Origin of the sequence: Streptomyces sp. NPDC016562 (assembly GCF_043076955.1) — a bacterium.
Taxonomy (GTDB): Bacteria; Actinomycetota; Actinomycetes; order Streptomycetales; family Streptomycetaceae; genus Streptomyces.
Genome location: NZ_JBIBRZ010000002.1, coordinates 1,440,258 through 1,495,297 on the forward strand (window position 1 = coordinate 1,440,258; position 55,040 = coordinate 1,495,297).

General features: G+C 72.6%; 56 protein-coding genes and 2 pseudogenes (1 of these 58 only partly in view). 27 read left to right on the forward strand and 31 right to left on the reverse strand.

The features are described 5' to 3' along the window. Positions 1-131: 131 nt before the first annotated feature. Positions 132-287: a CsbD family protein gene (locus ACF059_RS14170; RefSeq protein WP_392056699.1), complete on the reverse strand. Its 156-nt coding sequence runs from the start codon at positions 285-287 to the stop codon at positions 132-134. 286 nt (positions 288-573) lie between these two features. On the opposite strand from ACF059_RS14170, the gene ACF059_RS14175 reads away from it, so the two are divergent. The 5 genes from ACF059_RS14175 to ACF059_RS14195 all read left to right on the forward strand — a co-directional run bounded on the left by ACF059_RS14175 (position 574) and on the right by ACF059_RS14195 (position 3,341). Next, positions 574-1,236, forward strand: a complete 663-nt coding sequence (locus tag ACF059_RS14175; protein ID WP_392056029.1) for a nucleotidyltransferase family protein — start codon at positions 574-576, stop codon at positions 1,234-1,236. Then, positions 1,233-1,487, forward strand: coding sequence for a hypothetical protein (locus ACF059_RS14180; RefSeq protein ID WP_360903143.1), 255 nt, complete (start codon positions 1,233-1,235; stop codon positions 1,485-1,487). Before ACF059_RS14175 ends, ACF059_RS14180 begins: the two co-directional genes overlap by 4 nt. Beyond that, positions 1,484-2,278 carry a metallophosphoesterase gene (locus ACF059_RS14185; protein WP_392056032.1) on the forward strand — a complete coding sequence of 265 codons (795 nt, stop codon included), beginning with the start codon at positions 1,484-1,486 and terminating at the stop codon, positions 2,276-2,278. The genes ACF059_RS14180 and ACF059_RS14185 overlap by 4 nt, the downstream gene beginning before the upstream one ends. A gap of 133 nt (positions 2,279-2,411) precedes the next feature. Then, positions 2,412-2,783 (forward strand): STAS domain-containing protein, encoded by a 372-nt coding sequence (locus ACF059_RS14190; protein ID WP_392056035.1) that lies wholly within the window; start codon positions 2,412-2,414, stop codon positions 2,781-2,783. 12 nt (positions 2,784-2,795) lie between these two features. Then, positions 2,796-3,341 carry an ATP-binding protein gene (locus ACF059_RS14195; protein ID WP_392056038.1) on the forward strand — a complete coding sequence of 182 codons (546 nt, stop codon included), beginning with the start codon at positions 2,796-2,798 and terminating at the stop codon, positions 3,339-3,341. 48 nt (positions 3,342-3,389) lie between these two features. Here the strand turns inward: ACF059_RS14195 and ACF059_RS14200 are convergent, their stop codons facing one another. The 18 genes from ACF059_RS14200 to katG all read right to left on the reverse strand — a co-directional run bounded on the left by ACF059_RS14200 (position 3,390) and on the right by katG (position 23,790). Beyond that, positions 3,390-4,286 (reverse strand): SigB/SigF/SigG family RNA polymerase sigma factor, encoded by an 897-nt coding sequence (locus tag ACF059_RS14200; RefSeq protein ID WP_392056042.1) that lies wholly within the window; start codon positions 4,284-4,286, stop codon positions 3,390-3,392. 172 nt (positions 4,287-4,458) lie between these two features. Further along, positions 4,459-5,505 (reverse strand): hydrogenase expression/formation protein HypE, encoded by a 1,047-nt coding sequence (gene hypE, locus ACF059_RS14205; protein ID WP_392056702.1) that lies wholly within the window; start codon positions 5,503-5,505, stop codon positions 4,459-4,461. Positions 5,506-5,560: 55 nt separating this feature from the next. After that, complete coding sequence (gene hypD / locus ACF059_RS14210) at positions 5,561-6,703, reverse strand: hydrogenase formation protein HypD (RefSeq protein ID WP_392056045.1); 1,143 nt, start codon at positions 6,701-6,703, stop codon at positions 5,561-5,563. Further along, on the reverse strand, positions 6,700-6,987 hold the full coding sequence (locus ACF059_RS14215; protein ID WP_360903163.1) for a HypC/HybG/HupF family hydrogenase formation chaperone: 288 nt from the start codon (positions 6,985-6,987) through the stop codon (positions 6,700-6,702). Before ACF059_RS14215 ends, hypD begins: the two co-directional genes overlap by 4 nt. Further along, positions 6,956-9,391 (reverse strand): carbamoyltransferase HypF, encoded by a 2,436-nt coding sequence (hypF, locus tag ACF059_RS14220; RefSeq protein ID WP_392056048.1) that lies wholly within the window; start codon positions 9,389-9,391, stop codon positions 6,956-6,958. The genes ACF059_RS14215 and hypF overlap by 32 nt, the downstream gene beginning before the upstream one ends. Further along, complete coding sequence (hypB, locus tag ACF059_RS14225; protein WP_392056051.1) at positions 9,391-10,239, reverse strand: hydrogenase nickel incorporation protein HypB; 849 nt, start codon at positions 10,237-10,239, stop codon at positions 9,391-9,393. Before hypB ends, hypF begins: the two co-directional genes overlap by 1 nt. 3 nt (positions 10,240-10,242) lie before the next feature. Continuing rightward, entirely contained in the window at positions 10,243-10,629 is a 387-nt protein-coding gene (locus ACF059_RS14230) for a hydrogenase maturation nickel metallochaperone HypA (RefSeq protein ID WP_392056054.1), read from the reverse strand. A 126-nt stretch (positions 10,630-10,755) separates the two neighbouring features. Beyond that, complete coding sequence (locus ACF059_RS14235) at positions 10,756-10,863, reverse strand: DUF6893 family small protein (protein ID WP_392056057.1); 108 nt, start codon at positions 10,861-10,863, stop codon at positions 10,756-10,758. Further along, positions 10,860-11,411: a hydrogenase maturation protease gene (locus tag ACF059_RS14240; RefSeq protein WP_392056060.1), complete on the reverse strand. Its 552-nt coding sequence runs from the start codon at positions 11,409-11,411 to the stop codon at positions 10,860-10,862. The genes ACF059_RS14235 and ACF059_RS14240 overlap by 4 nt, the downstream gene beginning before the upstream one ends. After that, positions 11,408-12,787: a hypothetical protein gene (locus ACF059_RS14245; protein ID WP_392056705.1), complete on the reverse strand. Its 1,380-nt coding sequence runs from the start codon at positions 12,785-12,787 to the stop codon at positions 11,408-11,410. The genes ACF059_RS14240 and ACF059_RS14245 overlap by 4 nt, the downstream gene beginning before the upstream one ends. Positions 12,788-12,861: 74 nt before the next feature. Then, the gene (locus tag ACF059_RS14250; RefSeq protein ID WP_392056063.1) at positions 12,862-13,560 is read right to left on the reverse strand and encodes a DUF6084 family protein; all 699 of its coding nucleotides are present in this window, start codon (positions 13,558-13,560) and stop codon (positions 12,862-12,864) included. Then, on the reverse strand, positions 13,557-14,210 hold the full coding sequence (locus tag ACF059_RS14255; protein WP_392056065.1) for a DUF5947 family protein: 654 nt from the start codon (positions 14,208-14,210) through the stop codon (positions 13,557-13,559). Before ACF059_RS14255 ends, ACF059_RS14250 begins: the two co-directional genes overlap by 4 nt. Beyond that, entirely contained in the window at positions 14,207-14,746 is a 540-nt protein-coding gene (locus ACF059_RS14260; protein WP_392056068.1) for a hypothetical protein, read from the reverse strand. Before ACF059_RS14260 ends, ACF059_RS14255 begins: the two co-directional genes overlap by 4 nt. Next, positions 14,743-16,527 (reverse strand): nickel-dependent hydrogenase large subunit, encoded by a 1,785-nt coding sequence (locus ACF059_RS14265; RefSeq protein WP_360903186.1) that lies wholly within the window; start codon positions 16,525-16,527, stop codon positions 14,743-14,745. Before ACF059_RS14265 ends, ACF059_RS14260 begins: the two co-directional genes overlap by 4 nt. A gap of 77 nt (positions 16,528-16,604) precedes the next feature. Beyond that, the gene (locus tag ACF059_RS14270) at positions 16,605-17,660 is read right to left on the reverse strand and encodes a hydrogenase expression protein HypE (protein ID WP_392056070.1); all 1,056 of its coding nucleotides are present in this window, start codon (positions 17,658-17,660) and stop codon (positions 16,605-16,607) included. A 120-nt stretch (positions 17,661-17,780) separates the two neighbouring features. Further along, the gene (locus ACF059_RS14275; RefSeq protein ID WP_392056073.1) at positions 17,781-19,565 is read right to left on the reverse strand and encodes an enoyl-CoA hydratase-related protein; all 1,785 of its coding nucleotides are present in this window, start codon (positions 19,563-19,565) and stop codon (positions 17,781-17,783) included. Between the two features lie 179 nt (positions 19,566-19,744). Then, positions 19,745-21,460, reverse strand: coding sequence for a DNA polymerase/3'-5' exonuclease PolX (polX, locus tag ACF059_RS14280; RefSeq protein WP_392056076.1), 1,716 nt, complete (start codon positions 21,458-21,460; stop codon positions 19,745-19,747). A 98-nt stretch (positions 21,461-21,558) separates the two neighbouring features. Then, positions 21,559-23,790 carry a catalase/peroxidase HPI gene (katG, locus tag ACF059_RS14285; RefSeq protein ID WP_392056079.1) on the reverse strand — a complete coding sequence of 744 codons (2,232 nt, stop codon included), beginning with the start codon at positions 23,788-23,790 and terminating at the stop codon, positions 21,559-21,561. 279 nt (positions 23,791-24,069) lie between these two features. Here katG and ACF059_RS14290 point away from each other — a divergent pair, with 279 nt between their 5' ends. From ACF059_RS14290 to ACF059_RS14300, 3 genes are all read left to right on the forward strand, one after another. Continuing rightward, positions 24,070-24,480 carry a transcriptional repressor gene (locus ACF059_RS14290; RefSeq protein ID WP_366864688.1) on the forward strand — a complete coding sequence of 137 codons (411 nt, stop codon included), beginning with the start codon at positions 24,070-24,072 and terminating at the stop codon, positions 24,478-24,480. 98 nt (positions 24,481-24,578) lie between these two features. Further along, positions 24,579-25,595 (forward strand): hydroxyacid dehydrogenase, encoded by a 1,017-nt coding sequence (locus ACF059_RS14295; RefSeq protein ID WP_392056082.1) that lies wholly within the window; start codon positions 24,579-24,581, stop codon positions 25,593-25,595. Positions 25,596-25,882: 287 nt separating this feature from the next. Continuing rightward, positions 25,883-26,083: a chaplin gene (locus tag ACF059_RS14300; protein ID WP_392056708.1), complete on the forward strand. Its 201-nt coding sequence runs from the start codon at positions 25,883-25,885 to the stop codon at positions 26,081-26,083. 70 nt (positions 26,084-26,153) lie between these two features. On the opposite strand, the gene ACF059_RS14305 is transcribed toward ACF059_RS14300, so the two are convergent. Next, positions 26,154-26,897, reverse strand: a complete 744-nt coding sequence (locus ACF059_RS14305; protein WP_392056085.1) for a carbonic anhydrase — start codon at positions 26,895-26,897, stop codon at positions 26,154-26,156. A 237-nt stretch (positions 26,898-27,134) separates the two neighbouring features. Here ACF059_RS14305 and ACF059_RS14310 point away from each other — a divergent pair, with 237 nt between their 5' ends. Further along, on the forward strand, positions 27,135-27,782 hold the full coding sequence (locus ACF059_RS14310) for a hypothetical protein (RefSeq protein WP_392056088.1): 648 nt from the start codon (positions 27,135-27,137) through the stop codon (positions 27,780-27,782). A 66-nt stretch (positions 27,783-27,848) separates the two neighbouring features. On the opposite strand, the gene ACF059_RS14315 is transcribed toward ACF059_RS14310, so the two are convergent. The 5 genes and pseudogenes from ACF059_RS14315 to ACF059_RS14335 form a co-directional block, all read right to left on the reverse strand. Then, complete coding sequence (locus tag ACF059_RS14315; RefSeq protein WP_392056091.1) at positions 27,849-29,339, reverse strand: cellulose binding domain-containing protein; 1,491 nt, start codon at positions 29,337-29,339, stop codon at positions 27,849-27,851. Between the two features lie 226 nt (positions 29,340-29,565). After that, the gene (locus ACF059_RS14320) at positions 29,566-31,314 is read right to left on the reverse strand and encodes a tetratricopeptide repeat protein (RefSeq protein WP_392056094.1); all 1,749 of its coding nucleotides are present in this window, start codon (positions 31,312-31,314) and stop codon (positions 29,566-29,568) included. Positions 31,315-31,338: 24 nt separating this feature from the next. Then, positions 31,339-31,512, reverse strand: a pseudogene (locus tag ACF059_RS14325) (ISAzo13 family transposase); the annotation flags it as partial. 431 nt (positions 31,513-31,943) lie between these two features. After that, a complete protein-coding gene (locus ACF059_RS14330; protein WP_392056097.1) occupies positions 31,944-32,327 on the reverse strand; it encodes a VOC family protein in 384 nt (127 codons plus the stop codon). A gap of 47 nt (positions 32,328-32,374) precedes the next feature. Further along, a complete protein-coding gene (locus ACF059_RS14335) occupies positions 32,375-33,190 on the reverse strand; it encodes a LysR family substrate-binding domain-containing protein (RefSeq protein ID WP_392056100.1) in 816 nt (271 codons plus the stop codon). A gap of 58 nt (positions 33,191-33,248) precedes the next feature. On the opposite strand from ACF059_RS14335, the gene ACF059_RS14340 reads away from it, so the two are divergent. Then, positions 33,249-33,653: a DUF5997 family protein gene (locus ACF059_RS14340; protein WP_360903342.1), complete on the forward strand. Its 405-nt coding sequence runs from the start codon at positions 33,249-33,251 to the stop codon at positions 33,651-33,653. A gap of 64 nt (positions 33,654-33,717) precedes the next feature. Here ACF059_RS14340 and ACF059_RS14345 read toward each other — a convergent pair whose 3' ends face one another. Continuing rightward, complete coding sequence (locus ACF059_RS14345; protein WP_392056103.1) at positions 33,718-34,356, reverse strand: YdeI family protein; 639 nt, start codon at positions 34,354-34,356, stop codon at positions 33,718-33,720. Positions 34,357-34,440: 84 nt separating this feature from the next. Here ACF059_RS14345 and ACF059_RS14350 point away from each other — a divergent pair, with 84 nt between their 5' ends. From ACF059_RS14350 to ACF059_RS14370, 5 genes and pseudogenes are all read left to right on the forward strand, one after another. After that, a complete protein-coding gene (locus ACF059_RS14350) occupies positions 34,441-35,532 on the forward strand; it encodes a tellurite resistance/C4-dicarboxylate transporter family protein (RefSeq protein ID WP_392056106.1) in 1,092 nt (363 codons plus the stop codon). After that, positions 35,414-35,824: a VOC family protein gene (locus ACF059_RS14355; protein ID WP_392056711.1), complete on the forward strand. Its 411-nt coding sequence runs from the start codon at positions 35,414-35,416 to the stop codon at positions 35,822-35,824. The genes ACF059_RS14350 and ACF059_RS14355 overlap by 119 nt, the downstream gene beginning before the upstream one ends. Before the next feature lie 19 nt (positions 35,825-35,843). Further along, positions 35,844-36,530 (forward strand): epimerase, encoded by a 687-nt coding sequence (locus tag ACF059_RS14360; protein WP_392056109.1) that lies wholly within the window; start codon positions 35,844-35,846, stop codon positions 36,528-36,530. A gap of 57 nt (positions 36,531-36,587) precedes the next feature. Further along, positions 36,588-38,873: an AAA family ATPase gene (locus ACF059_RS14365; RefSeq protein ID WP_392056112.1), complete on the forward strand. Its 2,286-nt coding sequence runs from the start codon at positions 36,588-36,590 to the stop codon at positions 38,871-38,873. 73 nt (positions 38,874-38,946) lie between these two features. After that, positions 38,947-39,066, forward strand: a pseudogene (locus ACF059_RS14370) (transposase); the annotation flags it as partial. A gap of 631 nt (positions 39,067-39,697) precedes the next feature. Here ACF059_RS14370 and ACF059_RS14375 read toward each other — a convergent pair. Next, entirely contained in the window at positions 39,698-40,552 is an 855-nt protein-coding gene (locus ACF059_RS14375) for a hypothetical protein (protein WP_392056115.1), read from the reverse strand. A gap of 688 nt (positions 40,553-41,240) precedes the next feature. On the opposite strand from ACF059_RS14375, the gene ACF059_RS14380 reads away from it, so the two are divergent. The 3 genes from ACF059_RS14380 (at position 41,241) to ACF059_RS14390 (ending at position 43,161) form a co-directional block, all read left to right on the forward strand. Then, positions 41,241-41,810: a hypothetical protein gene (locus ACF059_RS14380; RefSeq protein WP_392056118.1), complete on the forward strand. Its 570-nt coding sequence runs from the start codon at positions 41,241-41,243 to the stop codon at positions 41,808-41,810. Between the two features lie 66 nt (positions 41,811-41,876). Continuing rightward, entirely contained in the window at positions 41,877-42,461 is a 585-nt protein-coding gene (locus tag ACF059_RS14385) for a hypothetical protein (RefSeq protein WP_392056120.1), read from the forward strand. Between the two features lie 340 nt (positions 42,462-42,801). Next, positions 42,802-43,161, forward strand: coding sequence for an NTP pyrophosphohydrolase (locus ACF059_RS14390; RefSeq protein ID WP_392056123.1), 360 nt, complete (start codon positions 42,802-42,804; stop codon positions 43,159-43,161). A gap of 50 nt (positions 43,162-43,211) precedes the next feature. On the opposite strand, the gene ACF059_RS14395 is transcribed toward ACF059_RS14390, so the two are convergent. Next, complete coding sequence (locus ACF059_RS14395) at positions 43,212-43,676, reverse strand: hypothetical protein (protein ID WP_392056126.1); 465 nt, start codon at positions 43,674-43,676, stop codon at positions 43,212-43,214. Positions 43,677-44,174: 498 nt separating this feature from the next. Here ACF059_RS14395 and ACF059_RS14400 point away from each other — a divergent pair, with 498 nt between their 5' ends. Next, positions 44,175-44,843, forward strand: coding sequence for a response regulator transcription factor (locus ACF059_RS14400; protein ID WP_366864712.1), 669 nt, complete (start codon positions 44,175-44,177; stop codon positions 44,841-44,843). 43 nt (positions 44,844-44,886) lie between these two features. After that, positions 44,887-45,261: a YbjQ family protein gene (locus ACF059_RS14405; RefSeq protein WP_392056129.1), complete on the forward strand. Its 375-nt coding sequence runs from the start codon at positions 44,887-44,889 to the stop codon at positions 45,259-45,261. Positions 45,262-45,325: 64 nt separating this feature from the next. On the opposite strand, the gene ACF059_RS14410 is transcribed toward ACF059_RS14405, so the two are convergent. After that, a complete protein-coding gene (locus ACF059_RS14410) occupies positions 45,326-46,273 on the reverse strand; it encodes a DMT family transporter (RefSeq protein WP_392056132.1) in 948 nt (315 codons plus the stop codon). A gap of 28 nt (positions 46,274-46,301) precedes the next feature. Between ACF059_RS14410 and ACF059_RS14415 the strand changes: the two genes are divergently transcribed. The 5 genes from ACF059_RS14415 to ACF059_RS14435 all read left to right on the forward strand — a co-directional run bounded on the left by ACF059_RS14415 (position 46,302) and on the right by ACF059_RS14435 (position 51,318). Further along, positions 46,302-47,861 carry a PLP-dependent aminotransferase family protein gene (locus tag ACF059_RS14415; RefSeq protein ID WP_392056135.1) on the forward strand — a complete coding sequence of 520 codons (1,560 nt, stop codon included), beginning with the start codon at positions 46,302-46,304 and terminating at the stop codon, positions 47,859-47,861. A gap of 43 nt (positions 47,862-47,904) precedes the next feature. Then, the gene (locus ACF059_RS14420; RefSeq protein ID WP_392056138.1) at positions 47,905-48,348 is read left to right on the forward strand and encodes an LPXTG cell wall anchor domain-containing protein; all 444 of its coding nucleotides are present in this window, start codon (positions 47,905-47,907) and stop codon (positions 48,346-48,348) included. An 8-nt stretch (positions 48,349-48,356) separates the two neighbouring features. After that, positions 48,357-49,049, forward strand: coding sequence for an RNA polymerase sigma factor (locus tag ACF059_RS14425; RefSeq protein ID WP_392056141.1), 693 nt, complete (start codon positions 48,357-48,359; stop codon positions 49,047-49,049). Further along, a complete protein-coding gene (locus tag ACF059_RS14430; RefSeq protein WP_392056144.1) occupies positions 49,046-49,582 on the forward strand; it encodes a hypothetical protein in 537 nt (178 codons plus the stop codon). The genes ACF059_RS14425 and ACF059_RS14430 overlap by 4 nt, the downstream gene beginning before the upstream one ends. Positions 49,583-49,662: 80 nt before the next feature. Then, positions 49,663-51,318: a glycoside hydrolase family 20 protein gene (locus tag ACF059_RS14435; RefSeq protein ID WP_392056147.1), complete on the forward strand. Its 1,656-nt coding sequence runs from the start codon at positions 49,663-49,665 to the stop codon at positions 51,316-51,318. A 36-nt stretch (positions 51,319-51,354) separates the two neighbouring features. On the opposite strand, the gene ACF059_RS14440 is transcribed toward ACF059_RS14435, so the two are convergent. Together ACF059_RS14440 and ACF059_RS14445 are read right to left on the reverse strand one after the other, a co-directional pair. Further along, positions 51,355-52,194, reverse strand: a complete 840-nt coding sequence (locus tag ACF059_RS14440; RefSeq protein WP_392056150.1) for an endonuclease I family protein — start codon at positions 52,192-52,194, stop codon at positions 51,355-51,357. 284 nt (positions 52,195-52,478) lie between these two features. Next, positions 52,479-53,291 (reverse strand): glutamate ABC transporter substrate-binding protein, encoded by an 813-nt coding sequence (locus ACF059_RS14445; protein WP_366864724.1) that lies wholly within the window; start codon positions 53,289-53,291, stop codon positions 52,479-52,481. Positions 53,292-53,509: 218 nt separating this feature from the next. On the opposite strand from ACF059_RS14445, the gene ACF059_RS14450 reads away from it, so the two are divergent. Together ACF059_RS14450 and ACF059_RS14455 are read left to right on the forward strand one after the other, a co-directional pair. Next, the gene (locus ACF059_RS14450) at positions 53,510-54,616 is read left to right on the forward strand and encodes a hypothetical protein (protein WP_392056152.1); all 1,107 of its coding nucleotides are present in this window, start codon (positions 53,510-53,512) and stop codon (positions 54,614-54,616) included. Between the two features lie 145 nt (positions 54,617-54,761). Further along, positions 54,762-55,040, forward strand: partial view of a TerD family protein gene (locus tag ACF059_RS14455; RefSeq protein ID WP_392056155.1) — the beginning only. It continues 282 nt past the right edge of the window; the window shows 279 of its 561 coding nt (coding positions 1-279); it begins with the start codon at positions 54,762-54,764; the stop codon falls past the right edge of the window.

Below are 55,040 nucleotides of genomic sequence, written 5' to 3' on the forward strand. Positions count from 1 at the left end.
GGGGGGGGGGGGGGGGGGGGGGCCGGGGGGGCGGGGGGGGGGGGGGCCGGGCGGGGGGGGGGGGGGGGGGGTTCCCCCGGGGGGGCCCCCCGGGGGCGGGGCCGGGGGGCCCCCTCCTCGGTCTTCTGTCGCTAATCCTTCAAGACGTCCTTGATCTTCTCCTTGGCCTGACGGGCGTCTCCCTTGGCCTGCTCCGCGCGTCCCTCCGCGGTGAGGCTCTCGTTGCCGACGGCGCGGCCCACGGCCTCCTTGGCCTTGCCCTTGGCCTGTTCCTTCTTGCTCTTCATCTTCTTCTCGCCCGACACGGCATGACTCCCCTCGCTCGGAAATCCCGTCCTGCGGTGCGTCTAACCGGTTCCGGGGCCCGCAAACGCAGGGCGGGCCCGTCGCGGCGGAACGGACGGGCAGGCAGGCGGGCGAAGAGATCATGGCGCCGCCCGATAAGGGGTAGCGAAGGAGGGTAGGAGCTCCCCGTGTCACGACGGAGCAAAGCGTTCCGGTTGCGCGCGGTGTTGGATCCTGGTTCGGTCACCGGGAACACGTTCGGTCACCGGGAACAAAGGGAGGTGCCCCGTGAGCCTTCATTCCCGCCCCACGCCCTCTCCCGAAGGCCTGAGTCCGCCCGACCCGCCCGGCGGCGCCCTGCCCAAGGACCACACGCAGGCGATCCTGGAGACCACCAAGCGCGTGGCGTCGCTGCTGAAGAGCTCCGGACAGCCCTTCGCCCTCGCCGGCAGCGTGGCCGCCTTCGCCCACGGGCTGCCGGCGAACTTCCAGCACGACACCGACTTCTGCGTACGGCCCCAGGACGCCGAGACGGTGGTCAAGGCGCTGGAGGACGGCGGCATCGACATGCGCCAGGCCCCGGAGGACTGGCTGGTCAAGGGCAGGGCCGGCGGGGAGGAGATCGACCTGATCTTCGAACTGGCCCGGCGCCCCGTGAGTACCGAGCTGCTGGAGCGGGCCAGCGTGAAGGCGGTCGACTCCGTATGGATGCCCGTGCTCTCCCCCACCGACCTCATGGACAGCCGTCTCGCGGCCCTGTGCGAGCACTACTGCGACTTCGGCGACCTGCTGCCCATGGCCCGCATGCTGCGGGAGCAGATCGACTGGGAGCGCCTGTACCGCGACCACGGCGACAGCCCGCTGGCCGACGCGTTCCTGTACCTCCTGAGGCAGCTGCGCGTCATCGACGCACCCCACCCCGGCCGGACAGAGGCGGAGGACACCTCATGACCTTCAGTGATATCGCCGAGTACCGCCTGGAGCACCTGCGCCAGCGGCTGGCCCGCGGGGAGGTCGCCGAACTCGGGGTGCGCGCCGAGCTCCGCGGCGGCCACGCCGTCATCTGGGGGAACGTGACGAGCGAGGCGTGCCGGGAGGCCGTCCTGCGCGTCGCCGAAGAGGAACTCGTGGGCATCGACTGGCGTGAGGACCTCACCGTCAGCCGGTTCGACCCGCCCGATCATAGGGAGGAACTGCTGTGATCCGCGTGGCAGCCGTCGGGGACATCCATCTGGGTCCGGGCCAGTCTGGGCTGCTCCGGCCCGCCTTCGACACCCTTGGGGAGTGCGCCGACCTGCTGCTCCTGGCGGGTGACCTGACGCGCCACGGCACCCGCGAGGAGGCGCGGGTCGTGGCCGGTGAGGTGGCGGGGCTGGCGGTCCCGGTGGTCGCGGTGCTCGGGAACCACGACTACCAGAGCGACCAGGCGCCCGCGGTCACCGAGGAGCTGACCGCGGCCGGGGTGCACGTCCTGGAGGGCGAGGGAGTGCTGCTGGGCATCAACGGCACGCGCGTGGGCATCGCGGGGACCAAGGGCTTCTGCGGAGGCTTCGCGGGGCGCTGCGGCAGCGAGTTCGGCGAACCGGAGATGAAGGCCTTCATCCGGTACACCCGGTCCTGCGCCGACGGCCTCGGCCGCGCCCTGAACCGGCTGCGGGAGGACGGCAGCGACCTGCGCATCGCGCTCACGCACTTCGCCCCCGTACCGGACACCCTCGCGGGAGAGCCCCTGGAGATCTACCCCTTCCTCGGCAGCTACCTCCTCGCCGAGGCCATGGACGAGGCCGGGGCGGACCTCGCCGTCCACGGCCACGCGCACTCCGGGACCGAGCACGGCATGACGGCGGGCGGCATCCGCGTGCGCAACGTCGCGATGCCCGTGATCGACCGGGCCTTCGCCGTCTACCACCTCTCCGCAAGCGGTACGGGCGTCCACGCGGCCCCGCCGGAGATGTCCTGGACCGTGCCGCCCCCTGCGGCTTGGAAGCGCTGAAGGGGGCGGCACGGCCGCTGTGCGGGCCCCTGCGGCCCCGGGGCACACACGCCGGGGGAATGGAGCGCATAGGGGCGGGTAGGCGTCGTGCAGAGCCAGTGGCCGTGCAGAGCCAGAGGTGGAAGGGGATGCCATGGTTTCCGCACAGGGGGGTGACCGGTTCACCCTCGAAGTCCGACACGTGCAGGGGGCGACCGTTCTCAAGCTGGCCGGAGAGCTCGACCACGACACGGCGGAGCCGTTGAGGCAGGCACTCGAAGCCGTGACCTTCGACGGCCGGGAGCGCTTGCTGGTGGACTTCTCGGACGTGGGTTTCTGTGACTCCACGGGCCTGAACGTCCTGCTGCGCGGCCGCCTCACGGCGGAGCGGGCCGGGGCCAGGATCGAGCTGGTGGGCCTGCGCAGACCAGTCGAACGCATGTTCCGCATCACGGGGGCGGACGAAATCTTTCCGGTCTACGCCGACGTCGAGGAGGCGCTGGCGGGACATCCGCAGCACCACTAGCGGAGGCGCAGGATGAACGAGCCCCGTTCGGCGGAGCGGAGTCGGGTCTTCGTACTCGGCCCCGAGGACGAGAACGTGGTCACCCGGTGCCGCGACTTCACCAGGAGGGTGCTGACGGACTGGGACTGGCTGCCCACGCGGGGCGCCATGACCGAGGCGAAGACGCAGGAGGAGGCCGAGGCGCAGGCGCAGGCCGAGGACGTCCTGCTCCTGGTGTCCGAGGTGGTGGCCAACGCCCGCCTGCACGGCGGCGGCCCGAGTTCCCTGTTGCTGCGGCGCACCGCTGACGGCCTGCGGATCGAGGTGACCGACCGGAGCCCGGCTCCGCCCGTACTGCAACCGCGCTCGGACCTCACCGGGCCAGGGGGCCACGGCCTGCTCATCGTGGACCGGCTCGCGCGGCGCTGGGGCTCGGACCCGCTGGACGGCGGCAAACGCGTCTGGCTGGAGGTCGCGGCCCCCCGGCCCCGGGAGGCGGGGGCCCAGGCCGACGCGGGAGCGCGGTCCTGGTGGTCCAGGCGCTGGGACGGCGCCATCGGCCAGACCCGCCCCACGTGAGACGTGGGACGGGCCCGGCTGAGACCGCTCAGGTCAAGGCAGCGCTGCTCAGGCCGCCGTCTCGCCGTCCGCCGTCTCGCCGTCGGCCTCGACGGCGTCCGTCAGCAGCCCGGTCCGCAGCTTCGTCATGATCCGGCCCAGCAGCCGGGAGACCTGCATCTGGGACACGCCGAGCCGCTCCCCGATCTCCGCCTGGGTCAGCTCCTCCCCGAAGCGCATCGAGAGGATCAGCCGGTCGCGTTCGCCGAGGCCGGCGAGCAGCGGCTTGAGCGACTCCAGGTACTCGATCCGGTCGTACGCGGCCTCCTCCATCCCCAGCGTGTCCGGGGCCGGGGTCACCTCCGGCTCCTCCCCGGCGGGCCTGTCGACCGACCCCGCGGTGTAGCCGTTGGCGGCCCGGCGCCCCTCGGCAAGCGCCTCGTCGTCGATCCCCAGGCGCTCGGCGAGCTCGTGCTCGGTGGGCCGTCTGCCCAGCCGCTGCTCCAGGGCGTCGTTGGTCTTGGCGATGTCGAGCCGCAGCTCCTGCAGTCGCCTCGGCACCTTCACGGCCCACGAGGTGTCCCGGAAGAACCGCTTGATCTCACCGGTGATGGTCGGCAGGGCGAAGGTCGCGAATTCGACCCCGCGCTCCACGTCGTACCGGTTGATGGCCTTGATGAGGCCGATCGTGCCCACCTGGATGATGTCCTCCAGTGGCTCGCTGCGGTTGTGGAACCGGCGTGCCGCGTACTTCACCAGGCTGAGGTTGAGCTCGACGAGCGTGTTGCGCACGTACGAGTACTCCGCGGTGCCCTCGGTGAGCGCGTTCAGCCGCCGGAACAACGAGACCGACAGCGTCCGGGCGTAGGACGTGCTCACTCCCAGCGGATCCTCGGGGATGCCGAGGCTGTCCGCCAGCTGCGCGGTGTGGACGGGCTCCGCGGTGTCGCGGGAAACGGGTGACATGAGAATCCTCCGACGGATGGGTCCGGCGCCTGGCCGGCGTATCGGGACCGTCGTGGCCTTCCAGGGGGATATACCCGCCGCGGGGCGGATTGACCCTTCCGGTTTCTCGTGTCGGCGGCGCTCCCGGCGGCCTTCACCGCCGGGAGCCGCACGCCCCGGCCCCGCGGGCCGCTCAGCAGATCCGCGGGAGCTGCTCCCCGACGGGCAGGTCGACCACGCGCGTGCCCCCCAGCCGGGTGCGCGCCACGACCATGCCCGGGTGCGCCTCCACCGCCTCGCCGATCACGGTCGCCCCGCGGCCCAGCGGGTGCGCCCGCATCGCGTCGAGCACCGCCTCGGCGTGCTCGCGCGGCACGAAGGCGACGAGCTTGCCCTCGTTGGCCACGTAGAGCGGGTCCAGGCCGAGGATGGAGCAGGCGTTCGCGACGGCCGGGGGCACCGGGATCCGGGCCTCGTGGACCACGACGCCGGTCCCGGAGGCGGCCGCGATCTCGTTCAGCGAGGCGGCCAGACCGCCCCGGGTGGGATCGCGCAGGACGTGGAGGTCCGGGGTGACCGCGAGCATGCTGCGTACGAGCCCGCCCAGCGGCGCGCAGTCGCTCTGGACGTCCACCCCGAACTCCAGGCCTTCCCGGACGCTCATGATGGCCACGCCGTGCAGTCCGATGTCACCGCTGACGATCACCACGTCGCCGGGGACGACCCGCTGCGGGCGCAGGTCGACGCCGGCGGGGATGATCCCGATGCCCGCGGTGTTGACGTAGATCCCGTCCCCGTGGCCGCTCTCGACGACCTTGGTGTCCCCGGTGACGACCTCCACGCCCGCGGTGCGGGCGGCGTCGCCCATCGCCCGCGCCACACGCGACACGACGGACATCTCGACCCCCTCCTCCAGGATGAACCCGCAGGAGAGGTAGGCGGGCTCCGCCCCGGACATGGCGAGGTCGTTCACCGTGCCGTTGACGGCCAGGTCGCCGATGCAGCCGCCGGGGAAGAACAGCGGCCGCACGACGTACGAGTCCGTGGAGAACGCCAGCCGGACCCCGCCCACGGAGAGTGCGGCCGAGTCCCCGAGCTGCGCCAGTGCGGCGCCGCCGAACGCCGGGAGGAAGAGGTGCTCGACGAGCTCCGCGGAGAGGGCGCCCCCGCCGCCGTGGCCCATCACCACCCGGGGGTGGTCGCGCAGCGGAGCCGGGCAGGTCCAGCCGGTGATGTCCAGCGGCGCGGTCTCGGTCGGTGCGGTCTCAGGCGGTGCGGTCTCAGGCGGTGCGGTCTCAGGCAACGGGGCTCGCCTCCAGCGGGGTGGTCGGGGTGGCCGGCGCGCTCTGGAGGTCGAGGCGCCGGTAGAGGTAGTACGCCGCGCACGCGCCCTCACTGGAGACCATCGTGGCCCCGAGCGGGGTGCGCGGAGTGCACAGGGTGCCGAAGGCCTCGCACTCGTGCGGCTTGATGAGCCCCTGGAGCACCTCGCCGCTGCGGCACTCGGCCGGCTCCCGCGTGTCGATGCCCGTCACGGAGAAGCGGTGCTCGGCGTCGAAGTCCCGGTACCGCTCGGACAGGCGCCAGCCGCTGTCCGGGATGACGCCGATGCCGCGCCAGGCCCGGTCGGTGACCTCGAAGACGTCCGCCAGCATGGCGAGGGCCGCCGGGTTGCCCTCCGGGCGCACCGCCCGCGCGTACGCGTTGTCCACCGTGTGCTCGCCGCGTTCCAGCTGCCGCACGGTCCGCCGCACCCCTTCGAGGATGTCCAGCGGCTCGAAGCCCGTCACGACGATCGGGACGCGGTAGCGCTCCGCGAGCTCCGGGTACTCGGCCACGCCCATGACGCTGCACACGTGCCCGGCGGCGAGGAAGCCCTGCACCCGGCAGCTGGGCGAGCGCATGATGGCCTCGATCGCGGGGGGCACCCGCACGTGGGACACCAGCAGGCTGAAGTTGGTGATGCCCAGCCGCTTGGCCTGGTGGACCGTCATGGCGTTCGGCGGCGCGGTGGTCTCGAAGCCGATCCCGAAGAACACCACCTCCCGGTCCGGGTTCTGCCGGGCGATCGTCAGGGCGTCGAGCGGCGAGTAGACCACCCGCACGTCACCGCCCTCGCTGCGCACTCGGAACAGGTCACGGCCGGTCCCAGGCACCCGGAGCATGTCCCCGAAGGAGCAGAAGATGACGCCCGGCCGGGAGGCGATCTCCAGCGCCTTGTCGATCACCTCCAGCGGTGTGACGCACACCGGACACCCGGGACCGTGGATCAACTCCACCTGATCGGGGAGAAGTTGGTCGATGCCGTGCCGGATGATGGTGTGGGTCTGACCGCCGCACACCTCCATGAGGGCCCAGGGCCTGGTCACGGTGGCGTGGATCTCGTCCAGCAGCCGGCGCGCGAGGTCCGGGTCCTGGAATTCGTCGATGTACTTCATGGCTGCACTCCCTCGCCGGCCTCCGCGGCCAGCTCCCACGGGTCGCCGAACTCCTCCTGCAACATGCCGAGTTCAGCGAAGAGCTCAAGGGTCTGCCGGGCTGATTCCTCGTCCAGTCGCTGCAGGGCGAAGCCGACGTGGACGATGGCGTACTCGCCGACCTGGAGGTCCGGCAGGTACTCCAGGCACACCTCCTTCTGTACGCCGCCGAAGTCGACCGTGGCCATGCGGGTGCCGTCCCTCTCCCCGATGTCAAGCACTCTGCCGGGTACCGCCAGGCACATGGGTCTCTCCTCGCTGTGGGGGTGGGGTGTCGGTGACGTCACGGGCGGCCGCCACCACGAGCTGGCCGAGTGCCAGCCCGCCGTCGTTCGGCGGGACGCGATGGTGGCGCAGTACGGTGAAGCCGCGCTCGCGCAGCGTGCGGGCGCAGGCCGAGGACAGGAGGGTGTTGGCGAAGACCCCGCCGGTCAGGACCACCGTGTCGAGCCCGTACTGCCGACGCGCGAGCGCGCACAGCCTGCCGACGAGGGCGGTGACACCGGCGTGGAAGCGGGCCGCGATGAGCGACGGTTCCACCCCCGCCCGCAGATCGGCCACCACCGCCGCCAGCATCGGCGCCGGATCCGCGGTGACCGGACCACCGCCGGGACCGGGCGCCGGGACGCTCAGACGGAAGTCGTAGGGGCCGGAGTGGGGACCGGGGCCTGCATCGTCGCGGGCCGTCGCCCGCAGTGCGGCGCTCTCCAGCTCCATCGCCGCCTGGGCCTCATAGCCGGCGTGGTGGCAGATGCCCGCCAGCGAGGAGACGGCGTCGAAGAGCCGTCCCATGCTGGAGGTGGGGACGCAGTTCAGATCGCGCTCCAACTGCCGTGACAGGACGCGTAGTTCGTCCTCAGGGCAGTGGGCCGTACACGGCAGGTCCGGATCCCAGGCGATGCCCGCCGCCCGTAGGTGCGCGAGGGCCATGCGGTAGGGCCGGCGCACGGCCGCGTCCCCGCCCGGCAGCGGCACGTACGCGAGATGGGCGAAGCGGGTGTATCCGGCGTAGTCGGCGAGGAGCACCTCGCCGCCCCACACCGCGCCGTCGTCGCCGTAGCCGGTGCCGTCGAAGGCGACGCCGATCACCCGCCGGCCGGGCTCCAGGCCGTGCTCGGCCATGGCGGACGCGATGTGCGCGTGATGGTGCTGTACGCGCACCAGCGGCCGGCCCCGCGCACGGCGCGACGCCCACTGGCCGGAGCGGTATCCGGGATGCCGGTCGGTGGCCAGCCGCCCGGGAGACACGCCCGTGATGGACTCCAGCTGCCGCCCGGCGCGCTCGAAGGCGTCCTGCGTGGCGAGGTCGTCCATGTCACCGATGTGCGCCGACAGCCAGGCCCTGCGGCCCTCACCGAGACACAGCGCGTTCTTCAGATCGCCCCCGGTGGCCAGCGTCGCGCGGACCGGCAGCGGCAGCGCGAGCGGCAGCGGGGCGTAACCGCGCGAGCGCCGGACCAGCAGCGCCTCGCCGTCGCAGACGCGCACCACCGAGTCGTCGCACGGCACGTGGATGGGACGGTCGTGCGTCAGCCAGCCGTCGGCGAGGCCGGCGAGCCGCTCCAGGGCCTCGGCCTCGTCCGTCACGATGGGTTCGCCGGCGAGGTTCCCACTGGTCATGACGAGCAGCCGGGGCCCCCGGGGATCACCGGGAAGCCCGAGCAGCAGGTGGTGGACCGGGGTGTACGGGAGCATCACACCGAGATCGGGACTACGCGGGGCGACCTCCGGCGCGGGGCCGGGGACACCGGCGCGCCTGCGGAGCAGCACGATGGGCCGGACGTTCCCGGTGAGCAGGTCCCGCTCCTCGGGGCCGATGTGGGCCAGGCGCCGGGCCTCGGCGAGGTCGCGCGCCATCACGGCGAAGGGCTTGTCACCGCGGGCTTTGCGCCGGCGCAGTTCGGCGACGGCCTCCGGGTGGGAGGCGTCGCAGGCCAGGTGGTAGCCACCGAGCCCCTTGACCGCCAGGATCGCCCCCTCGGCCAGCATCCGGCGGGCCCCGGCGACCGGGTCGCCGTCGGTGACCTCGTACGGGTCCCCGTGCGCGGCCCCCTCCGGCCCGCGCGGGGCGGTGAGCAGGCGCAGCCGGGGGCCGCAGGCCGGGCAGGCCACCGGCTGGGCGTGGAAGCGGCGGTCGGCCGGATCGGCGTACTCGCGGGCGCAGTCGGGGCACATCGGGAAACCGGCCATGGTCGTGTGGGCGCGGTCGTAGGGCAGTCCGGTGACGATGGTGAAGCGGGGCCCACAGTGCGTGCAGGTGATGAAGGGGTGGCGGTGGCGCCGGTCGCCCGGATCCGCGAGCTCGGCGAGGCACGCGGCGCAGGTGGCCGTGTCCGGGGAGACCAGGGTCCGGGCGGGCCCGCCGCCGCGGGAGGCGACGATCGAGAACCCGCCGTCGCCGAGCACCGGGACCTCGCAGTGGTCCACGGCGTCCACCACCGCCAGCGGCGGCGCGTCCGCCGCGAGCCGGTCGCAGAACGCCGATACGGCGGCGGGCGCGCCCTCGACCTCGGTCACCACGCCCTCCGGGGTGTTGGTGACGTGCCCGGCCAGGCCCAGTCCGGTGGCGCGCGCGTACACGTACGGCCGGAAGCCGACGCCCTGGACCACGCCCCGGACCGTGACCCGGCGGCGCTGTACGGACTCCATCAGCGGGTCTGGGCCACGGCGGGGTCGGGCTGCCCGTGGTCGTGCGCCGCATGGCCGTGGCCGGGGCCGTGCGCATGCCCGTGGCCGTGGCCGTGGACGTGGCCGTGGTCGTGGGCATGGTCCGGCCCGTGTGTGTGGCCCGGTCCGAGGGCGTCAGCGCGGGCGCGGGCCATCACCGGGGCGTGCGGCGCCGCGCCGGCCGCGACCGCCTGCGCCCGCTCCAGGAGGACGCCCAGGCCCTGGTCCGCGCGGGCCGAGGTGAGGACCACCTCCACCCCCGGATTGACCCGCTGGACGTTCGCCCGGAAAGCCGCCTCGTCGAAGGCGACGGCCTGCGCGATGTCGGTCTTGGTGACCACGACCAGCTGCGCCAGCCCGAAGGCGGTCGGGTACTTCAGCGGCTTGTCCTCGCCCTCGGTCACCGAGGCGAGGACCACGCGCAGCGACTCCCCGAGGTCGTACGAGGCCGGGCAGACCAGATTGCCGACGTTCTCCACGAAGAGCAGCCGGGTCTCCTCGGGCAGCCACCCCTCCAGGTGCCGCGCCAGCATCGCGGCCTCCAGGTGGCAGAGCCCGTCGGTGAGCACCTGCTTGACGGGCGCCCCCGAACGGGCCAGCCGGACCGCGTCGTTCTCGGTGGCGAGGTCGGCCGTCAGGGCGGCCACGGCCACCCCCCGCTCCCGGGCGAGCAGCAGCTCCCGCTCCAGCAGGGCCGTCTTGCCGCTCCCCGGGCTGGAGAGCAGGTTGACGACCGTCGTGCCGCGGGCGCCCAGCTCGGTGCGCAGCGCCTGTGCGGCGCCGTCGTTCTTGGCGAGTACCGCCTGTTGCAGGTCGACCACTCGGCACATGGTTCAGGCCTCCTCGGAGATCGGTGCGCGGCAGGGGACGAGGGCGTCCTCCCAGGTCACGGTGAGGATGCGCAGTTCGCGTCCGCAGAGCAGTTCCACCTCGGTGGCCCTGCCGCAGCCGGGACAGCACAGCTCGGGGGGCATGCCCACGGCCCATTCGCCCGTGCAGGCGGCGCAGTGCGCACGGGCAGGCACGGACCGGGTGACCAGCTCGGCCCCTTCCAGGACCGTTCCGGCGCAGGCCAGTTCGAAGCAGAAGGCGAGGGCGTCGGGGACCACCCCGGCCAACTCGCCGACTTCGAGTTCCACTCGGCTCACGGCGACCGCACCCTCCGGCGCCGCCTCTTCCACCTGGCCCACGACGGCCATGGCGATCGACATCTCGTGCATCGGACTCCGTCCTGCCGGGGCTCATTACACCGGCAGGACGGAGGCCTCGCGGCCGGGCACGCCGACGCCCGCACGCCCGTACGCCATTCGGGCGTGCGGACGTGCGGGCGTGCGGGCGCTCGGGGTTCACATCCTGCGGATGCGCAGGTAGCGCCTGATGTCGGGGAAGACCTGCGTGAGTACGGCCACCAGGGCCAGGGCGGCGGTGGCTCCGCCGACGACGGATTTCTTCATGGGGTCCTCCTCAGTTCACGGCGGTTGGGGCCATCGGCGTCGGCCCCGGGCGCTTCCTCCTCCTGGAGCAGGTCCAGGAGCATGCGTACGGCCCGCGGCACCGCGGCGGCCACCGGGGCGCTCAGCCCGATGCCCTCCTCGACGCAGGCCGGTTCGCACCCGAGGACCAGCGTGCGCCGGGGCGGCGTCGAGCCGGTTCCGGCGCACAGGGTGTCCAGCAGGGCGAGGACGGTGTCGGGCGACATGTCGTGGCCGTCGAGAGCCGCCCCGCCCGCCCCTCCCGGCACGACCGGCGCGTCGCTCTCCCCGGCGTCGACGAGGTACAGGGTGCCGGGGGCCCCGCCGCGCGCGGTGGCGTCGACCAGGACGAGCGTGTCGTAGCCGTCGAGCAACTGGTAGGCGAGGTGGACCCCGCGCACCCCGAAGTCCACCGCCTCCACGCCCTCCGGCAACGGGTGGCCCGACAGGGCGCGCAGGGTCTCCACGCCGAAGCCGTCGTCGCCGAGGAAGACGTTGCCGATGCCCGCGATCAGGGTGCGGCCGCTCATGCCGGCTCCACGGGAGTGACCTCGTCCGGCTGGAAGTAGAGGAACCTGCCCTGCTCCCGGCGGATGTCCGCGCCCGGGTCGCCGTCCACCGTGACCGCGAGGTGCACGCCCCCGTCGACGTCGTGCAGTACGGCCTCGACCTGGGCGGTGCTGCCCTGGAGGAACAGGTCCTGCGCATCGGTCCGCCGCAGCCCCGGGCGCAGGACCACCCGGCTCCCGACGCCCACCCGGACCCCCTCGACGGTGACGTGGTCGAGGGCCGGGTCCACGGGGTCCCTCCCGGCCGGGTCCCACCAGGGGGTCTCCGGACGGAACAGCGCCTGCGGGTCCTCGGCCAAGGGCTCGCCGGTGATGTCGCGCAGGCCCCGGACGGCCCCGTGGAGCCGTTCCAGCACCTCGGGCGGCATCGAGTCGGCCAGGTCGATCACGGCGGCCGCCCGGGGATCCGTGCCGCGCGCCTCGCGCTTCTCCTGGTCGGTGAGGGCGGCGGTGCGCAGGGCCAGGATCTCGTCGATCTCGGTGGCGTCGTACATGGCCCCGGCGCTCTCGGGCGCGATCGCCGGGTGGTCCTCCAGGATGATGGGGGAGGACAGGACCACGTCCGCCCGCCCGGGCCCGCCCGCCAGCACCGGCCAGGTGCGCCGGTTCTCGCAGGCCGCGACGGCCCCCTTGGCCCACTCGGGCGGGTCGGTCATCGACAGGAACGACCCGGAGCTCAGCCCCAGCAGCAGGTGCGCGGCGACCAGCGAGCGGGGCAGGGCTTCCTCGCGGGTCGCGGCTCCCTCGTCCGGGGCCCACGGGCTGGTGTTCTCCACCACCGCGGTGAGCTTCAGCACCCGGTAGGGGCCCTCCAGTTCGGCGGCGGAGAGCCGCAGCACCCCGCAGACCCGCTCGGTACGCCGCACCAGGCGCCCGACCGTCCGGCCGGTCTCGTCGAGCACCGCCTCGATCTCCACGCGGGCGGGCCGCGAGAAGGGGAAGTACGCGCCCGCACCCACCAGTTCGGAGACCGCGACGGACACCGTGACGCGCTCCTCGGTCCCCTCGTCCCACGGGACCAGCACCCGGTCGGGCAGGTGCAGCTCGGCGACCTCCTCGAACGCGCCCTCAGCGCGCGCCTGTTGCACCGTACGGCGCTGGGCGTGCAGGAAGCGCAGCTCCAGGTCGAGGGTGGCGGCGCCCCGGGGCTCCAGCAGGACCTCGGTCCGCTGGAAGGTGTGCTCCCCCTGTTCGGGGGCCCAGGCGGGCGGCGCGAGCACACCGAACTGCCAGCGCATCCGGTTCTTCGCCGCGGAGGCCCGGTACGGGTAGAGGACGTACCCCTCGAAGAGGACGGCGTCGGCGACCTGCCGGGCCGACGCGAAGCGTGCGTCCACGGCCGCGGAGGCGGTGGCCGTCGCGGCCGTGGACGCGGTGGTGGACGTGGACGTGGTCGTCGTGCTGCTCGTGGTCACGGCGCGGTCCTCTCGGTCACGCGGGGCGGGGCCGCCCCCAGCCGGGCCGCGACAGGCGGCGGCCCGGGCGCGGTGGCGGTGTCCAGCAGGGCGCGTACGGTCGCCTCCCACGAGGGGAGGGCGTGGCGCGAGCGGAAGGCCAGCAGATCGGCCATCGTGTCGGAGGGCAGGCGCAGCCAGCCGCAGCCGGGGAAGTGCTGCTCGACCATCTCCCGCCACACGGCCACCGGCATCCGGTACGCGGCCTCGCGGTCCCAGGGCACCGGTTCGACGTGGAAACCGCCCTCCCCGGTGAACGCGGTCCCGGAGAACAGCATCAGCAGCGGCACCTCGCCGCCCTGGAGCGCGGCGAAGTACCGCGTCGCCGCGATGTCCATGTCGTAGGTGCAGGGCACCACCAGGTCGGTCTCGGTCTCCCCGGTGAAGCTCGGGATCATGGCCGGGACCTGGGCGAACTGCACCGGCTGGAGCGTGGACCCCCAGCGGGAGGGGGCGCCGAACAGGTCGGCCAGTCCGTCCGCCTCCGCCGGGCCGTACCGCCGCCGCGCCGGTTCGACGCGGATCTGGCAGCGCAGGGCCAGGGCGTGCACCCGTACCCCGGGCGAGGCGGTCACGCGCAGCCGGAAGACCAGGCTCGGACCGGCGGCGTACGGATCGGCCCGCACCCCGGTGCAGGCGAAGGTGAACTCCGTCATGGCCGGCCCGCTTCCACCGTGTCGGGCGTCAGGGCCCGCGCCCGGCGCTCGACCCGCTCGAAGAAGACGCGCAACGCCTCCCGGGCCTCCGCGCCCCCGTCGAATCCCTGCCACAACAGCCGCATCCGGCCCACCAGTTCGTAGCAGATGTCGATGGGCACCAGATGGCAGGTGGTGCGGCCCGCCGCGCGATGCAGCAGCAGCGCCTCCACGTCGGGTTCCAGCAGGGCGGCCAGCCGTCCCGCGCCGAGCACGCCCTGCCAGGTCTGCGGGTCGAGCTCGCTCTCGGTGGCCCCGGCGGGGCTCGGGTAGAGCGCGACCAGGCGGTCCAGCGCGGCGTTGCGGAACAGGAACGCCACCCCGACCGGGATCTGGAGCGCCTCCCAGGCGCCGTCGTCCAGCGGATGGTCCGGGTCGGTCAGATACCGGTCCGGTACGGCCCGGAACCGGCCGGCGGCCGCGCCCGGCCGGTCGAAGAGCAGGGCGCAGGCGGTGCAGGCGCAGACCAGCGCCCGCCGCTGCGTCTCCACCAGGTGCCGGTGGCCGTCCTCGGCCACCACCACCCCGCACAGTTCGCAGGTCTCGGGGCGGGGCGCGCGCGGGCCGGCGAACCGCCGCAGGCCGCGCGCGCCGGGAGCGGGCCCGTTCACCGGGCCCGCGCCGGGGCCTGCGGACGGGTGCCGATCTGCAGCAGGGCCGGGGCCGGGGCCGCGCTCTCCACCTCCACGGAGGTCACCTCGGGTGCGAAGGAGGCCAGCGCGTCCGTCACGCTCTGCGGTACCCCGGGGGCACCGGCCTGCGATCCGCAGCCGCAGCCGCCGGAGGCCGCCACCCGCAGCCGCAGCACGCCCGAGGCCGCGTCGAAGCCGAGCAGTTCCACCGGTTCCCCCACGCCGTCCAGGGCGCGCCCGATCCGGACGCCGACGTCCTCGGGGTGCAGGTCGTGCAGGGCCAGCAGGCTCGCCACGAGCTCGTCGTCCAGGAGGGGGGCGAGGCCGCTCTCGCCGAGCAGCCCGGTGATCCGGGCGAGCCCGGCCCCGTAGAACTCCATGAGCACCCGCACCAGTTCCTCCGCGGCGGCGCAGGCCTCCCGGTCGCCCGTGGCGGCGAGCCGGTCGAGCACCTCGTCCACCCGCTGCCCCGCCTGCCGTGCGTCCACCGCGGCGCCCGCGTGCGCGGCGCTCATCCGCCCAGCCCGCTCAGGCCGGTGGGCACGTGCATGGTCTTGACCGTCTTGCCGCCGCCGACGTACATGTGCACGCCGCACGGCAGACACGGGTCGAAGCTGCGCACCGCCCGCATGATGTCGATGCCCTTGAAGTTCTCCGGGGGGTTCTCCTCGAAGATCGGGGTGTTCTGCACGGCGTCCTCGTACGGTCCGGGCGTCCCGAAGGTGTCACGGGTGCTGGCGTTCCAGGGGGTCGGCGGGTACGGGTGGTAGTTGGCGATCTTCCCGTCGCGGATCACCATGTGGTGGGACAGGACGCCGCGTACCGCCTCGGTGAAGCCGACGCCGATCGACTCGTCCGGCACCTCGAACTTCTCCCAGGTCTGGGTGCGTCCGGCGCGGACCTCCGCCAGGCCCTTCTCGGCGCAGTGCAGCGCGATCGCCGCGGCGTACGCCTGGAAGTAGGTGCGGGCGCGGTTGCGCTCCAGGGCGTTGCTCCACTTCGGGATCTGCCACTCGAAGCGCGTCTCGGGCTTGGTCATCGTCTTGGGCAGGTTGATGACGACGCTGTGCCCGGTGGCCTTGACGTAACCGACGTCGACGAGCCCGGACAGCGCCGTGGACCACAGGCGGGCGATGGGGCCGCCGCCGGTGTCGAGCGCGAGGTGGTCCTTGCCGTCGAACCAGCGCGGCGACATCACCCAGCTGTACTTGCCGTCGAAGTCCCGCTTCTGCGGGGCGGGGATGGTGTGCTGGTTCCACGGGTGACGCGGGTCGACGGGGTTGCCGAGCGGGTCGTGGGTGACGAACTGCTCCTGGCCCGCCCAGTCGTCGTAGTACGAGCTGCCCAGCAGGATGCGGATGCCCAGGTTGATCTCGGTGAGGTCGTTGGTGACCAGCTTGCCGTCCACGATCACGCCCGGGGTGACGAACATCTTCCGTCCCCAGTCGGTCATGTTGGCGTACGTGAAGTCGCAGTACTCGGGGTCGTTGAGCGCGCCCCAGCAGCCCAGCAGGACGCGCCGGCGGCCGACCTCCTCGTAGCCGGGCAGGGCCTCGTAGAAGAAGTCGAAGAGGTCGTCGTGCAGCGGCACCACCTTCTTCATGAACTCCACGTACCGCATCAGGCGGCTCATGTAGTCGGTGAAGAGCTGGACCGAGGCGATGGTGCCGACGCCGCCCGGGTAGAGCGTGGAGGGGTGCACGTGGCGGCCCTCCATCAGGCAGAACATCTCCCGCGTGTAGCGGCTGACTTGGAGGGCCTCGCGGTAGAACTCGCCCTCGATGGGGTTGAGCGAGCGCATGATGTCCGCGATGGTGCGGTAGCCGTGGTCGCCGGCGTGCGGGGCCTCGGTCCGCTCGGCCAGCTCCAGGACGCCGGGGTTGGTCTCGCGGACCATCTTCTCGCAGTAGTCGACCCCGACCAGGTTCTCCTGGAAGATGTTGTGGTCGAACATGTACTCCGCCGACTCGCCGAGGTTGATGATCCACTCGGCGAGGTGGGGCGGCTTCACCCCGTAGGCCATGTTCTGCGCGTAGACGGAACACGTCGCGTGGTTGTCACCGCAGATCCCGCAGATGCGGCTGGTGATGAAGTGCGCGTCGCGGGGGTCCTTGCCGCGCATGAAGACGCTGTAGCCGCGGAAGACGGACGAGGTGCTGTAGCACTCGGCGACCCGCTTCTGCTTGAAGTCGATCTTCGTGTGGATGCCGAGACTGCCGACGATCCGGGTGATCGGATCCCACGCCATCTCCACCAGGCCGCTGCCGTCGCCGCCTGTCTTCGTCTTCGGTGCCATCGTGTCTGCCGTGACCCTTCTTCGTGTGCGGGATGCGCCAGGGGGTGTTCGTCAGCGGGTGAGGGGGCGCGGGGCGGTCACCAGGGCGGGCGGTAGCCCGTCGTCAGCTCCTCGCCGGAGCGGCGCCACTTGGGCTCCTGGTCCACGGAGTGCGCGGTGATCGAGCGGAGCCTGCGGACGACGGCCCCGTACGCGCCGCTCGCCTTGCTCGACACCTTGGCGCCGGGGGGTTCGTCCATGAACGGCATGAACTTGTCGGGGAAGCCCGGCATGGTGCAGGCGATGCAGATACCGCCCACGTTCGGGCAGCCGCCGATGCCGTTCATCCAGCCGCGCTTGGGCACGTTGCACTTGACCACCGGGCCCCAACAGCCCACCTTGACCAGGCACTTGGGGGAGTCGTAGGTCTTGGCGAACTGCCCTTGCTCGTAGTAGCCCGCGCGGTCGCAGCCCTCGTGGACCGTCATGCCGAACAGCCACGTGGGCCGCAGCTTGTCGTCCAGCGGGATCATCGGGGCCGAGCCGGCCGCCTGGTAGAGCAGGTAGGTGAGGGTCTCCGAGAAGTTGTCCGGCTGGATCGGACAGCCCGGCACGCACACGATCGGGATCCCGGCGTGGGACTTCCAGTCCCAGCCCAGGTAGTCGGGCACACCCATCGCGCCCGTCGGATTGCCCGCCATCGCGTGGATCCCGCCGTACGTGGCGCAGGTGCCGATGGCCACCACGGCGAGCGCCTTGGGCGCCAGGCGGTCGATCCACTCGCTGGTGGTGATGGGCTGGCCGGTCTCCGGATCGTCGCCGAAGCCGCACCAGTACCCCTCCGGCTTGATCTTCTCGTTGGGGATGGAGCCCTCCACGACCAGCACGAACGGATCGATCTCGCCCCGCTCGCCCTTGAAGAACCACTCGATGAACGTGTCGGCGCCGCCCACGGGACCGCACTCGAAGTCGATGAGCGGCCAGTGCACGGCGATCTTGGGCAGTCCGGGCAGCGTGCCCGTGACGATCTCCTCGATGCTGGGCTGCATGGCCGCCGTCAGGGACACGGAGTCGCCGTCGCAGCTCAAGCCCGCGTTGATCCAGAGGATGTGGATCAGGGGTTCCTCTACCGGGTCCTGCGTTGCTGCATCCATACGGACGCCTCCTTGAAAGCGGGGAGCGGAGAGCGGAGATCGGGGGTCGGGTGGGCCCTCGGGGCGGGGAGGGGAAGGCGGCCGGTGTCCGCCCGGGCCTCCTGCCGCCCACCCTTCTTGCTAACAGCCGACGGTTCCCGGTGCCCCGTCATGCGCGTCCGTTCCAGTGACGTCGGACGCCCGCGGGGGCCGCGGCGCTCCGTGCCGCCCCGGGACGCGCTCCGTGAGGTGCGCCGGCGTCACGGCGGGGCGCTCCTTGCCCACGAAGGCCCGGCGCAGCGCGTGGTAGGGGGCGTCCGGGTCGAAGAAGGTCCGCCGCATCCGCTCCAGCTCGGCCGCGCGGTAGGAGGCCAGCGGGCGCTGCGCCTCGTCCAGCTCCCGGCGCGCCTTCTTCGCGGCGATCCGCGCGGCGGTGCCCGGGTGCCCGGCGAGCTGGGCGGCGAGCGCCGTGGCCCGCGCGGCGAAGGCCGCGGGCGGGCAGTCGAGCGTCCGGTCCGACAGCCCGAGCCGCAGGGCGGCGGCGGCGCTGAGCGGCAGCGCCTCGGCGCTCAGCCGCTCCGCGCGGGCTTCGCCGACCCGTCGGGGCAGGGTGTACGTCCAGAACTCCGAGCCGTACAGGCCCATCAGCCGGTAGTGCGGGTTCAGGACCACGCCCGAGCGGCACCACACCTCGTCGGCGGCGAGGGCCAGCATCGCGCCGCCGGCGGCCGCGTTGCCGCCCAGGGCGGCGACCACGAGCCGGTCGGTGGTCGTCAGGACCGCCTCCACCAGGTCGTCCATGGCGTTGATGTTGGCCCAGGACTCCTCGGCGGGGTCGGCCGCGGCCTCGATGACGCCGAGGTGGATGCCGTTGGAGAAGAAGTCCCGGCCGCCGCCGAGCACGAGGACCGACGTGGGGCGGGAGCAGGCCGCCCGGTAGGCGTCCAGCAGGCGGCGGCAGTGCTCCGTGCTCATCGCGCCGCCGGGGAAGGAGAACGACAGGTATCCCGCCCCGCCCTCCTCGTGGTAGCCGATGTCGGACCAGGTACGGGGCCCGGCGCCGCCCGGACCGTCCGCGTCGCCCGGACCGACCTCGGGCAGCGCGGGCAGCAGGCCCGCGAGCGCCAGCGTGGCGGGGAGCTTGGGGGCGGCCGGCAGCCCCGCAGCGCGGTGGGCCCGCAGCTCCGGGATCCACACGGCGCCGTCGGCGGTGGCCCGGCACACCGCGCCCGCCCGGGTGGCGATCAGCTCGCCCGGGCGGCCGCGCAGCCGGTCCTCGGGGTGGCCGCCGTGCAGGTACCACGTACCGCCCAGCAGCTCGTCCCGTACACCGGGCCGGGAGTCCGCGGCGCGCAGCACCCGCAGCACCCGCTCGGTGCCGTCCGTCCGCCAGTCGATCCGGCGGCCCTCCTGGCGCAGCAGGGGCCGGGCGAGGCCCTGGCCCTGGGGCACGGGTGCGTACGTACCGGAGGCGAAGCGCTCCACCGCGAGCAGTACGGCCTCCAGGGCCGCGTCGGCGACCTCCCCGCGGTACCAGGCGCTCTTGGCCACCGGCGGGTCCGGCACCGGGCAGGCGACCGTGGCCCACACGTCGCCGGCATCCATCTCCGCGTTGGCCTGGAGCACGGTGACGCCCCACCGCCCGGCCCCCTCCTGCACGGCCAGGTCGAGCGAGGACGGGCCCCGGTCCCCGACCGGACCGGGGTGGACGATCAGGCAGGTGTGGGCGGACCAGACCTCCTCGGGCAGGGCCGACTTCAGCATCGGCGCGAGCACCAGGTCCGGCCGGTGGCGGGCGAGGGCGCCGGCCAGGTCCGTCCCCGGGAGGGCCAGTTCCACCGCGACGCTGTGGCCGTGATCGCGCAGCTCGGCGTGGACCCGCTGGGTGAGGCTGTTGAAGGCGCTCGCGACGAGCAGGACGTGCACGTGGTCTCCCTGCGACGGACCGGAACCGCGGGTGGGGGGCGCCCGCCGGACCGGTGGTGCGTGGCCGGGGCGTCACCGGCCGCCTGAGATGTTCCCCGGACGCCGGCGGCGGGCGCACGTGACCCGGCGGCCGTGTCACTCGAAGGCGCAAGCACGTGCGGCCGCCCGGCGGCAGGCCGTCAGGGGCGCAGGAAGGCGCGCAGCCGGGTCAGCGGCCAGGTGTTGATCACGTCGTCCTTCGTCAGCCAGCCCCGCTGGGCGGTGCCCGTCCCGTAGCGCACGTACGGCAGGTGCGTGGGGGAGTGGGCGTCGGAGTCCACCGCGAAGCGCACCCCGAACCCCTTCGCGCGCAGGACGTCCTCGTCGCACAGGTCCAGCCGCTCCGGATGCGAGTTGATCTCCAGGGCCGTACCGGTCCGCGCGCAGGCCCGGAACACCTCGTCGAAGTCGGCGTCGATGCCGGGCCGGTGGCCGATCCGGCGCGTCGTGGGGTGCCCGATGACGTGCACGTACGGGTTCTCGCAGGCCCGCACCAGGCGACGGGTCTGCGCCCGCCGGTCCAGCCCGAAGTGCGAATGCACCGAGGCCACGCACAGGTCGAACCCGGCCAGGAACTCGTCGGGCCAGTCCAGCTCGCCCTCGGGCCCGATGTTGAGCTCGGTGCCGTGCAGCAGCCGCATCCCGTGGTGCGTCCGGTCCAGGGCGCGCACCCGCTCCCGCTGGGCGAGCATCTTCTCGTCGGTCATCCGCTGCATGAAGAGGTTCGGGGCGTGGTCGGTGACCGCGTAGTACGCGTATCCGCGCCCGGCCGCGGCCGCCACCATCTCCTCCAGCGGTGCCAGGCCGTCGGTGAGGTCGGTATGGGTGTGGAGGTCGCCCCGCAGGTCGCGCTCCGTCACCAGGTCGGGCAGCTCGTCGCGCAGCCCGGCGGCGATCTCCCCCCGGTCCTCGCGCAGCGGCGGCGGGATCCACGGCAGGCCGAGCCGGGCGTAGATCTCCTCCTCCGTCTCGCCCGCGCACCGCTCGTCGCCGTCGGCGTCGAAGAGCCCGTACTCGGAGAGCTTGAGCCCGTGGCGCACCGCGAGCGCCCGGGTGCGTACGTTGTGCGCCTTCGACCCGGTGAAGTACTGCAGGCCCGCGCCCCAGGACGCGGGCGGCAGGACCCGCAGGTCCACCTGGAGGCCCTTCGTCGTGCGCACGGAGGTCTTCTTCGCCCCGTGCGCCAGCACGTCCGCCGTGTACGGCAGGCCCACCAGCGCCTCCATGACCGGCCCCGGCCGCTCCGACGCCACCAGGACGTCGATGTCGCCGATGGTCTCGCGCATCCGGCGCAGCGACCCGGCGTAGGCGCACCGGACGACGCCCGGCACCGACGACAGCTCGCCGGTGATCTGCTCGGCGATCTCGGTCGCGGCGCTGATCAGGATGCGGCTGCCCGCCTTCTGCATCAGCGCGATGCCGGCGAGGAGCTTCTCCTCGCTCTTCTCCCCGAAACCCCGCAGGTCGCGCAGCCGCTCCTGGTGGATCGCGTCGAGCAGCTCGTCCACCGTGGCGACACCGAGCCGCTCGTGGAGCAGCATGGCCCGCTTGGGACCGAGGCCGGGGATCCGGGTCAGCTCCCGCACCCCGGCCGGAACGGCGGCCCTGACCTCGTCGAGCGCGGGGACGTGGCCGGTGTGCAGGTAGTCCAGCACCTTCTCGGCGATCGACGCGCCGACGTTCGGGATCTCCTTGAGCCCCTTCGCGTCGAGCGTCGAGACGTCCAGCGCACTGCCCCCGATGGAGCGGGCGGCCTTCTCGTAGGCACGCACCTTGAAAGCGTCCCCGCCGCTGATCGCGATCAGGTCGGCGTACTCCTGGAGCAGCGCCTCGACCTCGTCGTTGACCCGGGCCATGTCTCCAGGGTGCCTCCGGTCGCGGAACGCCGCGACGTCCACGGCGGCCACTGGGGGCCGGCCGTGGACGTCGCGGGATCAGCAGTCGACGTGCGCGATCAGACGAGGTCGAACCGGTCCAGGTTCATGACCTTGTCCCACGCCGCGACGAAGTCCTTCACGAACTTCTCCTTCGCGTCGTCGCCGGCGTAGACCTCCGCGAGCGCACGCAGTTCGGAGTTCGACCCGAAGACGAGGTCGGCGCGGGTACCGGTCCACTTGACCTGACCGGTGGCCGCGTCGCGCCCCTCGAAGGTGTTCTGGTCCTCGGAGGTCGCCTTCCACGTCGTGCCCAGGTCGAGCAGGTTGACGAAGAAGTCGTTGGTCAGCGTCCCGGGCGCCTGCGTGAGGACACCGTGCGGGGACTGCTGGTGGGTGGCGCCCAGTACGCGCAGGCCGCCGACCAGGACCGTCATCTCCGGTGCGCTCAGGTTGAGCAGGTTCGCCTTGTCGACGAGCAGGTACTCGGCGGGGAGCCGGTTGCCCTTGCCGAGGTAGTTGCGGAACCCGTCGGCGGCCGGTTCGAGCGCGGCGAACGCCTCGACGTCGGTCTGCTCCTGCGAGGCGTCCGTACGCCCCGGGGTGAAGGGGACCTCGACGTCGAAGCCGGCGTCCTTGGCGGCCTGCTCGACGGCGGCGGCGCCGGCCAGCACGATCAGGTCGGCGAGCGAGACCCGCTTGCCGCCGCTCTGGGCGGCGTTGAAGGACTCCTGGATCCCGGTCAGGGTCCGCAGCACGGAGGCCAGCTGGTCGGGCTCGTTGACCTCCCAGCCGCTCTGCGGCTGGAGGCGGATGCGCGCACCGTTGGCGCCGCCGCGCTTGTCGCTGCCGCGGAAGGAGGAGGCCGACGCCCACGCGGTGGACACCAGCTCGGACACGGACAGGTCCGAGGCGAGGACGCGCTCCTTGAGGGAGGCGACGTCCGCGGCGTCGACGAGCTCGTGCGTCACCGGCGGCAGCGGGTCCTGCCACAGCAGCGTCTCGGACGGCACCTCCGGTCCGAGGTAGCGCACGACCGGGCCCATGTCGCGGTGGGTGAGCTTGTACCAGGCGCGCGCGAAGGCGTCCGCGAACTCGGCCGGGTTCTCCAGGAAGCGCCGCGATATCCGCTCGTAGGCCGGGTCGAACCGGAGCGAGAGGTCGGTCGTGAGCATCGTCGGGGCGTGGCTCTTCGACGCGTCGTGGGCGTCGGGGACGGTGCCGGCTCCGGCGCCCTCCTTCGGCCGCCACTGGTGCGCCCCGGCGGGGCTCTTGAACAGCTCCCACTCGTAACCGAAGAGGATCTCGAAGAAGGTGTTGTCCCAGGTGGTCGGCGTGTTGGTCCAGACGCCCTCCAGCCCGCTGGTGATCGCGTCGCCGCCCTTGCCGGTACCGAAGGTGCTGCTCCAGCCGAAGCCCTGCTGTTCGAGCGGCGCTGCCTCGGGATCGGCGCCGACGTGGTGCGCCGGGCCGGCGCCGTGCGTCTTGCCGAAGGTGTGACCGCCCGCGATGAGGGCGACGGTCTCCTCGTCGTTCATCGCCATCCGGCGGAACGTCTCGCGGATGTCGCGGGCGGCGGCGATCGGGTCCGGATTGCCGTTCGGGCCCTCCGGGTTGACGTAGATGAGGCCCATCTGGACCGCGCCGAGCGGGCTCTCCAGCTCCCGGTCGCCGGTGTAGCGCTCGTCGCCGAGCCAGGTGGTCTCGGGACCCCAGTAGACGTCCTCGTCGGCCTCCCACACGTCCGGGCGGCCGCCGCCGAACCCGAAGGTCTCGAAGCCCATCGACTCCAGGGCCACGTTGCCGGCGAGGATCATGAGGTCGGCCCACGACAGGCTCTGGCCGTACTTCTTCTTGACCGGCCACAGGAGCCGGCGGGCCTTGTCGAGGTTCCCGTTGTCCGGCCAGCTGTTGAGGGGCGCGAAGCGCTGCTGACCGGAGCCGGCTCCGCCGCGGCCGTCGCTGATCCGGTAGGTGCCCGCACTGTGCCAGGCCATGCGGACCATGAGCGGGCCGTAGTGGCCGAAGTCGGCGGGCCACCAGTCCTGCGACGTCGTCAGCACCTGCGCGATGTCCTGCTTCACGGCCGGCAGGTCGAGGGCGTTGAAGGCCGCGGCGTAGTCGAAGTCCGCGCCGTTGGGGTCGGCCACGGCGGGGTTCTTGGCCAGGATCTTCAGGTTGAGCCGCTCCGGCCACCACTGGCGGTTTCCGCCACCCTGGGTCGGGTGCGCCGCGCGCCCGTGGACCACCGGACAGCCACCTCCGCCCTCCGTCTTGGCGTCGGTGACGATCGCTTCATGGTTCTCAGACATCGGAATCCTTCCGGACCGGGCGGGTCCTGGTTCTCAGGAACTGCTGGGCGGTGGAGCAGTCGGGGCGCGGACCCCGTGGGCGGCCTGGGTCTGTCGATGTGCAGCCCCGGCGTGCGTCTCCTGCGGTACTGGAGCCTTCTTGTGACTTGGCTGTCGACTCAACCGATCCTACGATGGACAGAATCCAAGTCAAGAAGAACACCAAACCCGTATCTCATCGGATCCCGGATGTCATTGGCGAAAAAACGGGTTCCGCAGAGCCTGAAGAGGTGAGCCGGTATGAGCGACCTGGTGGAGCGGTTGCGGGGGCGTGGCTGGCGCATGACCTCCCAGCGGCGCGTCGTCGCGGAGGTCCTCGACGGCGACCACGTGCACCTCACCGCCGACGAGGTGCACGCGCGCGCGGCGCGGAGGCTGCCCGAGATCTCCCGGGCGACGGTCTACAACGCGCTGGGGGAGCTGGTCTCCCTCGGTGAGGTCGTGGAGGTCAGCACGGACGGCCGCGCCAAGCGCTACGACCCCAACGCGCACCGACCGCACCAGCACCTGGTGTGCTCCGGCTGCGGCCTCATCCGCGACGTCCACCCCACCGGCGACCCGCTCGGCGCCCTCCCGGCGCAGGAGCGGTTCGGCTTCCGGGTGTCCGGGGCCGAGGTGACCTACCGCGGGCTGTGCCCGGCCTGCGCCTGACTCCGGGGCGGGGGCCGGAGCGCCGCGAGGATCTTGACGATCACGAACCCGGGTCCATAGGGTCGGCGCGGCCCGCCCCCGCCGCGAGGAGCACCCGGATGGCTCTACGACGCCCGCGCACCCTGCTCGCGATGGACCCCGGGCTCCGGCCCCGCCTGCTGGACGACGACTGCGCCCGCCGGCTGCGTGAAGTAGCCCTCGTCGACCTTGAGTTGGTCCTCGACTCCTTCACCGGGCCGCGGGTCGCCGCTGCGCTGGCCGAGACGGAGGTCCTGCTCACCTCCTGGGGAGCGCCCGTCATCGACGCCCGGGCGCTGGCGGCCGCACCCCGCCTCAGGGCCGTCGTGCACGCGGCCGGCTCCGTGAAACCGTTCGTCACCGACGCCTGCTGGGACCGCGGCGTCGCCGTCTCCTCGGCCGCGCCGGTCAACGCCCTGCCGGTCGCCGAGTACACGGTGGCCATGGTGCTCCTCTCCAACAAGCGCGTGCTGCAGCTCGGGGAGGAGTACCGCAGCACGCGCGCGGTCCCGCACGACCTGCACCTGCGCTACGGTCACGCGGGCAACTACCGCAGGACCGTCGGCATCGTCGGAGCGTCCCGGATCGGCCGCCGCGTCATCGAACTCCTGCGCCCTTACGACCTCGAACCGGTCGTCTACGACCCGTACCTGAGCGAGGACCGGGCCGGGGAGCTCGGTGCCCGCTCCGTCGGGCTCGACGAGCTCTGCCGGATCTCCGACGTGGTCAGCCTGCACGCCCCGGCGCTGCCGCAGACGCGGGCGATGATCGACCGCCGGCGGCTGGCACTGATGCGGGACGGGGCGACCCTGATCAACACGGCCCGCGGGTCCCTGGTCGACGGCGCCGCGCTCACGGAGGAGTTGACCGCGGGCCGCCTGCACGCGGTCATCGACGTCACCGAACCGGAGGTCCCGCCGGCCGACTCCCCGCTCTACGATCTGCCGAACGTGCTGCTCACCCCGCACATCGCGGGCTCGCTCGGCAACGAACTCCACCGGATGGCCGACTGCGCCGTCGAGGAGATCGCCCGCTACGCCGCCGGTCTGCCGTTCGCGCACCCGGTACGCCGCGAGGACCTCGACCACACGGCCTGATATGCGCCGGTCGACTGGGCGCAGGGACAACCGGGCGCCGGGCCAACGGGACGCCTGGCCAACGGCGCACCGGAACAAGGCCGTAGGGGCCGGTACCACCAAACGGCGGGGGCCGGGACACCTCTTCGGGGGAAAGGGGCCGCCCGGACCCTGCCTGGAGGCCCTCAGCTGCCGAAGGAAGGGGGGACGGCCCTCGTCGGGGCCGTGCGGTGCTCCGGCGCCGCTGTGCAGGTACAAGGAGAAGCCACGTGACGCGTGTTTGGAAGAGTGCCGGTCTTGCCCTGGTGATGGGTCTGGCGGTCATGGGTGGTGCGTCGACGGCGTCGGCGGACGCCATCGCGGAGGGTGTCGCCGTGGGCTCGCCGGGTGTCCTCTCGGGCAACGTGGTCCAGGTCCCGATCCACATCCCGATCAACCTCTGCGGGAACAGCGTCAACATCATCGGCGCGCTGAACCCGGCCGGCGGCAACGTCTGCGTCAACGCCTGACGGTCGTGAATCCCGGCTCATCCCGGTCGCGGTCACGACCGGGATGAGCCGCACGCGTCGCCCGCCGCCGTCAGGACAGCGTGCGTACGTGCTGGTCGCGCAGCTCGTAGCGGCCGGCGACCACGGCCAGTTCGCCCGCCGCCACCTTCCCCGCGAGGTCGGGCTCGGCCGCCAGGCGGTCGCGGACGCTCCGTACGTGGGCGTTGATCGTGGCGTCGACCCGGGCCTCCCCGTGCCGACCGTGATCGATGGACGGCCGTATCTGATCGGCCAGGTACTGGATGTGGGCGGGGAGCGGCTCGCCCGACTCGTCGGCGTGGACCGCCGCGGAGACCGCCCCGCACGACTGGTGGGCCAGGACGAGCACCAGGGGGATGCGCAGCTCCAGGACCCCGTACGCGATGCTCCCCAGGACCGCTTCGTCCAGCACCTCGCCCGCCGACCGGACGGTCAGCAGGTCGCCCAGCCCCTGGTCGAAGACCAGCTCCGGCGGCACCCGTGAATCGACGCAGCCCAGCACCACCGCGAACGGATGCTGGCCCTCGACGAGCCGGCGGCGCAGGTACGCGGACTCGTGCGGGTGCTCCTGACGTTGCGTCCGCCAGCGCTGGTTGCCGGCCGCCAGACGGCGGAGCGCCTGCGCGGGTGTGGTGACGGGCTCGGCGTCCTGCGCCTCCCGCGGGGTCGCGGAGGCGGGAAAGGCCGAACCGAGGGCCAGGCTCGCGCCGGCGGCCGCCGATCCCGCCACGGCGGTGCGCAGCACGGCGCGGCGGCTTCGGGGGACGGCGGCGGTGGTCCGTGTGTTCGAAAGCATGCGCGGACCGTAACTCGGCGCGGGCGCAACTCGGTTCACCGCTCGAACACATTGGCGTGATCCGCTCGGGGCTGGCCTGTTGGGGGAGGGGATCTTCTCAGCATGCGGGCGCGGCGGCCGTGCGGGGGAGTGTCGAGGGGAGAGCGGGGCGTCGCACGGGGGCGGAACACCGACCCGCGTACAGGCGTACGTACGCATCGTGCGAGGCTTCTCCGGCACCCGGGAGGAGACCACACCATGCACACGCCGAGCCGGCCCGAAGACCTCGAACACCCCGAGCTGTTGTGGGCCCGGGCGGTGACCCTGGCCATGGTGGACGCCGCGTGCTCCACCTCCACGGAGTTCGCCCTCGACCACGACGGACTGTGGTGTCACTCCACCGGTGCGGGCGGCTGGTGGCGCCTGACCCTGCTCGACGGGGGACGCGCGGTGTTCTGCGGCCAGGACCCCGACGGCAGCCACACCCATCTCGGCGGCGAGCAGATCGACTTCCTGGCGGGCGGCCCCGACTGGCTGCCCTGGGAACTCCTGCGGGACGACACCGCCGGCAACCTCCTCGGCTTCGTCTACTGGTGGCAGGACGGGGCGTGGCACCGGATCCCGTACCCGCAGGAGCTGGCGGAGGACGGGCTCGACGGGGCCGCGCCCTGGGTCGGCTCGCAGGAGGAGTTCCTCGACCTCGCCGCGTCCTCGTACGACGTTCCCTACCCGCGGCAGCGGACCCTCGGCGACACCATCGCCCGGTTCGCGGCGCTGGCCCGGGAGCGCACGGCCGACGCGGAGGCCGTCGCGGCCCTGCTGGCCCCGGCCGTCGCCGACGGCGCCCGCGCGCCGCGGGTCGACGTGGCCCTGGACCTGGCCGCCCGCGCGGGGATCCTCGCGTAGCACCCACCCGCACACCGGGAGCGGGGGGTCGCTCCCGGTGTGCGTACGACTCCCTTGCCCGCGCCCCTACTTGAGCGCCGCGAAGGCCGTGGTGAAGGCCAGCGGCTGCTGGAGGACCGAACTGCACGTGGCGTCGGCGTAGGTGACCGCTCCGGCGGCGCACTGCTTGTCGCGGGTCGACGACCACATGGCCAGCCGGCCGATCCCCTTGGCCGCCGCGAATTCCACGAGCTGGGTCGCGTCGGCGACCGTGAAGACCTCGCTCGCGACGTCGTTCACGCCGATCATCGGCGTGACGGCCACGGCCTTCCACGCCGCCGCGTCGGAGAGCCCGAGCACGCCCTTGAGCTGGGCCTGGGTGGCGGTCGCCGCCTGGATCGCGTACGTGCCCATGTCGCCGTTGTAGGCCGGCCCGTAGTCCATCGCCATGATGTTGACGCCGTCGATGCGCACGCCGTTCTTCTTCGCGTCGGCCAGCAGCGCCACGCCCGGCTGGGTCAGGCCCTCGGGCATCACCGGGAGGGTGAAGGCCACGTCCAGGCCCGGGTGGGACTTCTGCAGCCGGGCGACGGCTTGCGCGCGGCGGGCGTTGGCTGCCGTGTCGGGCAGGGCCGCGCCCTCGATGTCGAAGTCGACCTTGGTGAGCCGGTACTGGTCGACGACCTTCCCGTACGCGGCGGCCAGCTCGTCCACCGTGGCGCAGTTCAGGGCCAGTTCGTGCCCGGCGGCCCCGCCGAAGGACACCCGCACGTCGCCGCCCTTGGCGCGCAGCGCTCCGATCTGGGCGGCGACCTTGTCGCTCGCGAGGTCCGTGACCCCGCCCCACAGAGGCGCGCAGCCGCCGCCGGACGTGATGAAGGCGAGGTGGAACTCCTTCACGCCCGTGCGGGTCGCGGTGTCGACCAGGTCGTAGGCGGGGTACAGCGAGGTGTCCACGTACGGGGCGAAACGAGCGCCGCCGCCGCCCGGTGCGGGGGTGGTGGGGGTCGCCGTGGCCGTGGGGGACGGCGAGCCGGTCCTGGTCGGCGCGGCGGACGTGGCGGGCGCGGTCGGGGCCGGACTCGCGGTGACGGTGGGACGGGCGGTGGGGCGCCCGCTGGGCTGGACGGTCGGGGCCGGGTCCACCGAGCACTTCAGGCCGTTGATGCGGCACCCCGTCGGGTCGCCAGGGGCGCCGGCGCCGCTCGTGACGAAGCCGACGGTGACGGAGGCTCCGGCGGCCAGCTGCCGGTTCCAGTCGGCCGGTTTCACGGTGATGCGCTGACCCTCCACCGTGTGGGTGCCGTTCCACAGGGAGTCGATCCTCGTGCCCGCCGGCAGGTCGAACTGGAGGGTCCAGCTGGACTGGACCTGGCCGGTGTGGTTGGTGATGACGTACTGGCCGGTGTAACCGCCGCTCCAGGAGCTGGACTTCGTGTAGGCGGCGCCGACGGAGGCCGCCTGCGCCGTTCCGGTGAAGGCGAACGCCGCGCCGCCGATCACCGCCGCCGCCACGACCGCGCCCGTCACCTTCGCCGTACGGCTCGTCCTTCGGCGGTGCCCGACTGTGCTGCCCATGGTGTGCCTGCCTCTGTGTTACCGGGGAGTTGGGGTGGGCAGCACGCTAGCCGCACCAGAACGGACATTCGTTCGTTCTGGTGCGGGGCTCATGAGTCTTAGGTTCCGCTTAAGGAAGGGGTAAGAGAGAGCCAAGGAAAAGGGGTTGTTGAACCCTTGAGCCGCAAGGGCTCTGGGCGTTCACTGCTGCCCCGGCCCCGACGCCCCCGCCCGGCCCCCTCGGGGCTCACCGGGCCCTGCGCGCCAGCCTCTTCGTGGCGCGGGTGACGACGCGCCCCTCGCGGCGGTGGCCCAGGTAGGTGAGGTACTGGCCCAGCCAGGTCAGGGTTTCCACCAGGCCGGCGATGTTGTTGCTCGCGTGCAGGAAGTCGGGGTCCTGGTAGGGGCCCGGGTCGGACAGCAGGTCGATCGCCTCCATGGCGGGAGCGAGCACCTCGTCGTCGCGGCCGACCCTGGCCAGTCGCAGGGCGAGGTTGGCCAGGGCGTGCAGCAAGCCCAACAGGTGCGGGTCGGGGTCGGCCGCACCGTCCGCCCGCAGCCTGCGGTAGAGGGCGACGACTTCCTGCACCGCCGCCAGCGAGTCCTGGTGCCGTTCGTTCTCGGTGAGACGGATGCTGAGGCTGTTCAACACCCTCGCGAGGGACGGTAGTTTGCTGGTGGGATCGGCCTCGGCGAGCTGCCGGTACAGGGCCACGCACTCCTCGGCGGCGACCAGTGACTCGGCCGGGCGCCCGAGTGCGGAGAGCCGTCCGGCGAGTGCGTCGAGTGCCTCCGCGAGCAGTGGCCGCACCAGGTCCGGGGCGGCGACGAGGGTGCGTCGGCACAGGCGGACCGCCTCGTCGGAGGAGGCGAGGGCGTCGGACTGCTTGCCGCCCCAGGACTCGACGAGGCTGAGGTTGTGCAGGGAGCGGGCCAGCGCAAAGGTCATGCCCGGTCCCGCACGGACCGCTTCGCGGCAGAGTTCCACGGCGTCGCGGGCCGTCGAGACGGCGAGGCCGTGGCTGCCATCGCGGGAGAACTGCAGGGCCTGGCTGTTGAGCTCCTGGACGCGGGCGAGGAGATCGGGGGCGACGGGCGGGGTGGGCAGTCCGATGTGGCCGTCGTCGGTGATCGTGAAGCCGTACCGCCGGGCCAGGGCGAGCATGTAGGTGTGGAGATCCGGTCTGATACGGATGAGTTGACGGTAGTGGGCGGTGGCCTCGCCGAGGCACGACTGCACCTCGTCGGCGTGGCCCAGAGCGGTGAGTTCGCGGGCGAGGGCGAAGAGCGCCACCCAGCGGTCGCTGAGACCGGATTCGTGGGGGGTGGCGTTCAGGGAACCGGGTTGAGGGACTCTGAACAATGCCACCAGGCCCTCGTCCAGGTCGGCGTCAGCGAGTCTACGGTGGCGCTCGATGGCATCGCGCAGCACCTCGATCGCCTCCTCCCGTCGGCCCATTGCGCCGAGATTCACACCCAACGCGACCAGTGCGGAGGCGAGTTCGGGCTCTCCTTCAGCCGGGTTGCGGGCCGCCAGGCAGCGGCAGACCGTCACGGCCTCGCGGAGCCGCTCCAGCGCTTCGTGGTGCAGGCCGAGTTCTGCGAGGTGGTAACCGAGGTTGCTGAGGGCGGTGGCCAGGAGGGCGAGAGCGGCATCGGGGTCGTCGTCGGCGAGACGACGGAAGTGACCCACCGCCTCCACCGCGAGTTCCCGCGCTTCGGCCGGGCGTCCTGAGATGCCCATCAGCCGGGCGCGCTGGTCCAGCGCCAGGGCCAGCCCCGGCAGGCCCTCCGGCTTCCTCGCCCGGACGAGGCGCCGGTACACCTCGACCGCCTCCGCCAGCACACCGTCCAGCTCCGGGAACCGGTCCGGTACTCCGGTCAGCAGCGCACTGAGCTGGAAGAGGGCGGCCCCCAACTCCTCCAGATGACGGTCAGGTTCCGCCCGCTCCCGCCGTCGGCACTCCTCGACCTGCTGGTACGCCTCGTCGATCATCCCGTCATCTCCCCGACTCGAACGGCTGCTGACCACCTGCCCGTCCTTGAGATAGGAGGTGGCCTGCTCGTTGATGTAGCGGAACTGGGCTTCCCGGTTCGCATGACGGGCACCCTCGGTCGTGCGGGAGGTGCCCTGCAGGAAGAACCCGTCACCCTTCAGCAGCCCGGCAACCGTGTCCTGGCCGACCCGATCCCCTCCGCCACAGCCGCATCCTACGAGGCAACGAGCCTTTAAAATCGAGGCGGAGGTGTTGCAGAACCCACCAACCCCGGGTCCTTACACCACATCCCGCTACAGACTGAGAACCCCTACAGGACGGGCCGCCGCACCTCATCCCGGTGCACGCTCAACCGGCTTCCCGCATACAGCGCTTACGTTGCCAACCGGTCCCAAGCCACGTACAGATCATGGCACCGCTGAGCCGCGCACGGTGCCCGAACCTACTGAAGCGCGGGACCGGCGGATCAAGGCAGTGGGGGAGTCTCGGGTATGGCCGCCATCGAGATATCGGGACTTTCCCCCGCGGCGCTCCTTGTCGCCCTCTACAACGCCTCGCAGCCTGTCGGACTCGGCAACCTGACCGCCGGCAGGGAAGCGGTAAGGAGGGCCTCACGAACGGGCCGCGCTCACGTCGAAGTACCGGGGTGGCTTGCGTCGATGACGCAGAAGCGGTTGCCCTCGGTGTCGGACAGCACCACGAAATCGGGGTCCTCGGGATAGGAGTCCCAGTCGACGTGCCGGGCGCCCAGCGCCACCAGGCGCGCCACCTCCGCCTGCTGCTCGGCCGCGTCCGCCGCGTACAGGTCGAGGTGGACGCGCGGGTGCTCCTGTATGGGTGTGACGCTAGCGCCGAGGGCCAGGCCGGGGCCGCCGCCGGTCGCGGGGACCAGCACGGTCCAGCGGTCCTGCACCTCGCCGTCGCGCGGCACGTAGTCCAGCGCCCGGCTCCAGAAGGCGGCGGCCCGACGCACGTCGGCGGCGCCCATGACGATCGTTCCCAGGGTCAGCATGATCGGATTGTGCCAACCGCCGGCCGACGGGTCCCGCGTGACCCGCTCTACGGGCGACGGCGGGGCTTGCCGCCCTTGGCGCCCTTGGTGCTCTTGCCGCCCTTCGGGCCGCCGGAAGCACCGCGGGGGCTCTTGCCCGCCGCCTTGCCCGTCTTCCCGGGCGCGGGCTTGCGCTGGGCTCCGGAGCCGGAGCCGCCGCCCGCCTCCGGGCGCTTGCTCTTGGCCTTCGCCTTCGGCTGCGGCGGCGTCGGGGGACGGCCCCGGGTGCTGTTCACGGTCCGGCCGCGCACGATCCCGATGAACTCCTCCACCAGATCGGTGGTCTCGTCCTGCGGCCACGACAGCGCCACCCGCGACTCGGGAGCGCCCGTGACCGGCCGGTAGGTGAGGTCCTTGCGGTGGTGCAGGCGGGCGAGCGACTGCGGGACGACGAGCACGCCGATCCCGGCCGCCACCAGCTCGATCGCGTCCGCCGTCGTCGCCGGACGCTCGAACGCGGGCCGGCCCGGCAGCGCCTCCCAGTCGAGGGTGTCGTCGAGGGGGTGGAGGACGATCTCGTCGGCGAGGTCCTCGGTGGACACCTCTTCGGCCGTCGCCACCAGGTGGTCCTTGGGGATCACGACCACCGTGGTCTCCGTGTACAGCGGGATCGCGCTGAGATCCGTACGGTCGACCGGCAGCCGGACGAACCCGGCGTCGGCGCCGCCGGCGCGGAGCACGCCGAACGCCTCGGCGGGGGAGACCGCGACGAGGGTCAGCGGGACGTCGGGCAGCCGCTCGTTCCAGATCCGGACCCACTTGGTGGGTGTCACCCCGGGGACATAAGCGAGCCGGAACGAATGGGGTACTTCCGAGCCTGTCACCCCGCCAGGTTACCGGTCGTGGTCGGAGGTAGCGCACACGCTCGATACTCTTGACACCATGACGTCGCACCAGAACACCCAGACGATGAAGCCCGCGACCGCGGCGAAGAAGCTGGGCGTGTACCTCGAGGCCACCCCCGCCGAGTTCCAGGAGGGTGTCGTCTCGCGCAGTGAATTGAGTGCGCTCCAGGCCGACCCGCCCCAGTGGCTGCAGGACCTGCGCCGCAACGGCCCCCACCCCCGGCCGGTGGTCGCGTCCAAGCTGGGCGTCTCCATCGCGGGCCTCGCCCGGGGCGGAGTCACCGAGCCCCTCACCACCGAGCAGATCGAAGCGCTGAAGCAGGAGGCCCCCGAGTGGCTGCAGCGGGAGCGCGCCACCCAGGCCGAGGTCCGCAAGGAAGCGGTACGGATCAAGGAGAAGAAGGCGGAGCGGGCCGAGAAGGAGCGCGACGAGCGTTCCTGACCTGCACCTCCTCTTCCCGTCAGGCCCGGCTCCCCCCGAGGGGGTCGGGCCTGACGGCTTTCCCTCAGCCCGAGCCCCAGCCCGAGCCCAAGCCCAAGCCCGAGCCTGACCCCGTACCGGCGCCCGTGCCCGGGCCCGGACCGGTCACCAGCAGCCGCAGCGCCCGGTCGAGCCGCGCCTGCCTGGTCCGGGCAGTCGGCGCCTGGAGCAGCGGCAGCAGCAGCTGGTAGCGGCCGGTCCTGTCGAGCGCCTCGAAGGCCGCGGCGGCCCCGGGGTCGGCTTCCAGCGCCGCCGCCAGATCGGGCGGCACCTCCGCCGTCCGCTGCGACGCGTAGGCGCGCTCCCACCGCCCGTCCGCCTGCGCCCTGCGCACCTCGGCCAGCCCGGGCTCGCGCATCCGGCCGGCGGCCGTCAGCGCCGCGACCTTGTCCACGTTCACGCGCGACCACAGGCTGCCCGGCCGCCGGGGCACGTACTTCTGCAGGTAGTACCGCTCGTCGAGCGAGCGCCGCTGCCCGGAGATCCAGCCGTAGCACAGCCCGATGTCGACCAGCTCGTCATCGGTGACGCTGCCGATGCCCGACTTCTTCTTGGCCACCTTGATCCACACGCCTTCACGGCGCGTGTGGTGCTCGGCGAGCCAGCCCTCGAACGCCGCCGCGTCCGCGAAGCCGACGACCTCCACCCCGCCCAGTTCCTCCATGGCACTCAGGTTAGGCCCCTGTCGTCACGGCAGGGCCGGTCCCGTCCGCTGGCGGCCCGCGCAGCCGTGCGGTCCGCTGGAGGGGTGAGCATTCTCCCCGGCCGCCGCCGCCGGTGGGCCGGGCCGCCGCCCGCGGCGGGAGCCGCCGTCATGGCCGCCGCCATCCTCTCCGTCGGCCTGCACCTGACCGGGCACGAGGTGCTGTCGCTGGCCGCCCTCGCCGTCGCCGCCGCGCTGTGGCTCGTCCTGGCCGCCGACCTCACCGCCAGGCTGCTCGGCGACCGCGGGCGCCTGCGCGCCGAGGCCGACACCCCGGCCGCGCTGACGGCCGTGGCCGCGACCACCGTCATCGGGACCCGGCTCGCCGCCCTCGGCTGGCGGAGCGCCGCCGCCGGCCTGCTTGCGCTGGCCGCCGCGCTCTGGCCCGGCCTGCTGTTCACCGTCGTACGGCACCGGCGGCGGCGCATGCCGGGGGCGGCGTTCCTCGCCTGCGTGGCCACCCAGGGGCTCGCCGTGCTCGCGGCCGTCCTCGCCGGCGACCGCGACGACTGGCTGGCCGGGGCGGCGCTGGCCGCCTTCTGCCTCGGCCTGCTGCTCTACGCGGTGGCTCTCCCGCACTTCGACCTGCGCGAGGTGGCGGGGGGCCGGGGCGACCACTGGGTGGCCGGCGGGGCGCTGTCCATCTCCGCCCTGGCCGGATCCAGGCTCACGGCGTCCCCCGTATGGACCGGCGGCGCGCACACGGCCCTGCGGACCGTCACGCTCGCGGCGCTCGCGACCTCCCTCGTCTGGTACGCGGTCCTGCTCGCCGCGGAGGTGCGCCACCCCCGTCCCCGCTACGACGTCCGGCGCTGGGCCACCGTCTTCCCCCTCGGCATGACGGCCACCGCCTGCCTCTCCGTGGCGGACCCGGCGGGCATCGCCTGGCTGCGCCCGCTGGGGGAGGTCCTGCTCTGGATCGCCGTGGGCGCCTGGCTGCTGACCTTCACCGCGCTGCTCGCCTCCCGCCTCACGGGCCCAGTAGGGTCCCGCCATGGCATACACGTTCCAGGTGACCATCGACTCGAACGCACCGCACGCCCTCGCCGACTGGTGGGCCGACGCCCTCGGCTGGGAGGTGGAGCCGAGCGACGAGCAGTTCATCCGCAGCATGATCGAGGCCGGTCGGGCGACTGAGGACGACACCACCACCCACCGCGGCACCCTCGTCTGGAAGGCCGGCGCCGGGATCCGCCACCCGCAGGGCCTCGAACACGCGCCCCGCATCCTCTTCCAGCTCGTCCCGGAGGCGAAGACCGTCAAGAACCGCGTGCACCTCGACGTCCGCACCGGCCCCGACGACCCGCAGAGCGTGGTCGAACGACTCGTCGCCAAGGGCGCCACGCACCTGCACGAAGGCCGTCAGGGTCCCTTCACGTGGACGACACTCGCCGACCCCGAGGGCAACGAGCTCTGCATCACACCCTGAGGCCCCTACCCTTCCTGACGTGAACGTCATCCTCTTCGGCGCGACCGGCATGCTGGGCCGGGCCGTCCTGCGCGCCTGCCTGCGCGACGACTCCGTCGAAAGCGTCCTGGCCGTCGGGCGCAGCCCGCTCGGCGTCAGCCACCCCAAGCTGCGCGAGCGCGTCCAGGACGACCCCTCCGACCTGGGCGCCGCGGGCGTCGACCCGGCCGCGTACGACGCCTGCTTCTTCTGCCTGGGCGTCTCCTCCGTCGGCATGACGGAGGACGCGTACCGGCGCGTCACCCACGACCTGACGCTCGCCGTGGCCCGTCCCCTGGCCGCCGCCAACCCCGGCATGACCTTCGTCTACGTCTCGGGGGAGGGCACGGACAGCACCGGACGGGGCCGCGTCATGTGGGCCCGGGTCAAGGGACAGACCGAGAACGACCTGATGGAACTGCCCTTCCGGGCCTACATGTTCCGGCCAGGCATCGTCCAGCCGGTGCCCGGCGTGCCCTCCAAGACCCGGCTCTACCGCGCGCTCTACGCGCTCACCGGACCGCTGGTCCCGCTGCTGCGGCGCATCGCGCCGAACCTCGTCATCACCTCCGAGGCCTTCGGCCGGGCCATGATCGCGGTCGCCACCCCCGGCACCGAGGTCCCCGGCCACATCCTGCGGCCCGCGGACATCAACCGCCTGGGCGGCGCCGGGACCAGGCGTAATTGAGTACCGGGCACCCCCTCCCGCACGTGAGAATGAGCCATCTCGAACCGGGAGGAACCCATGAGCCAGGAGACCCTGACTCTGCATGACCTGGTGCCCGCACAGGCGCTGGCGGACTCGATCGACGCAGGGTACGTGACCCGCAAGTCACACCCCGAACTGCCGCTGTCCATCTACACCTACACGCGGACGGCCCAGTACGAGCGCGTCTGGAACGAGGTCACCACGCGCTGCCGCGGCCTCGTCGCCGACGACAGCACCGGCGCGATCGTCGCCCTGCCGCTGCCGAAGTTCTTCAACGTCGGCGAGCACACGTCGGGCCAGCCGTACGCCCCGGCCCTGCCCGACGAGCCGTTCGAGGTGTACGACAAGGTCGACGGCAGCCTCGCGGTCGTCTTCCACTACGCGGGCCGCTGGCGGGTCGCCTCCAAGGGCTCCTTCACCAGCGGCCAGGCGACCTGGGCACAGCGCCGGCTCGACGGCCGGGACACCGCGGGCCTGCGCCCGGGCACCACCTACCTCGCCGAGATCCTGTACCCGCAGAACCGCATCGTCGTCGACTACGGCGACCGCCGCGACCTCGTCCTCCTCGCCGCCTTCGGCGCGGACGGCACGGAGGTCCCGCTCGCCGAGGCCGCCGCGCACTGGGACGGGATCGGCTCCGTCGTCACCGTATGGCCCGCCATGCCCCTCGACGAGCTGATGGCGCTCACCGAGTCCAACACCCTGCCCGGCGGCGCGGCCACGACCGGCACCCAGGCGGAGGGCTTCGTCCTGCGGTTCGCCTCCGGCGTCCGCGCCAAGGCCAAGCTGTCCGAGTACGTGCGGCTCCACAAGGTGCTGACCGGGGTCACCGAGCGGGACGTCTGGCGCGCCCACGGCGTCCAGCGGTTCGCCGGAATGCCCGCCAAGCAGCTCGCGCAGGCCCTCAACTGCACGCTCGCCGAGGTCGAAGCGGCGGGCGGCAAGCCGCTCGACGCGCTCCTGGAGCAGGTGCCCGACGAGTTCGACCTGTGGGTGCGCGAGGTGATCGCGCGTCTGGAGGACGAGGCCGAGCGGCACGAGCGTGCCATCGACGAGGCCTACGCGGGCCTGGCGCACCTGGCCGGCGACCGCGGGGCCTTCGCCCGCGCGGTCAAGGAGCTGGACGACCGAGGCGTGCGACCCGCGATGTTCATGCGGCTCGACGGCAAGCCGACCGCACTGACCACCTGGCGCCAGGTACGGCCGGAGACGGCCGACCCTTACGCCAGCGACGAGGAGAACGACGCGGTGCCCGCAGCCGCGCACCGGCCCGCCCGCCCGCCCGCTGCCCCCTCCGCGCCGGTGCGGCGTTCGGCGCCCGTGGTCGCCCCACGGGTTCCCGCTCCGGCCGCCGCCCCCACGGCGGAGCCCGGCACGCCGGAGCCCGCGCTGCCCGTCGTGCACGTCATGACGGGTCTGCCGGCCTCCGGCAAGACGACGGCGGCCCGCGCCCTCCAGGCCCGGTCCGGCGGCCGGATGCGCCGCGTCAACCTCGACGACCTGCGCAGCATGCTCGACCTGCCGGACCCGGAGCGGGGCCGCAGCTTCGCCCACGAGCAGACGGTCCTGGCGGTCCAGGACGCGGCGGTGCGCGCGGCGGTCGACGGCGGCTTCGACGTGGTCGTCGACAACACCCACCTGACCAAGAACATCCCCAAGCGCCTCAAGGCGGCGGTCGGCGGTCTCGCGACCTTCGTCGTCCACGACTTCACCGACGTCCCGCTGGAGGAGTGCCTGCGCCGGGACGCCGCCCGCGAGCGCCAGGTCGGCGAGGAGATCATCCGGGTACTGGCCGAGAAGCACCAGAAGGCCCGCAAGGGCGGCTGGCGGCTGACGTCGGAGTGGATGAACGGCGGGTCTGCCGCGGCCGCGGTGCCACCGGTGACGCCGTACGTCCCCGATCCGGCGCTGCCCGCCGCGGTCATGTGCGACATCGACGGCACGCTCGCGCTGACGGGCGACCGGGGGCCGTACGACTTCTCGCGCTGCGAGCTGGACCTGCTCAACGAGCCGGTCCGGCACGCGCTGGACGCCTTCCGGCGCGCCGACGGCGACACGATCGTGCTGCTGTCGGGACGCAGCGAGGAGCACCGGCCGCAGACCGAGTCCTGGCTGGCGCGCCACGGGGTGCCGTACGACGAACTGTGGATGCGCGCGGCCGGCGACACGCGCCGCGACGACGTGGTGAAGGCGGAGCTGTTCGACGCGCACGTACGCCACCGGTACGCGGTCCGGGTCTCGCTCGACGACCGGGACCGGGTGGTCGCGGTCTGGCGCCGGATGGGCCTGCCCACCTGGCAGGTCAACTACGGGGACTTCTAGGGCCTGTGTGATGTCGTGATCAGTTGCCGGGTGCTGCCTTCTGCGGGGGGTGGAGCCCGGTAGGACATGGGTCGTGACGCGTAGGCAACTCACGGATGCTGAGTGGAAGTTCATCGAGCCGTACCTGCCGATCGGCAGGTACGGCCCGTACCCCGAACGGCTGCGGGAACAGTTCGAGGGGGTGATCTGGCGGCAGGGTGTCGACCAGGTGGCGGGGGAAGAAGTGCACGGCGAAGCCGCCGTGCACGTAGATGCAGGAGGGTGACGCACAGCAGGCCGGTGCCGCCCACGGCGATGGCCGGTGCGGGTGTCGGTGTGGTGGCCATCGCGGTACGCCCTTCGCCTCACCCCGGACGCCCGCCCCATCAGGCCAGTGTTCCCCCACGACCGGGCGTGCGGCCATGCCGGTCACGATGGAAGCGGAGCGTGATGGAGGGCGGGGGCTGCCACGGCGGGGTGTCACGCTGTCGCGTGTCACGCCGGAAGAGCCCCGGGAGCCGGGGTCGGGCCCTCCGACATCCCAAAAGGCCCCATTCGGACCTTCGGCCCTGTGGTCCTGTCTCATCGGACCTTGACCGGTCTCGGCCATGGGACTGGTAGGCCCGCATGTTCAGGAGTCGCGTATTCGCCGTAGCCGCCATTTCTAGCCGGCTCCCGCACGTCGTGGGTGCTGTTCGAGCATGGCAGTTGTGTCGTGCTGACCGCTCCGGAAGGGAAGCTGGCCGAACAGACCACCACCCCAGTGAAGGAGTTCGGCCCGGTGCATGCCGGATCTTCGGCAGGAGATTTTGGGGTGATCGACCTCAAGGACGCCGAGGGATGGGTCAGTGGTCGGCGGTGGGCGCGTAGGGCGGGATCGTCCAGCGCATCGTCGTCTGGCCCGTGGGGCCAGGCTGAAGAGTCACGGGATAGACCTGTCCGAAGGTTCGTTCGCCGCGATGTCTCATCGAGTGGTCGCCGCTGTCCCAGTTGATCCCCAGGACGGGGCAGTCAGCGACCGTGATGGCGCCGATCCGCAGTGGGTGGGTCCAACTCGCGCGGTTGAAGCGGTGGAAGTCGGTGTGCTCATCGACTGCAACCATGACGCCCCGGCCCTGTTCGTCGCCTTCCCAGTTGGTGAGGGCTTCGCCGAGTTTCTTGGCGTCATCGAGCGGGAGATCGAGCCACCCTCGCACTTGACTGCCGTGTCGCAAGATCGGGTCTCCGCCGAACTGACGATGGGCGGTCTCCGCGTAGGCTCCCCAGTAGGCGACATCGGCAAGGCCGTCGGTTGACGGGTGGTCATCTCCCGTCCAGGAGTCCAGGGCAAGCGCGTCGCCGAGCACCATGCCGCAACGGTCGACCGGTAGGTCGCCAAGGATGATCGGTTTGTCTGCTGCGGTGCCGGCCCATGGCATACCGAGATCGATTTCAAGGACTGCGATGGTTGGTCCCCCGTCGAAGGGCGACGTTGCCGTGCGGGCCCGCACCATCAACGGCCTGTCATTGGCAGCGCGAACCGAGGCCATCTCACACATCCAGTCGTGTACGTGTCCGCCGCCGATGGATGCCGCGGCACTTGCGCGCGCGGACAGCGGTCGGCCCAACTGGGGCCAGTAGTCGATCCACGATGCCATCCCCAACACGAGGACTCCCGACGGCGCCGTCACGACTCCCAGCTCAATGTCACTCTCAGCCATGCGGCGATTGAACCTTCCTTCTGTTCTGAGGATCAAGGCGCGGGTGGCCGGTCAGCGCCTGTGGTCACCCGGGGCATACCGGCTCCGGGTTCCGCCAGCTTCGGTGACCGGGCGGGTGGCTGTCTTGTCGTGACCGAGCGCTTTCGCGATGACGGGAGCCTGGGCTTGGAGGACGAGCTGACGGATTGCGGAGATCCTTCCGCGCTGAGGTGAGACGCCGATCTCACACAGGTGGACTTGAAGGCTGACCGGGTTCATGGGCTGTCCAGGATGACGGCCGGGGAAGAGCCACTGCGAGCTCTGCTGCTGGCGTAGGGCATGTGCGGGCGGCATGTAGGCCCGTATCAGGGAGGCGACGGGCTCCGACAAGGGGCACGGCGGGTCTCCCAGCCGGACGGCGACGGTGGCCCCGTCGTCGATGATGTCGTCCACCGTGAGGCGGACGATGCGGGTGACGAACAGCTGCTGCAAAGGCACCGGGACGAAGCCAAGGGATCGGGCAAGCTCCAGCTCATATCGACGTCCAGTTTCCCCGATTTCGAATCGGCGCAGACATACACCCAGTACAACCGTCCCAGGCCGGACCTGTCCATGACGCCCATGGGGTGAGCACTCGCCTCAAGTACGATCCCAACCTCAACCCGCCCTTCGTCGTCCTCACGTCGATGCCTGAATAGGGGAGTGAACCATGGACGATCTCACGGCGGACGCCTGGGCAGACGGACTCGCACTGTACGAGGACCGCTGGGCATTCACAGCTGTGGCCCCACGTGACCGCGTGGAGTGGTGGTTCGACGTCGCGGCGGTCATGCGCGGTGAGACCGCGGATCCACGAGGGTGGGCTTCACTCGATCCGTACGAGGAGGACGCCGACCGGGAGGTCGAGACGTTCGCCTGGATCGAGCCCCCCACCAGTACAGCGGACATGGAACGCTTCAATTCTTCCGTCGAAGAACTCCCCCGCTCCTCGGTCCGATCACTCATGGTCCTGCTCGCAGTCGTCGGCATGAATGTGTCGAAAACCCGTGACTTCGAGGATCGCCGGCCGGAAATGGAGCGCCGTGCCCGGCTGCTGCTTTCGCGCTTCCCCGATGACACTTGCTTCTACTCCAACGTCGATTGGAAGGGCGAGCATCCGAACTTCTACGAACAGCCGGTCAATGGGACCAGTCCGTTCAGCCGAAGCCGTTGGGACGCAGGCCTGATCGCGATCAACGACACCGAAGTCGCTCTAATCTGGACTTTCGAATCCTTCTGACCTCCCGCCCTGACGGGGGAAGCATTGCTCACCCCAACCGCCACCTACCCGACCGGGAAACCGCCAATGACTGAACTCACCGCGGAGGCGTGGGCAGACGCGCTCGAGCTCTACCAGTACAGCTATACCTCCGTATCCGTCGTCCGCCGGGAGCACGAGGAGTGGTGGCTCGACGCCGCCGCGATCATGCGCGGTCAGACGTCCGACCCACGCGGATGGCGATCGCTCGATCCGGACGAGGACGAGGACGAGGACGAGGACGAACAACGGGACGATCCGCTGTTCCCCTTCGCCGAGGCCCCGACTACACCCGAAGACGTGGTCCGCTTCCGGCAGCGAGTGACCGAGCTTCCCCGGAGCTCGGTCCAGTCGCTGGTCGTCCTGCTCGGTATTCCCGGCCTGGAGGTGGCCAAGGCGGCGGATTTCGACCGTGATCGGCCCGAAATGGAACGCCGAGCACGTCTGATCCTCTCGCGCTTCCCCCACGGCACGCGCTTCTACTCCAATGTGGGGTGGAAGACCGAGAACCCGGACTTCTACGAGCAGCCCGTCCGCCTGACGGATCCGTTCAGCCGCTACGGCTGGGATGCCGGTCTGATTGCCGTCAACGACGCCGAAGTCGCGATGATCTGGTACTTCGACCCCACCTGATCAGATCCACCGAACTGGGAATCCATGCTGACGCGCACCGCCACATACCCCGACCGGGAAACCGCCCAATGGGCTACCCAGTAGGTCATCACCCGTATCGAGTCCGGCGCGAGCCCGGCGCGCCCGACGGTTTCGTGCACCCCACCGTCCCGATCTGCCTGTGGAGGCCGTCCCCGATGTCCATGAAGCCCATCGAGTTCGACCGCCGCTATGGCGAGCTGGACCAAGTGGTCAGCGCGTACCTCGGTCAGCCCGGAGACGACGAGCAAGACCGACCGAGCCGCGCTCTCAGGGCTCACCCGAGACGTTGCGCAGCAACAGCACACCCCGCCTAGTCCCCGTGGCGAGCGTGCTGATCGTCGATGCGGCGAACGTCGTCGGCTCGGTGCCGGACGGCTGGTGGCGGGACCGGCGGGGCGCCGCCGAGCGGCTGCGCGACCGGCTGGCCGAGCGGAGCGGTGCCTTCGGGGAGGAGGAGATCATCCTCGTCGTCGAAGGCGCCGCCCGGGGCGTCGAGTCCGTCCCCGGGGTACGGGTGGACGCGGCGCCCGGGAGCGGGGACGACCGCATCGTGGAGCTGGCCGCCGCCTACGCCGGGCGCGACTGCGTCGTGGTCACGGCCGACCGGGAACTGCGGACACGGGTCCGGGCGTACGGTGCGCGGTGCGTGGGTCCGCGTGCCGTACGCCCGGTGGACTGAGCCCGGGGGAGGGGCGCCGGTGGGCCGGCGCCTGTGCACCGGCCCCCGGGTCAGCGGCAGTACCGCACCTCGGAGAGGTTCTTGACGTAGCGGGCGGAGACCCAGCGCTCCTTCTCGTACGACGCCGCGCGGTCCGTCCGTCCGGAGCCGTTCTCCCCGGCGCCGTTGCGCTCGGCCAGGCGGTACCAGACGCGGTTCCCGCCGACGTTCTCGCCGTACTTCTTGCACGCGATCTCGACCCGGCTGCGCGGGGACACGTAGCCCAGGCTCTGCGAGTGGGTGGTCGGCTTGCTGCGGACCTTCAGCGGGCCCTTGGAGACGACCCTGCCGAGGGCGTAGCGGTCCTCGGGGTACGCGCCGGGCTCCGAGGGCCAGGGCTGTGCGCCGACGACGATCTCCCGCGGCGGCAGCTCCTGACCGGGTCCCTCGTCAGCGCCGGCGGCGCCCGCTGCGACCAGCCCGAGAACCAGGCTTCCGGTGGCGAGGGCGAGGACGGTCCTGGTGGGCTTCAGCATGTGCCGGCTCCTCTGCGAAGACATCCGCCCGGCCGCATCGCCGGGCCCGGGGTGGCGACCAGGTGGCCGCCACGGACGAACTATGACGAGGGAGGACTCCTCCACCCCGCTGACTCACCGCCCATTAGCCCGATATGAGCAATCTGTCCAGTCGGGGCGCGGTGGCTCGGGACGCGTCGGCCGTGCCCGCCCCCGAACGGGCACGGCCGCGCAGCGGGGCCCCGGGGGGACAGGGCCGATGCCGGACGCTGGACCGGCGCAGCAGAATCTACGGGCCCACGGCGCGCGGACGCGCCCATCCACGGGTTGAGATCCGCCTACCCCTTTGGGGGGCGGCCCTATACAACCAGGGGGGTACAACAAGGGGGTTGACGTGCACTTGGCCACACAGCGGGCAATGATCCACCACGGCGCGCGGGGCGCCGAACCCGCTCCAGGGGGGCGGCCGGCAGGCCGGCCGGAGGCGTTGCGCGCCGCGACCGGGAGGGGATGACGCGGATGCCGTCCGTACTCGTCGTCGACGACCAGTTCCTGATCCGGTCCGGACTGACCGCCCTGCTGACCGCCGCACCCGGCTTCGAGGTGGTCGGCGAGGCCGCCGACGGCGAGGAGGCCGTCCGGCTCGCCGCCGAGACCCGGCCCGACGTCATCCTCATGGACATCCGGATGCCCGGGACGGACGGCATCGCCGCCACCGAGCGGATCCTCGCCGGACGGCGGGACCCCGCGGACGGCGGGCCCAAGGTGCTCGTCCTGACCACCTTCGACTCCGACGAGCACGTCCTGGGCGCGCTCCGGGTCGGCGCCAGCGGCTTCCTCGTCAAGGACACTCCACCCGAGCGGCTGCTCGCCGCCATCGCCACCGTGCACGCCGGCGAGATGCTGTTCAGCCCCAGGGCCCTGCGCGGACTCGTCGACACCTACGCCGCCCGGGTCCCGGTCCGCGCCCCGCACCCCGGCCTGGACACCCTGACGCCGCGCGAACGCCAGGTGCTCGCCCTGGTCGGCGCCGGGCTGTCCAACGCCGAGATCGCCGGGCGGCTCGTCCTGAGCGCCGCCACCGTCAAGACGCACGTCCACCGCTGCATGAGCAAGCTCGCGCTGTCCAGCCGCGCCCAAGCCGTGGTGGTGGCCCACGAGTTCGGCTTCGCCGCACGCATGCCCTGATCCCCGGATGCGGCCGACGGCGCGCCGGGCCACAGTGGGGGCCATGGGAATCGAAGACTTCGGCGGCGGCCCCGGCGCGCACCAGACGGGCGTCCTCGTCGTGACGACCAACGACGTCCCCGGCCACCGGGTCGAGCAGGTCATCGGGGAGGTCTTCGGTCTGACCGTCCGCTCCCGCCACCTGGGCAGTCAGATCGGGGCGGGCCTCAAGTCGATGGTCGGCGGCGAACTCAGGGGCCTCACCAAGACCTTGGTGGAGACCCGCAACCAGGCCATGGACCGGCTCATCGACCAGGCGAAGGCGCGCGGCGCCAACGCCGTGCTGATGATGCGCTTCGACGTCACCGAAGCCGCCGGCGTGGGGACCGAGGTGTGCGCGTACGGGACGGCCGTGGTCCTGGTCCCGGCCTCCACCTGATCCGACCTGATCCGATCTGATCCACGAGGCCGGGCGAGGAGCCGATCCACGAGGCCGGGCGGTCTCAGGACGAGGCGGCCGCCCGGCGGTCGGTACGGGGCGCGGGGGCGGGTGTCGGCCGCGGCGCCGCGGCTGCGGAGTCCCGCCCCGGACGCAGACCCACCGCCAGCCCCGCGATGACCACCGCCAGGCCCAGCCACACCGCCGGCCCCGGGACCCCGCCGCCCGTGAGGACCCCCGCGGCGGCCGCTGCCAGCGGCGCGATGCCCGTCAGCAGGCCCGCCCGGCCCGAGCCCACCTTCGCCACCGTGCGGTACCACAGGAGGAAGGCCACGGCCGTCACCATGACGGCGAGGTACCCGGCCGCCGCCCACTGCGTGCCGTCGAGCGACCGGAGCTCGGCGGGACGCTCGAAGACCACCGTGAGCACCGCCAGCATCAGCGCCCCCAGCCACACCGCGTGCACCGACACCCCCCACGCGCCGTGCCGCCGTAGCACCGGCACGGCCAGGAGCGTGAACCCGGCCTCGCAGCCCAGCGCGAGCACCGCCCATCCCACGCCCGCCGCGTCCGTCCGGCCCGTCCCCTCGACCAGCACCGCCCCGGCCACCACGACCGGAGCCGCCAGCATGACCTGACGGCTGGGCCGGCGCCCCTCCAGGAACGGGCCGATCAGCCCCAGCAGGATCGGTACCGAGGCCACCGCGACCGCGATCACGGCCGGTTCGGCATGCGCGACCCCGCGGACGACGGCCACGTTGAACAGCACCAGCCCGGTCGCCGCGATCCCGGCCAGCCACAGCCACTCCCGTCCGCGCGGCCGCAGTACCGGGACCCGCGCGGCCCGCGCCAGGGCGAGCAGGAGCAGCGCCGCGGCCGCGTACCGGACGGCCTGCACGGCGAACAGGGGGGCGTCGACGAGGGACCGGGACACGGTGACGCTGCTGCCGACCAGTGCCATCCCGGCGATACCGGGCGCCAGGTCCCGCAAGGCGGTGGTGGTTGTCTTCATACCCTCAGCCTGGGACCACAATGGTCCCATGAGCAGGTCCAAAGAAGACGGCGTCGAGGGGTCCAAAACCACCGAGGGGTCCCCTGACCCAGGGGGCTCGGACTTCCTCCAGCTCGACATCGGCGTGGCCCCGGCCGGCGGACGCACCGACTGGCTGGCCGCGCGGCTGCGCGACGCGATCACCGACGGCCGGCTTCCCGTCGGCAGCCGGCTTCCGGCCAGCCGCGTCCTCGCCGCCGAACTGGGCGTCTCCCGCGGTCTCGTCACCGAGGCCTACCAGCGGCTGGCGGAGACCGGCCAGGTCAGCGGCCGGGGCCGCGGCGGCACCGTCGTCGTCGCCGCGCCGCCCCCGGCGGCCGCGCCCACCAACGCCCCCACGCCCGCTCCTCTGCCCGCCCCCGCGCGCGGAGGCCTCGTGGACGCCCTGCGCGCCGAGCCCTGCCGGATCGACCTCTCGCCCGGGGTGCCCGACCTCACCGCCTTCCCGCGCACGGCCTGGCTCCAGGCCGAACGCCGGGTCCTCGCCGCGCTCACCGCGGCGGACTTCGGCTACGGCGACCCGCAGGGCACGCCCGCGCTGCGGGAGGCGGTCGTCGGCTGGCTGGCCCGCAACCGGGGCATCCGCGCCGACCCCGACGAGGTGGTGATCGTCGCGGGCGTGGCCCAGGCCCTGGGGCTGCTGGCGCAGGTCCTGCGCGAGGAGGGCGTCCACCGGGTGGCGGTGGAGGACCCCGGCTCGCTCGGGGCCCGGCAGCAGCTGGAGTACGGGCGGCTGGAGACCGTTCCCGTACGGGTGGACGGGGCCGGGCTGGACGTGGCGGAGCTGCGGGCGAGTGGGGCCGGCGCCGTGCTGCTCACGCCGGCGCACCAGTTCCCCACCGGGGTCGTGCTCGACGGTGAGCGCCGCCGTGACCTGCTCGGCTGGGCGGGCGACGGGGGACTGGTCATCGAGGACGACTACGACGCCGAGCACCGCTACGACCGGGCCCCCGTCCCCGCGCTGCGCGCCCTGCTGCCCGAGGGCGTCTGCTACGCCGGGAGCGTGTCCAAGCTCCTCGCCCCCGCCCTGCGGCTCGGCTGGCTGCTGGTCCCGCCGCGGCTGCGCGAGCGCGTGATCACCGCCAAGCGCTACGCCGACCTCGGCAATCCGGTCCTCGCCCAGCTGGTCCTCGCCCGGCTGATGGACTCCGGCGAGCTGGAGCGGCACCTGCGCTTCGTCCGGCGTCGCCACCGGCGCCGCCGCGACGCCATGCTCCGCGCCGTCGCCGAACGGCTGCCGGGAGCCCGGGTGCACGGGGCGGCCGCCGGACTGCACCTGATGGTCACCTTCGACGGCGCCGGCTTCGACGACACGGCCCTGGCCTCGGCCGCCCTGGCCCTGGGGGTCAAGACCCATCCGCTGTCCTGGCACCGCCTGCGGCCGGGCCCTCCCGGCCTGATCCTCGGCTACGCGGCGGGCGCGGCCGGTGAGATCGAGGAGGGCGTCGCCCTCCTCGGAACGGCCCTGAACGGGCTGCCCGCCACCGGACGGAAAGTTTTTCGCGAACGGCGGCAACCTCCCGGGGGGTCGCGCGTCGTGCGGGGGTGAAGGGCGTGGTCCCGCGCCCTCGACCCGACCGTGGAGAACCACCGTGAAGAACCTCAACCGTGTCCCCCTGGCCGTTCGCCGCGCGGCCGTCACCGCCACCGCCGCGGGGGCGGCCCTGGCCGCCACCGGCCCGGCCTGGGCCGCGGACGGCAGCCCGGCCGCGCCCTCCCCCTCGGTCAGCGTCCCCGCGTCCCCGTCGGCCGGCGCCCCGGGGAGCTCCGCGCCCTCCCCGTCCGTGAGCCTCCCGCCGCAGGCCGCCCTCCCCAGCGTGTCCCCGGCCCCGGGATCCGGCAGCCAGTCGGCGGCGGCGCCCTCCCCCGCCACCTCCGCGACCCCGTCCACCGCCCCCTCCGGCCCCGGCGAAGCGCCCGAGCTCGCGCATACTGGCTCCTCCGCGACCACCATGGCCCTGGGAGCGGGGGCCACCGGCCTGGTCCTCGCCGGCGCCGCAGCCCTGTACACCGTGCGGCGCCGCACCAACAGCTGAGGAACCCAGTGCTCCACCTCGCGCCACCCATCGGCCCCCTCACGCCCGGCTTCGGCCGGGCGTGGCGGGGCCTGCGGTCGTTGCTGCGCCGGGACCGGTCCGCCCCGCCGGGCCCCTCGCCGCTCCTCCCGCGGCCGCACGGCTCCTCGTACCGGACGCCGACGTCGTACGGGTCCCCGTACGCCTATGACCCCACCGGCCACGGCGAGCCGCCGCCGCCCACCGTCACCGAGCTCTACCACGCGCACCGGCTGCGGATGGTCCGGCTGGCGGTGCTGCTCGTCGACGACCTTGCCACGGCCGAGGACGTGGTCCAGGACGCCTTCACCGCCCTGTACCGCCGCCACGGCGAGCACATCACCGAGGTCGACAACGCCCTCGGCTACCTGCGCACCGCCGTCGTCAACACCTCGCGCTCCGTGCTGCGCCGCAGGCGCACCGTACGGGCCTGGACCCCGCCGACGCAGGCCGACGTACCGTCCGCGGAGGACCACGTCGTTCTGGACGAAGCCCACCGCGAGGTGCTCGCCGCGCTCGGCCGGCTGACGCCGCGCCGGCGCCAGGTCCTGGTGCTGCGGTACTGGGCCGACCTCAGCGAGGCGGAGATAGCGACCACCCTGGGGATCAGCCGGGGCGCGGTGAAGTCCAACGCGAGCCGCGCCCTGGACGCGCTGGAACGGATTCTGGAGGGACGGATATGACGCGTGACGGCGAACGCCTCGCCGGGCGCACGGCCGAGCGCCCCGTCGAGCGCCGGCTGCGGCAGGCCCTCGACGCCCGCGCGGACGGCATCGACATCCGTCAGCTGCGCCCCGCGGATCCGCCGCGGCCGCCGGTGCGGCGGCTGCCCGTGACGCGGCTCCGGCGGTTCGCACTGCCGCTGGCGGCCCTGGCGGCGGCTGCCGCCGCCGGAGTCGGCTATCTGCTGCTCGCCCCGGAGCCGCAGAACGGGCCCCTACCGCCGGCCACTCCGCCGAGGATCACGGCTCCCACCCCCTCCCCGGACGCCACGCCTTCCGCCGCTCCGCCGCGGCCCACGCCGGGCGCGGACACCCCGGGAACCCCGGAAGTGTCCTCGTCCCCCTCCAGGTCGGGGCCCCCGTCCCCGACGGCCTCCTCGAAGCCGTCGCGTCCGGTGACGCCGTCGTCGTCCGTGCCGCCGTCGGCGGGTCCGCCCGGCGGGCCGGGGAGCGCCACGACCTCCTCACCGTCGGCGTCGACGCCGCACCAGTAGCCGGGTCCTCGCGGGGAGCACCGGTCCCGGGTCGCGCGCCCGTGCCCCCCGTGCCACGTTGGTACGGGGGGAAAGGGTGCATGATGCGACGCGATCCCAGGCAGCACAGGAGAGTCCACGTCATCGCGACGACCACGGTCGCCGCGCTGGTCACCCTCGCCGTCCCCGCCTGCACGGCGGCCTCCGACCAGGCCCGCGGCCCCGAGTCCCCGGGCACCTCCACCCCCACCCCTGCCCGCAGCACTGTGACGGGGACCGACCCGGCCGGGGCCGCCCCTTCCCCCACGCCCGCCCCCACGCCGTCCTACCCGCTGTCCACCGCTCCGCGCACCATCCCCGCCGTACGGGAGCACGTGCCGGCCCGCGGACCCGGGTGGAAGCCGGCGCCCGGCGCCCGGGTGGTCGTCGCGCAGGGCGACGCGGCCGCGCTGTCCGACGAGGCCAAGCTGCTCGCCGGTGAACTGGCCATCGGATACGGCGAGTCGGCCGCCCCGCGCCCCGGCGACGTCGAACTGTCCCTGGGCGCCGCGGGCTCCGGTCCGCCCGAGTCCTACACCCTCACGGTCAAGGACGGCCGGGTGCGGATAGACGGCCCCGACCAGGCCGGGGTCTTCTACGGCACCCGCACGCTCAAGCAGGCCGTGCGCAGCGGCGGTTCGGCCCCCGAGGGCACCGTGCGCGACGGCCCGGCCAAGCCGCAGCGGGGCCTCAACCTCGACATCGCGCGCAAGCACTTCACCCCCGACTGGATCGAGGACCGGCTGCGCGAGATGGCGGACATGAAACTGAACCAGCTCGGCCTGCACTTCTCCGACGACCAGGCCTTCCGGATCCAGTCCGACAGCCATCCGGAGAGCGTCTCCACCCCGCACCTCACCAAGGCGCAGGTGCGTGCCATCACCACGCTCGCCGCCCGGCTGCACATCACCGTGGTCCCGGAGATCGACTCGCCCGGACACCTCGGAGCGGTGCTGCGCGCCCACCCCGACCTGCAACTGCGCGACGTACAAGGCCGGGCGGTGCAGGGCGCGGTGGACATAGCGAACCCGGCGTCCGCCCGGCTCATCGACGAACTGCTGCGCGAGTACCTGCCGTTGTTCCCCGGCGGGGCCTGGCACCTGGGCGCCGACGAGTACCAGGCGCTGGTCGTCCGCGACCCGCAGGCCTCCTTCCCGCAGCTCGCGCGGGCGGCGCAGCAGCGGTACGGCCCCTCGGGGCGCGTCCAGGACCTGGCGACCGGCTGGCTCGACGACCGCGCCGCCGTGATCCGTCCGTCGGGCAAGGCGCTCAAGGCGTGGAACGACGGTTTCTTCACCGGCGGGGTGGCGAGCGCGGCCAAGGACCTCCAGGTCGAGTACTGGACGGGCAAGGAGATCGGCGCCCGTCCGCCGCTGGAGTACCTGCGCGAGGGCCGCAAGCTGGTGAACCTCAATGACGAGTACCTGTACTACGTGCTCGGCGAGCCGAACCAGTTCACCTATCCGACGGGCCGGCGCATCTACGAGCAGTGGACCCCTCTGGTCCTGCGCGGCACCACGCCCGTCCCGGCGGCGTACGGGAAGCAGATCCTGGGCGCGCGCCTCGCCGTCTGGTGCGACCTGTCCGGCGCCCAGACCCAGGTGCAGGTGGCGCAGGGCATCCGGCTGCCGCTGGCGGCGCTGTCCCAGAAGGTGTGGGACTCCCGTACGCCCGCGCTGTCCTGGTCCGGCTTCCAGGCTCTCGCCGGCCGGCTCTGACGGGGCCCGCTACCCGTCCGTAGCGGGCGGGCACGTCTACCAGATGGAGTTGACCCACTCCGGGTGGTCGATGAACGGGTTGCGGTTGTGCTGGTACGTGTCGAATATGACCTGGTTGCGGCGCTGCTCGAAGGCGTCCGGCGGGTCCATCTGGTTCCACTGCTTGAGCAGGCTGAGCCGGCCGAAGAGCGGCGCGGAACCGTTGTTGACCCGGTCGTTCATCTCCAGGTCCGCGAAGCCGTCGTCGCCCTCGTAGCGGACGGCCATGTAGAGCAGCATCCGCGCCACGTCACCCTTCACGGCGTCGCGCGGCTCGAAGGAGTCGGCGTCGGTCAGGCTGCCGGGGGCCTCGCTGACGGGGCTGCCGCCCAGGTCGAAGTCCTTGTTGCCCCGGGTGCTGTTGACAGTGACGTCCTCGGGCCGCAGGTGGTGCAGGTCGGTGCCCGGGCCGGTGGAGGTGCCGAAGTCCCCGTGGCTCTTGGCCCAGACGTGCTCGCGGTTCCAGTCGTTGGGGTCGCCGCCGTTGCTGGACTTGGACTGGGAGCGGCCGGAGTAGACCAGGATGACGTTGTTGGGGTTCGCCGGGTCCTGGTCGGTCACCTTGAGGGCGTTCCACACGCCGTCGTAGGACACCTTGGACTGGGTCTTGATGATGTTGTGCAGGGCCGTCTTGAGCTCGGCCCCGGTCTTGCCCTCGGCGGCGGCGTAGTACGAGTCCACCGTGGAGGCGGTCGTGACGGTCGCGACGGTGGTGGCGGCCGCGGCGGCCCCCGAGGCCGCCGCCGTCTGCTGGCCGGCGGAGGCGGCCGCCGGTACGGCGAACAGGGCGACGGCGGCGAGGCCGGCTGCCCAAGGAGTCAGGCGCGAGATTTTCATCAGGGTGGGGGTACCTCTCCATACGCACCGTCCCCACCTGGGGAATTGGCGGGGTGTCAGTGGAGCGAGGCTCACATTGTCATGTGCCGGACAGGTAAAATCCATGTGTCGGGGAGCACACCGCGCGGCGGAGAATGCGAAGAGGAAGGCCGCCATCCGCTTGAGGGTTCCCGGAGCGCACGCCGACGAGCCGACGCCCGCGACGGTGTGCGGGGGCCGGCTCTACGTCGTCAGGGCACGCCTCGACTCCGGCCGGTGCGAGCCGGCCGGAGTCGAGGCGATCGTCAGCTGCCCGTGGTGACCTGCGGGGCGGGCTCGTTCTTGTAGTGCGAGCCGAAGTTCTTCTTCACGGCCGCTTCCCAGGAGCCGTCCGCGACCATCTTCTTCAGGGCCTCGTTGATCTTGCCCTGGAGTTCCTTGTCGCCCTTCTTGAGGCCGATGCCGTAGTTCTCGTTGCTCAGGTTCTGGCCCAGCAGCTTGAACTTGCCCTCGTTGCCCTTGCGGGCGGCGTACCCGGCCAGGATGGCGTTGTCCGTGGTCATGGCGTCGACCAGGTTGTCCTGGAGGGCGACGACGCACTCCGAGTAACCGCCGAGCTCCAGCGTGGCCGCCTTGGGGGCGAGGTTCTTCTTGAGGTTCTCCGCCGAGGTGGACCCGGTCACCGAGCACAGCTGCTTGGAGTTGAGGTCCTCGGGCTTGTTGATGGAGCTGTCGCCGGCGCGGGTCAGCACGTCCTGGTGCGCGAGGAAGTACGGACCGGCGAAGTCGACCTTCTCCTTGCGCTTCTCGTTGATCGAGTAGCTCGCGACGACGAACTTCACCTCGTTGTACTGGAGGAGCAGCTCGCGGTCGTTGCTGAAGACCTGCTTGAACTCGATGCGGTCCGGCTTGTAGCCGAGCTCCTTGGCCACGTAGGTGGCGACGTCCACGTCGAAGCCGGTGAAGGTGCCGTCGCTCTCGCGCATCCCGATGCCGGGCTGGTCGAACTTGATGCCGATGGAAAGGGTCCCCTTGTCCTTGTCGTCACCAACGCACCCGGAGGCCGTCAGGGCGAGGGCGATCACTACGGCGACCGCACCGGCCTGGGGAACCTTCATTCTGCAACTCTTTCCTGGGGGGACGCGGGCCGCGTACCGGGATCGCCGGGGCGCGTGGAACCGCGGAAACACGGGGGACGTCGAGACATGTGTACGAGGAAGCTAGGAAGAGGGTGGGCGCAGCGTCACTAGATTTGAGCAAAACTTGAGCATAACGATCTGGGTCGGCCGTAGATTCTGTGGCGGATCAAGGCTGGGGCAGGAGAAAAGGGGCGGGCGTGGGCACAGGTTCGGTACGGGTGGACGGGAATGCGCTGCTACTGGGTGAAGGGGTGCAGATCCGGTTCATCCGGACACTCCGGCTGCCCGAGTCGGGTACGCACGCGCTGCCGCCGGGGCTCGGGGAGTTCCCGCTGAGGCGGGTGGAGGACTATCCGGACACGGTGCCGCCGGAGTGGCTGGCGAAGGGCGGCGTGATGCTGCCCGTGTACCTGCGCGAGGCGATGTGGCTGAGCTTCGGCGGGACCCGGGAGCCGGCCGCGCTCCAGGTCGGCGTCGGCAAGGTGTGCGCCGTCTCCGGCGAGCGCTGGACGGGCGCCCTGGGACGCGGTCCGCAGAACTACGTGGTGCTGCCCCGGCAGCCGTGGCTGGACGGCATCAACTCGGGGGACGGCACGGTGCGCCAGTTCGTCGCCGTACCGCTGGGGCTCGGAGCCACCGTCGAGGGGCAGGTCACCGGCGAGGAGACCACCGGCGGCGTGCAGCTCCAGGCGTTCCCGCTGGGGGCGCCGGCGTTGGCGCAGTGGCGGCGGGAGCAGCAGGCCCGGCCGGCGGCGCCCAGGGCCCCCGGCGGGGGCGCCGTGTACGGGGCCGCGCCCGCCCAAGGAGGCTTCGGCGGCCCGGTTCCCCCGCCGATGATGGCCGCGCCGAGCGCGCCCGCCGCGCCCTCGGGCGTCACGCGGGGCGCGGCGGGCCCGCAGTCGGCCCCGCCCGCGGCCGCGGCGATGGGGCTGGGCGTCGGCGGCTCGATGCACCAGGAGGTGTACCGGGACGACCGCCCGCTGTCCGACTGGGCCGCCGAACCGGCCGCGCGGGTCTTCGTCCACCTGGTGCCCCCGCCCGCGTGGCGCCGTATCACCGGGGAGGACGCCCCGCCCTCGCCCATCGACCGGGCCGCCTACACCCGGGCCGGGCTGCCCTGGTTCGACTACTACGACGAGTCGGCGGCCGATCTCGCACCGGCCGACACCTTGGGCCGGGTGAAGCCGGTGGGGGAGTGGCTCGGCGACGACCACACGCCGTGGGAGGAGCCGGCCCCCGGGCAGGTCAAGCCGCTCGGGAACGCCCCGAGGCCGGGCAAACCCGTACAGGACGGCGACTGGTAGCCCGGGAGGGCGGCCCGCGGTATGCCCCCTTCCTCCCGTGGCGCTCCTGCGCAGGCCTGGCTGGGAACGTACGGTCGTCCGGGGCGCGGCGGGGGCCGCGTGGGATCATGAACGGTCAATTGCTGGCGCACGAAGGGGGAGTTCGGTGACTGGTGTACGAAAGGGCCTGGCGAAAGTGGAGGTCGCGCTGCGCTGGGACCCCAGTCCGGCCGGTACGCCCGCGAACGACCTCGATGTCGTCGCGGCGGTGTACGGCGCCGCGGACCCGCACGGGACCCCCCTCCAGCTCGTTCACTTCGGCAGCCGGTCACCCGACGGAACCATCACCCTGAACCGGGACAGTCACACCGGTCAGGGCTTCGGCTTCGACGAGGTGATGACCCTCGAACTGGACCGGATGGCACCGCAGTCGTGCCGCGTGGTG

Excerpts from the sequence above, each read along its gene's own strand:
- ACF059_RS14170 (WP_392056699.1), bottom strand. The coding sequence starts at position 287 with ATGAAGAGCAAGAAGGAACAGGCCAAGGGCAAGGCCAAGGAGGCCGTG.
- ACF059_RS14180 (WP_360903143.1), top strand. The coding sequence starts at position 1,233 with ATGACCTTCAGTGATATCGCCGAGTACCGCCTGGAGCACCTGCGCCAG.
- ACF059_RS14190 (WP_392056035.1), top strand. The coding sequence starts at position 2,412 with ATGGTTTCCGCACAGGGGGGTGACCGGTTCACCCTCGAAGTCCGACAC.
- ACF059_RS14195 (WP_392056038.1), top strand. The coding sequence starts at position 2,796 with ATGAACGAGCCCCGTTCGGCGGAGCGGAGTCGGGTCTTCGTACTCGGC.
- ACF059_RS14200 (WP_392056042.1), bottom strand. The coding sequence starts at position 4,286 with ATGTCACCCGTTTCCCGCGACACCGCGGAGCCCGTCCACACCGCGCAG.
- hypD (WP_392056045.1), bottom strand. The coding sequence starts at position 6,703 with ATGAAGTACATCGACGAATTCCAGGACCCGGACCTCGCGCGCCGGCTG.
- ACF059_RS14215 (WP_360903163.1), bottom strand. The coding sequence starts at position 6,987 with ATGTGCCTGGCGGTACCCGGCAGAGTGCTTGACATCGGGGAGAGGGAC.
- hypF (WP_392056048.1), bottom strand. The coding sequence starts at position 9,391 with ATGGAGTCCGTACAGCGCCGCCGGGTCACGGTCCGGGGCGTGGTCCAG.
- hypB (WP_392056051.1), bottom strand. The coding sequence starts at position 10,239 with ATGTGCCGAGTGGTCGACCTGCAACAGGCGGTACTCGCCAAGAACGAC.
- ACF059_RS14230 (WP_392056054.1), bottom strand. The coding sequence starts at position 10,629 with ATGCACGAGATGTCGATCGCCATGGCCGTCGTGGGCCAGGTGGAAGAG.
- ACF059_RS14235 (WP_392056057.1), bottom strand. The coding sequence starts at position 10,863 with ATGAAGAAATCCGTCGTCGGCGGAGCCACCGCCGCCCTGGCCCTGGTG.
- ACF059_RS14240 (WP_392056060.1), bottom strand. The coding sequence starts at position 11,411 with ATGAGCGGCCGCACCCTGATCGCGGGCATCGGCAACGTCTTCCTCGGC.
- ACF059_RS14250 (WP_392056063.1), bottom strand. The coding sequence starts at position 13,560 with ATGACGGAGTTCACCTTCGCCTGCACCGGGGTGCGGGCCGATCCGTAC.
- ACF059_RS14260 (WP_392056068.1), bottom strand. The coding sequence starts at position 14,746 with ATGAGCGCCGCGCACGCGGGCGCCGCGGTGGACGCACGGCAGGCGGGG.
- ACF059_RS14265 (WP_360903186.1), bottom strand. The coding sequence starts at position 16,527 with ATGGCACCGAAGACGAAGACAGGCGGCGACGGCAGCGGCCTGGTGGAG.
- ACF059_RS14270 (WP_392056070.1), bottom strand. The coding sequence starts at position 17,660 with ATGGATGCAGCAACGCAGGACCCGGTAGAGGAACCCCTGATCCACATC.
- polX (WP_392056076.1), bottom strand. The coding sequence starts at position 21,460 with ATGGCCCGGGTCAACGACGAGGTCGAGGCGCTGCTCCAGGAGTACGCC.
- katG (WP_392056079.1), bottom strand. The coding sequence starts at position 23,790 with ATGTCTGAGAACCATGAAGCGATCGTCACCGACGCCAAGACGGAGGGC.
- ACF059_RS14290 (WP_366864688.1), top strand. The coding sequence starts at position 24,070 with ATGAGCGACCTGGTGGAGCGGTTGCGGGGGCGTGGCTGGCGCATGACC.
- ACF059_RS14295 (WP_392056082.1), top strand. The coding sequence starts at position 24,579 with ATGGCTCTACGACGCCCGCGCACCCTGCTCGCGATGGACCCCGGGCTC.
- ACF059_RS14300 (WP_392056708.1), top strand. The coding sequence starts at position 25,883 with ATGGGTCTGGCGGTCATGGGTGGTGCGTCGACGGCGTCGGCGGACGCC.
- ACF059_RS14305 (WP_392056085.1), bottom strand. The coding sequence starts at position 26,897 with ATGCTTTCGAACACACGGACCACCGCCGCCGTCCCCCGAAGCCGCCGC.
- ACF059_RS14310 (WP_392056088.1), top strand. The coding sequence starts at position 27,135 with ATGCACACGCCGAGCCGGCCCGAAGACCTCGAACACCCCGAGCTGTTG.
- ACF059_RS14315 (WP_392056091.1), bottom strand. The coding sequence starts at position 29,339 with ATGGGCAGCACAGTCGGGCACCGCCGAAGGACGAGCCGTACGGCGAAG.
- ACF059_RS14320 (WP_392056094.1), bottom strand. The coding sequence starts at position 31,314 with ATGATCGACGAGGCGTACCAGCAGGTCGAGGAGTGCCGACGGCGGGAG.
- ACF059_RS14330 (WP_392056097.1), bottom strand. The coding sequence starts at position 32,327 with ATGCTGACCCTGGGAACGATCGTCATGGGCGCCGCCGACGTGCGTCGG.
- ACF059_RS14340 (WP_360903342.1), top strand. The coding sequence starts at position 33,249 with ATGACGTCGCACCAGAACACCCAGACGATGAAGCCCGCGACCGCGGCG.
- ACF059_RS14345 (WP_392056103.1), bottom strand. The coding sequence starts at position 34,356 with ATGGAGGAACTGGGCGGGGTGGAGGTCGTCGGCTTCGCGGACGCGGCG.
- ACF059_RS14365 (WP_392056112.1), top strand. The coding sequence starts at position 36,588 with ATGAGCCAGGAGACCCTGACTCTGCATGACCTGGTGCCCGCACAGGCG.
- ACF059_RS14375 (WP_392056115.1), bottom strand. The coding sequence starts at position 40,552 with ATGGCTGAGAGTGACATTGAGCTGGGAGTCGTGACGGCGCCGTCGGGA.
- ACF059_RS14380 (WP_392056118.1), top strand. The coding sequence starts at position 41,241 with ATGGACGATCTCACGGCGGACGCCTGGGCAGACGGACTCGCACTGTAC.
- ACF059_RS14385 (WP_392056120.1), top strand. The coding sequence starts at position 41,877 with ATGACTGAACTCACCGCGGAGGCGTGGGCAGACGCGCTCGAGCTCTAC.
- ACF059_RS14395 (WP_392056126.1), bottom strand. The coding sequence starts at position 43,676 with ATGCTGAAGCCCACCAGGACCGTCCTCGCCCTCGCCACCGGAAGCCTG.
- ACF059_RS14400 (WP_366864712.1), top strand. The coding sequence starts at position 44,175 with ATGCCGTCCGTACTCGTCGTCGACGACCAGTTCCTGATCCGGTCCGGA.
- ACF059_RS14405 (WP_392056129.1), top strand. The coding sequence starts at position 44,887 with ATGGGAATCGAAGACTTCGGCGGCGGCCCCGGCGCGCACCAGACGGGC.
- ACF059_RS14410 (WP_392056132.1), bottom strand. The coding sequence starts at position 46,273 with ATGAAGACAACCACCACCGCCTTGCGGGACCTGGCGCCCGGTATCGCC.
- ACF059_RS14415 (WP_392056135.1), top strand. The coding sequence starts at position 46,302 with ATGAGCAGGTCCAAAGAAGACGGCGTCGAGGGGTCCAAAACCACCGAG.
- ACF059_RS14430 (WP_392056144.1), top strand. The coding sequence starts at position 49,046 with ATGACGCGTGACGGCGAACGCCTCGCCGGGCGCACGGCCGAGCGCCCC.
- ACF059_RS14435 (WP_392056147.1), top strand. The coding sequence starts at position 49,663 with ATGATGCGACGCGATCCCAGGCAGCACAGGAGAGTCCACGTCATCGCG.
- ACF059_RS14440 (WP_392056150.1), bottom strand. The coding sequence starts at position 52,194 with ATGAAAATCTCGCGCCTGACTCCTTGGGCAGCCGGCCTCGCCGCCGTC.
- ACF059_RS14445 (WP_366864724.1), bottom strand. The coding sequence starts at position 53,291 with ATGAAGGTTCCCCAGGCCGGTGCGGTCGCCGTAGTGATCGCCCTCGCC.